Raw genomic sequence first — 57,671 nt, 5'->3', positions numbered from 1 at the left:
GCTACTGGTCCACGGTCGCTCCACGCACCGTGTTCAGCGGTGTCGAGCAATTGCCGCCAGGACACCATGCGGTGCTGGACCGGAAGGGCTTTCGCGTGGCGCCCTACTGGCGCGCCTCCTTCCCGCCCCGCGGATCCGAGCCCTGCCAGAACACCGTGGAGAACGCCGCCGGGTTGCGGGAACGCATGATCGAGGCGACGCGCCTACGGTTCCTGCGCAGCGACGTTCCAGTCGGCGCCTACCTCTCGGGAGGATTGGACTCCGCGATCACCGCCGCGGTGATCTCGCGCTACACCGATGCCGACCTGCACACCTTCTCCCTGCGGTTCCAGGATCGCGAGTTCGACGAAGGCGGCTACCAGCGCCAGATGTCCAAGGCGCTGGGCACTCAGCACCAGGACATCGTCGTGCATCCGTCGGACATCGTTGACGTCTTCCCACAGGTCATCCGCCACACCGAAACCCCCCTGGTGCGGGCAGGACCCGCCCCGATGTACCTCCTGTCGAAGTTGGTGGCCGAGCACGGGTTCAAGGTCGTCGTCACCGGCGAGGGTGCCGACGAGGTCCTCGCCGGATACGACGTCTTCCGCGAGGCCCGGGTCCGGATGTTCTGGGCTCGCGACCCGGAATCCGCGAAGCGTGCGAAGGCCCTGGAGCTGCTGTATCCCTGGATGGAGCGATCCCCTGGTAGGGCACCGGCGTTCGCGCGCAGCTTCTTCGGGCGGAACCTGGACCTCGACGATCCCGCGCTCTCGCACCGTCCCCGGTGGGATTCCACGGCGTCGATCACGACGATGTTCTCCGCCGACATGCGGAACCGGACCTCGGCCGGCCCGCTCGACGACGTCACCGCCGGAATGCCTGCAGAGAGCGCGCAGTGGGATCCACTCAGCCGCGCCCAGTGGCTCGAGATGACGACGCTACTGCCCGGCTACATCCTTGCCTCCCAAGGCGACCGCATGCTGATGGCGAACTCGGTGGAAGGCCGGTTTCCGTTCCTCGACCGCAACGTCATCGAGTTCGCCAACCAGCTCCCCGCACGACACAAGCTGTTCGGACTCGACGAGAAGTACCTCCTCAAGCGGGCTTTCGCGGACATGATCCCGGAAGAGATCCTGAGGAGGCCGAAGCAGCCCTACCGAGCCCCCGACGCAGCGAGTTTCTTCGCATCGGACCGCCCCGAGTGGTTCGACGAGCTGACGTCCGAGCCGGCCATCACCGCGGCTGGGGTGTTCGATCCTCGGATGGTATCCGGGCTGTTCCGCAAGTGCGCGAAGTCCGGTGGCGACGGCATGAGCAACACCGACAACATGCGGGTGCTCGCCGTCGTGTCGACGCAGCTGACATATGAGTGCTTCATCGCGGGGACCGAATGGTCCCTGCCCGAACGGACATTGCCGCAACCGACGGTCGCGGTAGACCTGGTAACCACGAAGGGGAAATGCAGTGACGCACGGAGATGAGACATTCGGACCGGACAGCCTGACCATCGACGCGGCATTCGAGGTGGACCGCATCACCAAGAGCCTGACCGAGTATCTCAGCAGGACGAAGCGGCGCGGTGTGGTCGTCGCCCTCTCCGGGGGGATCGACTCCAGCGTCGTGGCCGCACTGTGCGTACGCGCGGTCGGAAACGATCGGGTATTCGGTCTGCACATGCCGGAGCGCGAATCGTCCTTCGACACCCTTGATTACAGTCGTCTCCTTGCGGAGTCCCTCGGCATCGAAAGCCGGCTCGAGGACATCTCGTCACTCCTCGACGCGGCAGGCTGTTACCAGCGGCGCGACGAGGCGATCCGCATGGTGTGTCCCGAGTACGGCCCCGGCTACAAGTCGAAGATCGTGCTGCCCAGCGTCATCGACTCGGATGCCTTCCGGCTCTACTCGGTGGTGGTGCAGGCTCCGGACGGCACCCAGACGACCCATCGACTGAGCACGGAGTCCTACCTGGGGATCGTTGCCGCAACCAACTTCAAGCAGCGTGCCCGAAAGATGCTGGAGTACTACCACGCCGATCGTCTCAACTACGTCGTCTCGGGAACGCCGAACCGGCTCGAGTACGACCAGGGGTTCTTCGTGAAGCTCGGTGACGGTGCTGCCGACGTGAAACCGATTGCGCACCTCTACAAGTCGCAGGTGTACGCACTCGCCGAGTACCTGGGCGTCCCCGATCGGATCCGCAGCCGGCCGTCGACCACCGACACCTATTCGATGCCACAGTCTCAGGAGGAGTTCTACTTCTCGCTGCCGTACCAGCGCATGGACCTGTGCTTGTTCGGCCTGAACAACGACGTACCCCTTTCGGACATCGCCGCGGCCACGGGTCTGACCGACGAGCAGGTGAACCGAGTGTTCCGGGACATCGAACAGAAGCGCAAGACGACCGAGTACCTACAGTTGGCTCCCGTCCTGGCGGCCGACGTGCCGGAGATCGGCCATTGAGGACCGCTACCGCCGACACCCGGCTGCGGTGAGATCGCGATGGCGAGAACACCCCTGCGTCCCTTGCTGCCGGACACCCGGATCTTCGTCGCGGGCCACCGGGGAATGGTGGGATCGGCCCTGCGCCGACGGTTCGCCGAACTCGGCTACCGGAACGTACTCGGCCGTGACTCCCGGGAACTCGACCTGCGGGATGCCGCAGCGACCGAGCGGTTCTTCCGCGAGACCCGGCCCGACGTCGTGATCGGTGCGGCGGCCCGGGTGGGCGGCATCATGGCCAATCACACCCGGCCCGCCGACTTCATCTCCGACAACATCCGGATCCAGGTCAATCTCCTGGACAGCGCGGTATCCACCGGCGTGACACGGTTCGTGTTCTTCGGATCGAGCTGCATCTACCCGAAGTTCGCGGATCAGCCCATCCAGGAGCACGCACTCATGACGGGGCCGCTGGAGCCGACCAACGAGGCCTACGCCGTGGCCAAGATCGCCGGCATCGCCCAGGTCGAAGCCATCCGCCGACAGCACGGACTGCCCTACATCTGCGTCATGCCCGCCAGCCTCTACGGCCCTGGGGACAACTTCGACGCAGAAGACAGCCACGTCATCCCTGGTCTGATCCGACGTTTCCACGGTGCGATGCGAGAGGACGCGCGTTCGGTCACCTGCTGGGGCAGCGGTTCCCCGTTGCGCGAGTTCCTGTACGTGGACGACCTCGCCGATGCCTGTCACCACTTGTTGAACGCCTACGACGGCGACGGCCCGGTGAACGTCGGCACCGGCCGGGACGTGACGGTGCGCGAACTGGCGGAGATGATCGCCGAGACGGTGGGATATCGCGGCCGCATCGAGTGGGACCGCTCGAAACCCGACGGCACACCACGCAAGATCCTCGACGTCCGGCGCATGGACGGACTGGGCTGGAGTGCCAAGACGACGCTGCGGCAAGGCCTTCGGCAGACCTACGCGTGGTTCCTGGCCCACCAGAACGACTACCGGGGTTCGGCGCCCCCGGTGGTCAACGGGGCGCCACGTGGCTGAATCGACGGCGCTGGCAGCGGGCATGCGCTGGAGCGGTTTCTCGGTGGTCGGGCGGGAACTGTCCCGGACGGTCTTCACGATCGTCCTGGCTCGGCTGGTCGGCCCCGACGACTTCGGCGTGGTCGCGCAGGCCCTGGTCTACGTCGGCATCATCAGCCTGCTGCTCGACCAGGGCTTCTCGAGTGCGCTGATCCAGCGCAAGGACGTCCATCCGGACATGCCGGGCGTGGTCGTGTCGGTGAACCTGGCGGTCGGTTGCGCCCTGGCCGCACTGACCGTCGCCATCGCGCCACTGTGGGCGGAGTTCATGCGTACCCCCGAGCTGGCGGTCATCCTCGTCGCCTTCGCCCCCAGTCTGCTGCTACGAGCGGCGGCCGTCACGCCGCGCGCAATGCTCATCCGCGGCATGGACTTTCGCAAGATGGGGATCGCCGACATCGCGTCCGCGATGCTCGGCGGCATCGCAGGCGTGATCGTGGCGGTCTCGGGCGGCGGGTACTGGTCCCTGGTGGTGCAGATCCTCGCCACCGACGTCGTCCTGCTGTCCGCGCTGTGTCTGTTCGGCGCATCCTGGCGACCGAACGCCAACTTCGGCCAACTCCGCCACATAGCGGCCTTCTCGGGGCGCGCGTTCATGGCGGGACTGCTGCTGAACTCCCTGTCGCGCAACGTCGACAACCTACTGATCGGACGAGTGCAGGGCGCGCAGGCACTGGCCTTCTACGGATTGGCGTACCGACTGCTCCTCCTCCCGGTACAGCTGGCACTCCAGACCGTCGCCACGGTGCTCTATCCGCTGTTCTCCCGACTCGCCGACGACATCCCCGCGCTCCGCGACCAGCTCACCCGGACGACGCGCCTGGTCGCGATGGGCGCCTTGCCGACGATGGCGCTGATCGCTGCGGCCGCACCGCAGCTGGTCGCGATCGTCTTCGGCCCGCAGTGGGCACCGGCGGTCCCCATCGTGCAGGTGCTCGCCGTCGCAGGCGCCCTGCAAGCGATCTATCAATGCTCGACGTCGCCGCTCTGCCTCGGGACCGGACACGACAAGCTGCACCTCCGCTACGCCTGGCTCACGACCGCCGTCGCAACGCTTGGCATCGTCGCCGGCCTACCGTTCGGTCCCTTCGGCGTCGCACTGGGCTACTCGGTGGCGACCGCGCTGCTCGTGCCCGTCGAATGGTTGATCAGACGTCATCTGGTGGACGTGTCGCTGCACGAGCAGTTGTCGTCGCTGCTGCCCGCAACGCACGTGGCCGTCTGGATGGCCGGCACCTACCTGACCGTCGCAGTCCTGATCACCGATCGCGACGCAGTGGTACTGGGCCTCGGATCGTTGGCCGCGGTGGGCGTCGGTGCGCTGGCATTGCGCATCGGGCACCCTCGGCTGCTGGCCGACCTGGTGTTCGATGCGAAACGGCTGGCAGGCCGCGACGGTTCCGCCGGTGTCACCGGCGAGCCGAGGTGATCGACGCGACCTAGACCGGCGTCGAGTGCAAGAAGATCGGTTCCTCGGACAGCGCCGCGTCGTAGGCCGCGTCCTGAGTCGTCGCCACGACGTTGCCCTGCAGGTCGGTGACGACAGTCCGGGTGCCTGCTTCGAGCTGCAGCTCGAACGTGGCCGCCACCTGACACCACGCCACCAGAACCGTCCCCCGGGGCGTGGTGAAGCGGTATGCGAACGGGTCGGTCGGCTTGTCCTGCGCTCCGTCGAGGACGACCTCCAGATTCGTCGCCCCGGCCAGCAGGTTGATCACCTGCCGCATCGCAACGGCCACCAACCGCGGTTCGTGGCCGGGGCCGGGGCCGAACCAGCCACCGTTGTAGTCGTCGGTGTCGAGCACGAACATGTGGTAGACGCGCGGGATGTCGTACCTCGCCGCCGCCATGTTCACGCGCACGGTGTAGGCGGCCTGTTGCAGCGGCGTGACGGTCTCGGTCGTGACCTGCTGGTTGTCGATCGTCACCGCGAACTTCCCACCGTCGGCGTGGGATATCTGGTACCCGACCTCGGTGATCCACAGAGGTTTCGCGACCCCGAACTCCTGCATGACTTGACGGATGCTGTCGATGGACTCACGCGACGACCACGATCCCCATTCCTCGATGATCGTCTGCTCCGGCGGCTTGTTGGAACTGTACGGATGCACGGATACCACGTCGAAACAGTCGATCTGCCCGGCGGATTGGAGTTCGGCGAACGTGTTCGACAGGAAGTCCGGCGCCGCATTGGATGCGCCTCCGGCCGCGAAGCCGACCACGACGACCTCCGGCCACGTCGCCTTGATGTGCCCATGAGAAGCGATCAGGACCCGTGCATAGAGCGGTGCCACCTCGGCGTCGCCGACACTGAACCCGTAGCCGAAGTTCGGCTCGTTGCACACCTCGATCTGAGTGATGGGGTGGTACCGCACCCCGGGGTGGTCCGACCAGAACGTTCCCCTAGGCCCGAACCTGCCCAGCGCCCAGTCGATCTGCGCCAGATACGCCGAGATGAACTCGACTTCGGTGGCGAAGACCGCCCGGTCGACGGTCGGCGAGACGTTCAGCAGCACGTCGATGTGGTGGTCGACGCAGAACGACATCAGCGCGTCCGACATGACGCCGGCGCGGGCGTACGTGAGGTTCAGCCACTCGACCTGATTCGACAGATCGGAGATCTCGTCCCACGTGTAGAGGCCGATCTTCATCAGCTCTCGTCCGGCGGCAGCGGCGGGAGGAAGAGGTGGGGCCGGTGTTCCGCTGCTGCACGCGCCGGTCATCGCAGCGGCCGCGCACGTCACCGTCAGCCCGGTCCACTTCAGGAAGTCGCGTCGGTCCAGGGCCACGGCCTACGCCCATCCCGGTAGAACGGGCCGGTCGATCACGTGTCCGCCGCTCTCGAGCGCCAGGATGTCGGCGTCCACCATGATCCTCACGAGTTCCGGCGTCCGCACCAGCGGATCCCAGCCCCACGCCACCTTCGCCCTCGACGGGTCACCGATCAGCGAGCCCACCTCGCTCGGCCGTAGGTACCGTTCGTCGAAGCGCACGTGGCGTTCCCAGTCCAGGCCGACCGCGTCGAATGCCATCGCGAGGAAGTCGCGCACCGTGCATCCGTCGCCGGTGGCGAGAACGTAGTCGTCGGGCTCGTCGGCCTGCAGCATTCGCCACATTCCCTCGACGTACTCCGGGGCGTACCCCCAGTCGCGTACCGCATCGATGTTGCCCATCCACAAGTGCTCGTCGAGACCCGCCTTGATGCGCGCGACGGCACGGGTGATCTTGCGGGTGACGAACGTCTCGCCGCGACGCGGTGATTCGTGGTTGAACAGAATGCCGCTGCACGCGAATATTCCGTAGGCTTCGCGATAGTTCTTGGTCGTGCAGTGCGCGAACACCTTCGCCGTACCGTACGGCGACTGGGGCTGGAACAGCGTGTCCTCGTTCTGCGGCGGAGCCGACGAACCGAACATCTCCGACGTGGATGCCTGATAGAAGCGACAATCGAGGCGAGCCTGCCGGATTGCCTCCAACAGCCGGATCGTTCCGAGACCCGTGGCATTGGCGGTGTATTCGGGTTCGTCGAAGCTCACCCTGACGTGCGACTGCGAGGCGAGGTGATACACCTCGTCCGGGCGTATCTCGGACAGCAAGACGCTCATCCGGGATCCATCGACCATGTCCCCGTAGTGCATGAACAGGCGGGCGGCCGATTCGTGGGGGTCGACGTAGAGGTGGTCGATCCGGCGGGTGTTGAACGTGGATGCGCGCCTGATGATTCCGTGCACCTCGTAGCCCTTGAGGAGCAAGAGTTCGGCCAGGTACGAGCCGTCCTGGCCGGTGATTCCGGTGATCAGTGCGCGCTTAGCCATCGAGGTCCTCCCGGCGTCCATCGGCAAGGTCTGTGATCCACTGTTCGTAGCGGTCCAGTGCGGCCTTCTCGGACAGCACCGACTCGCAGTAGCGTCGGCCGCGTGCCCCCAGCCGTTCGGCGAGAACGGGATCGGCGGCCAATCGGAGTGCCTCCCTCAACAGCAGGTCTGGCCGATCAGCCGGCACGGAGACGCCGCCGCCGGAGGCGGCCATCTCGCCCGCGGTGAGCCCGGCCGAGTCGATGGCCGCCAGCACGGGCTTGCCCGAACGGAAGTACGACGTGAGCTTGCTGGGAACCGACATCTGCGCGACGCCCGGCCGTTCGTTGACCAGGAGGACGTCCGCGGCACCGAGTGCGGCCGGGAAGTCTGCTTCACCGACGGGCGGCAGGAATTCGAGATTGCGCAAGCCGGCGCCTGCCGCTTCCAGGGACGACCGCTGATTGCCGTCGCCCATCAGCACGAACCGAGCCCGGCTGCCCGTGCGTCCGGCCAGGTCAGCTGCGGCAAGGACGTTCTCGAGGCCCTGCTTGTGCCCCATGTTGCCCGCGTGCAGGACGATGACGTCGTCGTTCGACCAGCCACGCGCGGCCCGAAACGTCGCACTGGCAGTCAGATCCGGGGCGTCGACGTGGTTCCAGTTCCGAATCTCCCTGATCCGAGCCGGGTCGACCCCGAGATTGTCGACGAGGTCGGACCCGAAGCCGCTGTGGATGACCGCGACGCCGTCGGCAGCTCTCAGTGTCGCTGATTCGATGGCACCCAAGCCCCGCCTCAGGGTGCGGCATCCGATCTGAGCCTCCGTGGCACCTCTGCCATACAGGTCGTGGACCAGTACGCCGATCGCCGGGCGGCGGCGCGTCCACCGCGCCCTGGCGATCGCCATGGAGGTCGCCAGCAGCGGTGGCGTCGTACAGACGATGACGTCGGGTGCGTCCCACCGACACGTGGACACCTGGGCGCCGAACGTCAGTTCCATTGCGACGCGACCGAACCAGGACTCGCCGGACGGCACGACGTGGTTCAGCCGGCGGACGCGAACCCCGTCGACGACGTCGTGCGACCGCAGCGCGGCGCCCCGCCCCGGGCGCTCCCACTGCGGGTAGTGCGGCAGGCCGGTGAACACGCGGACCGCGTGTCCCCGTGCCATCATGCCCGCGGCCAGCGCGGTCGTGTACGGCGCGATGCCAGTTGGCTCGGGCCAGTAGTTTATCCCCAGTATCGCGATGCGCACCGGTCTGCTTGCCGGCCGAACGACCGTCGTCTCCTGCGGATCCATCCGCCTGACGAGAAGTGGGTGCGCCCTGTGTCCCGGGGGGCGAGACGGGGCTTCGAGTGTCATGAGACGCGCACCTACCCGGTTCCGGACTGCAGCGGCGTGGACTCCGCGACGGAGGTGGTCGCCTCGCGCAGCACCGCGCGCGATCGGGCGATGTGCGCGAAGAACGCGGGTATACCGACGACGTAACGCCTCGCCAGGCGGCGTGGCTCCACGAGGAGCCGATAGAGCCACTCGGTGCCGGTGCATTGCATGAAACGCGGTGCCCGAGTCACCTTTTCGCCAAGGAAGTCCAATATCGCTCCGCCGTTCACGATCAGAACCGGATGGGTGAGTCGGTCGCGCAGACGACTGGCGACGAGTTCCTGCTTCGGCATGCCCATCGCCAGGATGATGAGGTCGGGCCGCCAGGAGACGGCCATGTCCACGTAGGTCTGTGCGGGAGAGAAACCATGGTGGCTCGCCACCACCGTCACGCCCGCCGCTTCCAGTTTCTCGCAGGCCCGATCGAGCCACGGTGACGTCGTGCCGAACAGCGCCGCCCGTCGACCGGAGTACGCACCTGCTATCTGCGGGATGAGGTCGGTGCCGTTCATGTTCAGCCCACCGGACCTACCGAAGGCCATCAACCCCAACTGCACGCCGATGCCGTCCCGTAGCAACAGATCCGACTTCAGCAGGCTCTCGGAGAGCAAGGGGCTGTGCCACACCAGATTGGCGGCATGTGCGTTGACGAAGGACACGACGTACGGCCGGGTCGGCCGCCGGAGGGCCTGGAGCAGTTCGGCGTGCGCCACGTCGTCGTCGATGCAGCAGATCCGACGGTGCAACTCGACGAAGTCCTGCACTCGCGAATCGCCTGCGTCCTCACCGTCATGGTGATTCGAGCCGTCGATCCGCGCCACGACGGTTCTGGTGGTCTTGAGGACGATCATCACGTCGCTGGTCATGGACCAGTTGTCGATGTACGAGAGGTCTAGGCGCACCGACTCGTTCCAGCTCAGGTCTGCACGACCGCTGATCTGCCAGAGGCCGGTGATGCCGGGTCTGAACAGGAGTCGACGCAGGACCTCGACGTCGTACGCCTCGACCTCCTGGCGCAATGGTGCGCGGGGTCCGACGACGCTCATCTCACGTTTGAGCACGTTGATGAACATGGGTAGCCCGTCGATGCTGAACCGGCGGAGGACCCGTCCCACCGTGCTGACGGCGTGCCTGTCCTCGCTGTGTTGGATGGGGCCGTCGGGATCCAGCGCCTCGAGAATCCTTCGGTCTGATCGCGATTCGTCCCCGGCCAGAGTGGTGCGGAATCTCAGCATCGAGAACGGCTGTCCGTCCATGCCCATCCGGGGGGCGGTCTGGAACACCGGGCCGCGGCTCGTCAGCTTGATGGCAAGCGCCGCGAGCACCATGACGGGCATGGCAACGGCGAGGACGACCGTCGCGAGGCAGACGTCGAAGGCTTGCTTCTGGAACCGTTTCGCTCCGCGATACTGAGGTTTTTCGATGTGCAGCAGTGGTAGGCCGGCGATGGGCCGCATGACGAGCCGCGACAACGCAACGTCCATCACCCCGGTGGACATCACCAGGTCCACGCCCAACGGTTCGAGATCCCAGATGAGCCGCCGGATGCCTCGCAGCCCGAAGTGTTCGGTCCCGGCTATCGCGACGGTGTCGGCGCCGCAACTGCGAATCGCCGCGAGCATGTCGGATTCCCCACCGACGATGGGAATTCGACGTCCTCCGACGAGGAGATGCTCGCCTCGGGGCGGCCCGTGGTTCGGTATGCCGATCCCGACGACGTCGTAACCATCGGCCGGGTGTCGCGTCAGCTCGGTGACCAGGTCGACCACCGCGTCTTCCTCGCCGAACGCCATCACCGCGGTTCTGCAGTCACCGGCCGCTCTCCTGCGGGCAACCGATGCCTGCCACGCCCACCTGCTCAACACGAGCGCGACGGTGCCCACCGGCAGCGCCACCGCGAGATACCCGCGGGCGATGTCCGCTTTGAAGAGCAGGGTGACGATCGCGATCGCGCCGAAGGTCCCGAAGGATGCGGCGACCACTCGGCGGTACTCCTCCACGCCGGTGCCGACGAGAAGGGTTGACCGAGTGTGGAATAGCGCCAACGCGCACAGCCACCCGAGCGCGAATGCCAGCGAGAACGCCAGCAGGAAGTAATGCGGGTACCCCGCGGGATTCAACGGTTCGCCGAAGCGCACGACGTGCGCGAGGCTGATGGCACCGACTACGACGAATGTATCGGTGACGAGCAGCTTCTTGGCGTAACTGCGTTGCCACCTCGAGCGCTCGACCACGCCGGCCAGTCGCTCGGACGCCGGATGGCGCGGGTGCGGTCCCGCCTCCTCTTCGCTAAGTGGAGGCGGGACCTTCGAATCGGTCCGCCCGCGGTCAGACACTGTTCCCCCGTCCAGTGTCATGGTCGCGGACGGACCGATCTAGGCGGATCGACCGATCCCCTGCCCGGGCGCGGTCTCCGAGCTAATCCCTGGTACACCAGCCAACTATCGGGCCACGGGCGTCCGGAGTACATGGACCATAGGAGCCAAATCGGAGTGGTCCGGGGTCTAGTCCTCCGAGTCCCGCAGGGTGTAGTTGAGTGTTCGCGACAAGGCGGCGGCCTCGGCACGACTGGTGACGCCCAACTTCGACAACACGCTGTGTACGTGGTTCTTCACGGTGTTCACCGCGATGCACAACTGCGCCGCGATCTCGCGGTTGGACAACCCAATTCGCAGCATTCCCAAGATCTGGGCCTCGCGTGCGGTGAGAACCAGTTCCTTGGCGCCAGGATGGCGGTCAGAACCGCGGGAGGACAGCCGCCGAAGCAGCATGGCCGAGACGCGTGGCGAAAACAACGTCTCGCCCGCAATGACCTTGCTTATCAGTCGAAGCAGATCATCCAGGGACTGAAAGCGGGTGTGGTACCCGGCGACACCCGCTTCGGCGCACGCCACTATCGCCGATTCGTCGTCCTCCGAGACGCCCGTGGCGATGACGTGCACCTTGGGGTCGAGTTGAAGCGCTGCGCCCACCAGCTTCTCGCACTCGCGGGTGGTCACGTTCAGGAGGACGACGTCGGGCCGCAGGCTTGTGTCGACGCTCACCAGCGAGGCCAGATCCCATGCGACACTAACCGATTGCCCGTGCTCCCGTAGGGCTGCCGCGAGATTCTCTCGCGAGAGCTTGCAGTCGTCTATGACCAGGATTCGTGCGCTCGGAACGCTCGGGCGTTCGATGCCGTTCAGCTTGCCGGCCGCCGACAGCAGCGACCGACCGTTGGACCCGTTGACATGCGGCGCTGTCGGTCCCTGCCCACCGGAATCCCAATGCCGGGCCTCGGGAGTGGGCACCTGCACGCACTCGGGCGCCACCAGTTCGGCGCCGATGGGCCGGCGCGCGACCGAGCCGTAGGCCCTCACGACGTTCCATCCCGGTCGCTACCGGCGCAGCGGCCGAGCGCGTCGTGTGACTGCCGAGCTGTTTCGAGAACAGCAAATGAACCTGCGGATTGCGACATACTTGCCCCCCCGGGCGTAATTCGAGCCTCCGATGAAGGAAGCTGCTCCAATCATGCTGGTGATCTAGCCCCCATGGTGCAGTTCCGCGGTCAGGTTAAGCGGAGTTTCACCGGTCCCGCAACACGAGTATTTCGCATCGCACAGTTCTAGCAACTTCGTAGTAATTCGCTGCACACCTAAACAACGACCGGCTTGCCGATGCCGCCTGACCCGATCGACGGGAGCAAGGCGACGAACCCGAACTGCCGCCAAGATGCCATTCCAGCGCAATACATTGCTGGACAATGGCTTCAATGCGTCCTGCTAGCGCACGATGGAGATGCGCCTGTCGCGTCCAAACCGGAGCAACGACCGCGCTTCTTGCCGACCCGCGATGTTGCCTATTTTCGCTCGAGTAAATATTTTCGGAGGCGAAGACGGTCGCGGCAGCACACACGTGTATGCCCCGTTTCGACGATCCGCAGACGAGGCCTAGTGCCGAGGGCTCAGGACGCCTTGATGACGACGTCCTCGATCGCAGACTCTGCGCGTTGCTTCACCGGATGAATGCGGCGCAACAGTCCGGGAGCCAAGGTCACCGCCGTCACGACCGCAGCACTGCGCGCGGTGGCCTTTTGGCCGAACGCCGCCGTCGCCGCGCGCCTCGCCGCCCTGTCGTCGCCGGCCAGCAGTGCCGTTCGCGCCTGCCGCAGCAGCTTCCAGTAACGGATCCGGCGCAGCGTCGACTGCAGTGCGGCCACTTCGGCGGCGCTCGACGGCTCGGCCGTCAGGAACGAGCGCTCCAGTTCCGCCTCGAACTTCTCCACCCCCGCGGGATCGCGGCTCAGCGAGTCGCTGCGCAGGCGGTACCGGGCCAGGCGCCGCGGCAGCACGCGCACGTCGTACTTGCGCACCATGCGGAGCCAGAACACCACCGAGTCGTCGATGCCAGGGACGCCCGAGGCGAAACCGCCCATCGCGTCCCATGATTCGCGGCGGACGGCCGACGTGTAGTACGGCACCAGTCCACCCAGAACGTCGACCATCGTCAACGGGACGCCTGGGTCGGGACGCTTGCGCACGCCGATGGAGCGTAGGTAACCCACGAGGTGGTCGGGTCCGTCGTCGGTGAACCGGGCAGCGTCGACTCCCACCGCGTCGATACCGCGATCGGAGTCCAGGAGTGCACCCACCTCGGCGCAGAACCTCGGCATCAGCTGGTCGTCGCTGTCGAGCACGCACAGGTAGTCACCGGTGGCATGGGCTGCAGCCGACGTGACGCCGCCGACGTAACCCCGGTTCTCGTGCCTGACGAGTTTGACCCTGGGGTCGTGGGAGTAGGACCGCACGATGTCGGCCATCGCGTCCGAGTTGCCGTTGTCGACGATGACCAGTTCCCAGTCGGGGCAGGTCTGCGCGACGAGCGAATCGATCGTGTCCCGCACGTACGGTTCCGTGCGATACGCGGTGGTCAGGAAGCTGAACCGGGGTGCGGTGCCCATGTCACCCGCCTACGCTCGGGTTCGTCGCATCACTAAGAGAACTCATGGTCATGCGACTTTAGCAATGGTGTGACTAGTTGCGCTAGACGTAGCTGCCTACATTTTTGCCACGTCAGCGCCATCTAGCGTCCGTCTAACGACTTCTCCACATCTATTTGTGGCAAACGTCACTGCCTTTCGACCCAACCCGCACCCGAGGGGTCGACGACGACCACGCGGCGCCGGTCTCCGACGTTCCAGGTAACCGTCAGCCGCCCGCCGTCGAGCCGAAGCGGCAGCATGCTCACGCCGGCTCCGTCCGACGTCGGCGCGATGACGGTCGCCACCCACAGCGGCAGTACTGCCGAACAGGTCGCTCCGACGAGCCACGCGGGCTCCCGTGACTCGAGGCGATCCGACCAGAAGCCCAGACCCGACGCTTCGTCGCCGCGTACCTCGTCGACGGTCAGCGTCGACGTCGCCACCGTGGCGATCTGGGCGATGGCCGTTTCCCCGCGGGTGACGAGGTGGCCGTCGGGTGCCCGAACCACGCCGAGCGCCGGTGCCAGGGGCCACGAGGTGCGCACGCGGTGTCGCCCCTGCCCCGACACGTGGTCGACGATCAGGATCGCGTCCTCGTCCGGCGGTGCCAGCAGCCAGCGCCGGTGCCGCACCGGGTCCGGCAACCGAAGGTAGCCGTCGTGCTCGGCGTCGACGATGCCCGCGGCGAGGTCAACCGCGTTGACCTCGACCTCGGCATGTCTGCTCCACATGAAGGGACCGGCCATCACGGACTGATCGACGCCGTCGACTTCGACGGTCGGGTGCACCCGGGTGCCGCGGTGGACGTTCCGCCAGTCGGGATGCCCGTAGTAGCTCGCCGCGCCGGGATCCCCGATCAGGTCGTCGCCGTCCAGTGCGACGGTGACGGACAGCGCGTCGGCGTGACCGTGCGCGGCGATCGAGAGGAAGCCCAGTGGCCCGACGTCCATCACCACCCGACGCCGCTCGGAGCGCAGGATCACCAGCCCCCCTGCCGGCGCGTGATGACTGTCGCCGTTCGTCTCGAGACTCGACGGCGCACCGGTTGACACCGCGGAGCCGGCGAGCCCGCCGAACCACGCGGACGTCCAGGAGGCGGTGCCGTGGTGACTGCTGACGGGATCACCGGTGACCGCCGCCACCAGGCCGAGATGGTCTCGGACCGACCGCAGGGGCGATCCGTCGAGTCGGAAGGCGAAGCCCTCGTCGTCGTCACCGATCCGCGGCGCTGGGTCGCCGTCACCGACCAGCGCCGCGAGATAGTGCCCACTGCGGATGAGTGCACGCCGGATGCCGTCGGGCATCTGACCGTCCCTGACCCGAAGCAGGGCGCCGACCACCAGCAGTAACTCGGCCGTGAAGACCTGGTAGCCCACGGCCTGCTCCGCGCCCGCACCGTCGTCGAGGATCTGCCTTCCCGCTTCGGCCTCGAGTTCGCGCACCGCGCGGCGCTCCCAGGTCGTCGCCCCGGGCAGGTCAGGGAAGAGCAGCGCGACGACCGCCAGCCCCGCGAGTTCTCCGACGAGGTGATTGTTCGCCGAACTGAATCGCGACCGATCCGACCAGCAGCACTGCGCAGTCGCGACGAGCACGTCGGCGATGCGCGCGAACCGGTCGGCGGTGAGATCGGGGCTGTCCCGCAGACCCTGCAGTGCCAGCGCGATCGAGATCGCCCGCACTCCCGGCTCGAACGGGTTGCGCCAGCCGACGCCCACCCCGGGCGGGTTCTGCCGGATCCAATCGTCGATCTGGTCGAAGGCGGCCGCGCTGAACCGCGCCTCGCCGGTGATCAGCCACGCCTGAGCGAGCAGTGGCAGGTGCTGCAGCCGGTTCAGCTCCCAGATCCACTTCACGTCCCCGGCGGCGGTTCGATAGTCGATCGCCGACGAGGCGGTGGTCGGCCACGTCGTCCTCGAGACCGGGTCGAAGTGCCAGTCGACGGGAGCGGGCACCGCGACGGTGGGATAGCCGAAGTAGGTGACTTCGAGGCGCGCCGCTCGCTCGGCCGCGTCGACGAGGTCGGCGGCCCACCGCGGGTGCGCATCGGCAAGTGCTCGAGCACCCGACCGGTCCAGCAGCACGGGACGTCGACGTGCCGCACGGAACGCCTCCAGCGCCGCATCGCTCGTGCCGTCCGAATAGCCCGTCGCCGACTTCCCAACGGGCAGCCCCGCCGCGTGCGCCCGTCGCGCCGCCACTCGGCCGACGCGCCAGCCCACCTCGGCGACACTCATCGACCTGAGCCGACTGGCATACCAGCGAAAATTTGCCATGACACCGCCCTTCGTGTGCAGGTGAGCACTCTAACCACCGTCCGATGGGTCACACGAATCCTCGCATACCAGTTAGATCCGGTATTGTCTGCATTCGGCGCTCGTTTACGGCCTCAACCATTAGTTCCACAGCGACGTTGCTAGCAGCAACCAGAGGAAAGTGATCGGCAATGGCTCCACGCGTACCGGCGGTGAGCATCACCCACCGCGCGCGGACCGTGCATCCACTGCGTCCGGCCATGCGGCGCGAACTGTCGCGACTGGAACGCGCCGGCGCCGACGAGATCCGCCGCACTCAGGAGCGCCGGCTGCGCACCCTCGTCCGCTTCGCCGCCACGGCGTCCCCGTTCTATCGCCGGTACTTCCGGGACAGCGGCATCGACCCGCGTTCGATCACCACGCTCGACGATCTTCACCTGCTCCCGCTGCTGAGTCGCGACGATCTCGCGGCCGACCCCGAGGCCTTCCGCACCTACCCCCGACGCCTGATGTGGAGTTCGAGTTCCAGTGGCACGTCGGGCCGACCGGTCACCGTCTACCGCACCCAGGGCTCGTCGGTGTACGAACTGTGCGCGCTCGAACGGCAATGGTCGTGGTTCGGTCTGGGTCCGGGCGCGCGCCGGGTCATCCTGCGCGGCAGCGCGTTCGCCGCCGACGAACCCGGCCGCGTCACCAAGGAGGTGCCCGGCGCCCACCAGCTCCTGGTGTCCAGCTTCCACCTCACACCAGCCACGCTGGATGCCATCCTGACCGACGTCCGAGCCTTCGCGCCGGATGCCATCGAGGGCTGGCCGTCGAGCATCGCCCTGCTGGCCTCGCTGCTGCGCGAACGTGGCGAACGGCTGCCCGTCACCGCGGTCATCACGTCGTCGGAGACCATGAGCGACGCACGCCGTGCACTGATCGCCGACACCTTCGCCTGCCACGTGGTCGACCACTACGGCCAGACTGAACGCGTGCTGATGGCAGGCGGTTGCGAGCGCGGCGGATACCACGTCTTCCCCGATTACGGCATCGCCGAGTCATTACCGGTACCGGGCGCACCGGATCGGTGGGAACTCGTCGGGACTCCGCTGCACAACTGGGGTTTCCCGCTGTTCCGCTACCGGACCGGTGACGAGGTGGGCCCCGAACCCGGGCAGCCGTGCGCGTGCGGGCGCTCGTTCCCTCGGCTGCACCCCGTGTACGGCCGCGTCGAGGATTCGTTCACCGCCGCCGACGGTAGGCCGATCCCGTTGCCCGGCACGGTCGTCGACGATCTCACCGGTGTGCGCGAAGCGCAGATCGCGCAACTCGGGGCCGGACGCTTCGAGGTGCGTGTCACCCCCGCGGGCGGCTTCGACCGACCGACCGTCGATGCGGCAGTGCGACGCAACGTCGACCGCTACATCGGAACCGGGCAGGGCGTGACGCTGCGGGTCATGACCGAGATACCGCGCGGCAAGAGCGGCAAGCTCAAGACCGCCGTCGTCGAGGGTGGCTGATCCCGTGCGCCTCGTCACCCGAGCCGTCGTCTATCCGATGGTGGCCGCGCTCGTCGCATCGTGCAGTGCGGCGAACGTCGGCACCGCCACCTCGCGCGCCGAACCGATCCGCGCGGTCGAGACCGCCCCGACGTTCCCAAGAACTGCCGCCTACTACCTCGACCAGGACGAGCTGCCGTCGATCGACGAACTCGCCCGCTACGACGTCGTCGTGATCGACAACGAGTGGGCCCACCGCATGCCGCGCTCGTTCTTCGATCTGCTGCACGCGCGCAACCCGCGCCTCAAGCTGCTGGCCTACGTCAACGTCGTGGACTCGGTACACGAGATCGGCTCATACGAGTACTGGCGCAACGCCTACGCCATGTGGCAGATCACACCGGAGGACAAAGCCTTTCGCTTCCCGGACCAGTGGCTCGCCAAGACTGCGTCCGGGGCACCCGTGCACGAGTGGGAGGACCGCGTGATGGCGAACCTCACCGATCGCGCACCGCGGGTCGACGGCGAACTCTTCGTGGAGTACGCCGCCGACTGGATCGTCGACACCGTCTGGACAGCAGGCATTTGGGACGGGGTGTTCCTCGACGTCTGGGGTGACCGCATCTGGACCGCTGACGCCGATCGCTGGGACGTCGACCGTGACGGCGTCGACGAGACCGACGCCGAGATCTACGCGCCAGGAGGCCCGTGGGACCGCGGCCTCACCATCGGTGAGCGCAGGCTGCGCGGCGCGCTGCCCACCGCGATCCTGGTGGCGAACGGCAACCGCACCCTGCGCGACGGCCTGCTCAACGGACGGGTGTTCGAGAGCTTCGCCGACCCCGCCGTGCGGCCCGACCCCATCGACGACGTCTACTCCTACGTCGACACCGCGTCCGGTGGCGGGCAGCGCCAGCCGTCGGTCTCGATCAACGTCAACACCGACCGCGAGGCGCCGGGCTCTCCGGTGGCGTTGCGCAAGGCCAGGTTCCGGTTCGCGGCCACCCTGCTGCAGGACGGCTACTGGGCCCCGATGGGCAAGGACTACGGCGTCCTCGAGTACTACGACGAGATGGACGGCGCCGGGCGCGGCGCGGGTTACCTCGGCCGACCGCTGCAGCCCGACCCGACGGTCGACGCACTCACCCGGCCACGCGAGGCAGGCACCGGTTCGCCACTCGGCGGGGTGCTGCGGCGCGACTTCGAGAACGGGATCGTGCTGCTCAACACCACGCCCGGCCGGGTCAGCATCGAACTCGAACGGCCCTACGCGAGATTGCGGGGCACTCAAGACCCGGTGACGAACGACGGCGCGCGCGCCAGTTCAGTCACCATCGACGGCCACGACGGAATCGTCCTGGTGAGGTGACCAATGGAGCTGACACGATGCACCATGAGAGCTAGCCGCCGCACCGCCGCCTACCTGGCGCCGCTCGTCTGCGTGGCGACACTCGCCTCCGGATGCACCAACGCCGTGTCCGCCGGCGAGAGCACGGCGCCCATGACGTCATCGGCACCCACGACCGCCGCGCAGCCGGTTCCGTTGCGGCAGGCGGGAATCGGACGCAAGACCCGCAGGCCCGATGCCGAGGCACTGGCGATCTCTATGACGAGCATGGCCGTCACCCGCCAGGGCGATCACGACAGCGCGGTGCTGACCTTCACCGGAACCGCGGTGCCCGGGTGGACCGCCCAGTACGTGACGACACCGCTGCAGAACGGCACCGGCCAGGTGCTGGCGCTCCCGGGCACGTCCGTCCTGGAGGTACTCATCCTCGAGACGCCGAGTCCCTTCTCGAGCCCTGCCGGCTACACCGGTCCGCCGGTCGTGTTCGACCAGGCCACGCCTCAAATCAACACAGTGCAGTTCTCGGCTCAAGGCGCGGGCATCACGCAGGTGTTCGTCACCATCAACGGCAATCAGCCCGCCTTCGACGTCACGGCGCTGAAGAATCCGACGCGGATCGTCATCGATGTTGCTGACTGAGTCCCGCCGTACCGTCACCACGTCGACGGCGTCGATGCTGTTCGTCGCGGTTCTCGCGGTCCACGCCACGGTGGCACTGCTCGTGGGCATGCGGGGCTGGGACGACGGATCGATCACCGTCGCGTTCGCGCGCACGTTCGCCGCCACCGGGCGCATCGCGCTGACGCCGTTGTCCGAAGTGGTGGAGGGCTATTCGAGCCCGTTCTGGATGGCGCTGCTCGCCGCGACCTACCGGGTGCTGCCGCTGGGCTTCGACGGCATGGTGCTGGCGAGTCAGCTGTGGGCGGGCCTGTTCGCGGCACTCGGCGCCGTACTGCTGCACCGACTGCTCCGCCCGTTCCTCGGCCGACCCGCCGTCGTGGTGTCGTTCGTGGTGTTCGTCTCAACGGCATTCCTGAACGAGACCGCCAACGGCATGGAGATGACCGCGCTCAGCGCCGTCACCCTCGCCGTGCTGTGGGCGCTGCGCACCCGTCGTCCCACGGCCGTCCTGTTCGCGCTCGCCGCGCTGATCCCCTGGATCCGGCTCGAGGCGTCGGGCTACGTGATCGCCGGTGCCGTGCTGATCGCGTTGGTCACGCGCAGTCGTCGCCGCGGTGGTGCGCTGTTCCTCGGCGTGCTGGCCTCCGCTCTCCTGTTGACCGCACTGCGCTACGCCGTATTCGACTCGGTGCTGCCAAACACCATGCTGGCCAAGCAGTCTCCCCCGTATCCGTACGGCACCTCGCTCGGAGAACGCGTCGCGATGAGCAAGACCGTCCTCAAGGAGCTGCTGCTGGTGGTGACCCCGGGGCTGATCGTCGGCGCCGGAGCCGTGCTCGGCAGGCGGTTCCCCGCGCTGCCGAACCCGCTGGCCCGGCTGAGGGCACGGACGGTGTCGCCGGCGATCGCCTTCGCCGTCGGCTACCTCGCCGCAGTGGTGGGCGCCAACCTGGTGCTCGGGCCGAACTGGGGATACCTGGGCCGGATGGAACAGTCGCTGGTGGCGTTGGCCGTGGTGACCGTGGTGTTCTCCCTCCCCCGCGCGATGCGTGCACTCCAGTCGCCGTTGCGACTGGCCTGCGTCGTCGTCGCCATGCTCGCAGTGGCCTGCTTGGGCGTCGACGGCGAACGCGTCGACGCGGTACTGGATCCCGGTCGCACGGATGCGATCACCCCTGCCGCCTACCGTGACTCGGCCGAGGCGGTCGACACCGTGCGGCGCGCACTCGGCGCCGAGCGCTTCTCGCTGCTGACCCCTGACGTCGGCGGATCGAGCCTGTGCTGCGAGAACTTCGAGATACTCGACTCCGGGCTGCTGACCAACCGCGAACTCGCCCGCAATGGCTACTCCGCGCTCGGTCCGTACCTGGCGAGCCACCGGCCCGATGCGATCATCACGCACTCCGTGTGGTCGAGTGCCTCCGACGTCTACGCGCTGCCGCAGTTCCGGACGGCGTATTCGCCGGTCACTGCCTCCGGTACGTGGTTCTATGTGCGCAATGACCTCATCGCTCGACTCGGCGAGTCGTGCTCGCCGGTCGCCGTCGCGGACACCACGTCCTTCCGCTATCGCGGCGACGACGTCGACGAGTCCTACATCCGATCTCTCGGCATGACCGACGTCTGCCGCGTGGACTGACGTCGCTCGCAGCGACCCATGGGATCCGCGCGATCCCCGATCTCTCGAAGGGGACGACCGTTGACCCGCCCGAACACTCCGACGTCGAATGCGATTGACGCACTGGTCCGCTCGGATCCACTGACCCCGACCGACCGGCGCCCCAGCGGCCTGGCGATCCAGGTCGACAGGATCCGCCGACGCAAGTGGCTCGTCGCGGCCATCGTCGCGATCGCCGGTCTCGGCGGCATTGCCGCGGCGGCGGCGTCGGCGACGCAGTACACCGGCCAGGCGGTGCTGTCGGCGGCGAGCGTCACCCGCGCCCCGCTGGAGGACGCGGCACTGTCGCAGGGCTACGTGATGTTCTTCAACGAGGGCGACTACGCCAACGGTCTGGCCGATCGGGCGAAGGTGACCGGCGACGTCGGCGGGTTCAGCGCCCGCACTGCGGGACTGGGGCCGGTCTTCTTCGTCACCGCCACCTCCGGGTCGGCCGAGACAGCACAGAACGCTGCGACCACCATGGCGCGTACGTTCGCCGCCGAGATCAACGCCTCGATGGTGTCGCAACGGGACGACAACGTGGCGGCGATGCTCGAGCGGTTGCGTGCCGAGTACGGCGACCGGACCGATCCGGAGGCGGTGGACGCCCAGAACTCGCTGCAGACGCAGATCAACGAGTTGAACGCGGACACGTCGAACCAGGTCACGCTGGTGGAACCCGAGGGTGGTGTCACCGAGATCGGCGCGGGCCGGGTCACCACGATTGCCATGTCGCTGGCTGCGGGTCTCGTATTGGGTTGTGCCGCTGCGCTGTTCGCGTCGAACGCGGCACGGCGCATCGACACGGACTACGACCTCGTCGACAAGCTCGGGATCGAACCGCTCGACGTGCTTCCCGCACCTGACGATGCCGCACATGCGGGAACCCGTGCCGTTCGGGTGCAGCACCTGCTCAACCTCCTGGTGCGCGACGCCGACGGCCGTCCCCTGACCGTGGCCGTCGCCCCCGCGGGGACGGGCCGTGCGGCACACGACCTGGCCGAGGACCTCGCGAGACAACGCGCCGCCCAGGGCGAGCGAACCGTGCTGGTGCAGGCCGACATGCGCCACGGCGGCGACAAGCGGCCGGGGCTGGCCGAACTGCTTGCGTCCGGGGCGCCCTCGGAGATCGACTTCATGGTGGAGAACCCGACCGACGACCTCGACGTGGTCCGGCCCGGCACCACGAACGGCGATCCGTACGAGCTGTTCGACAGGGCAGCCGTGCAGGCCGTGTTGACCAGCCTGCGCGAACGGGTCCGTTTCATCGTCGTCAGTGCGCCGTCGATGTCGCGAGCCGGGGAGGCACAGGTGCTCGGCGACCTGAGCGACTCGGTGCTGCTGGTCGTCGAGGAGGGCACCTCGCTGACAGACGTCCAGGAATCGATCCGCACCGTCGCGCAGGTCGACGGGCGACTGGTCGGCGTCGTGCTCGTCGAGCGCACCGGTCGGGGCCGGTCCTGATGGTCGACACCGCACTACCCACGGGCGAACCGGAGACCCGCAGCCGGTCGCAGTGGACGGTACGCCTGGTGATCACGGCGCTCCTGGCCGTTGCCGCGGCCGCAGCCGTCGCAGGCGCCGGACTCTCGGGCGGATTCGCCGGGACGGCCCTGACCATCGCCGTCGCCGTGCCGCTGGTCGTGGTCGGTCTGCGCAGCCCGCTGTGGGCCGTCATCCTGTTGCTCGTCACGCTCCTGATGCGCCTGGCGCTGCCCAGCGTCGGGGCCGACCCGTTCCTGGCCGCATTCGCATTGGTCGTGGTGTCCTTCGGCGCCTGGTGGGCGGCGAATCGCCGGCATCATCCGAAGCTGGGCGGCATCGAGATCGCGATGCTGCTGTACGTCGCGTGGAACGTGTTCTCCATCCTTGGCAGCCACGAACTGCCTGCACTGGTGGATCCGGAACTCACCGAGCAACTCTCGCTGTGGCGCTACCTGCTGATCGGCACGGTGATCCCGTTCGTCGTGTACTTCGTCGCCCGTTCGGCGATCACGACGCTGGCCGCGGTGCGGACACTGCTCGTCGCGTCGCTGGCCTTCGCGTCGTACTCCGCCGCGGTCAGCATCATGCAGTTCACCGGCCCCCGGGCGCTGGTGTGGCCGCGCTACGTCGTCGATGCGCCGAACTACACCGAGCGCGCCAATGGACTGCTTAATCAGCCTGGCGCCAACGGTGTCGTACTCATCATCGGATACGCCGTCGCCGTTCTCCTCGCCGGCACGCTGCCCCATCCCCGCTGGCGCCGGCTGCTGCTGTGGGCCATCGCGGCCGCGTGCACGTACGCCATCTACCTCACCCACACCAGGGCGGTGTACTTCGGCTTCGTGGTGGTCGTCGTCATCGGCGCGACCATGGCCAAGGGCATCCGCAGGCCCTATCTGGTGACGCTGGGGCTGCTGGCGGCAGGGGTCGCCGCGAACTGGCAGTCGTTCTCCAGCTCGGACCGCGAGCAGGGTGGCATCGCGTCCACCAACGAGGTCTTCGATCGGCTCAACGCCGACGCGACCGCGCTGTGGGCATTCGCCGAGAAGCCCTGGTTCGGTTGGGGTCTCGGCCGCTTCCTCGCGGTCAACACGTTCCACCACCAGCGCGCGTCGGAAGACGTGCCGTGGATCCGCGGACTCGGGGTGGCGTCACACTTCAACGAGCTGGGGATCCTTGCCGAACTCGGCATCGTCGGCCTGCTGATGTGGCTGGCCGTCCTCGGACTGATCTTCGGTGCGCTGGTCCGCGGCATCCGTGCGATGCCAACCGAGGGTCTGCTCGGCAGGCCCCTCGTGCTCACCGCGCTGATGGGCCTGACCGCGCTGACCATCCTCGGGCTGTTCGCCGACCTACGCCTGCTTGACTATCCGAACGCCCTGGCGTTCGCCCTCGTGGGCATGGCGGTGGGTGTGATCGATCGCTGCCGCGGGACGGCGGAGCAGCAGTACGTCCGCATTCCGCGCGCGAGGTTCTGACACCGGGGTCAGGCCCTCGCGGGGCCGGACCACGTCGGCGAACACCATGTCGTAGAACGTGACTAGGTTCCGGCGCGAGTTCTCCCAGGACAGCGCCGTTTCGACGCGGGTCCGACCCAATGCGCCCATCACGGCACGCTTGTCCGGATCGTCGAGCAGCTCGTCGATCGCCACGGCGAACGCCGCCTCGTCGTTGGCGGGAACGTACACCGCCGACTCCCCTGCCGACACCCGCGCCTCGACGAGGTCGAACGACACCAGCGGTGCGGACATCGCCATGTACTCGACGACCTTGTTCATCGTCGAGACGTCGTTGAGCGGGTTCTTCGGGTCCGGCGACAGGCAGACGTCGGCGGTGGACAGGCAGCGCTGCACGAACTCGTCCGGGACGCGGCCGGTGAACTCCACCATCTCGGAGATTCCGAGATCGGCGGCGAGCAGCACCATGTCGTCGAGCATGTCGCCGCCACCCATGAATACGAAGTGGATGTCCTTGCGTCCGAGCGTGTCCCGGAGGTGTGCGATCGACCGCAATGCGTAGTCGACACCGTCCTGGGGACCCATGACGCCGAGGTAGGCACCGAGGTAGCGCTTGCCCTTCCGCAGGTCCGCATCGGCCGGACGCCGGACGAACCGGGACAGGTCCGGTGCACTCCTGACCACCGCGACCCGTTCCGGTGCCATCTTGCCGCGGTCGATGGCAACCCGGCGATAGCTCTCGTTGGTGGAGATCACGGCGTCGGCAGCGGCGAACGTGATGCGCTCGACGAGCAGCGTCATGCGGTACAGCCACTTGCCGCCGGTTGCGAAGCGGGACAGGAACAGTTCGGGGCACAGGTCGTGCTGGTCGAACACGAACCGGGTGCCGCCGAGCACCCTCAGCATCAGGGCCACGATGAAGAAGATGTCCGGCGGGTTGCATGCGTGCACGACGTCGATCGGACCGCTGCGCCGCACCTTGAGCGCGAGCCGCATCGTGTGGAACAGCGCGAGCCCGTACTCGCGGACGTAGCCGATCGGACCACCACTGGCTGCCTGCAGGGGGTAGCGCAGGATCCGCACGCCGTCGATGACGGCCTCGGCTTCGACGTCCTGCTTGGTGCCCTTGGGGCAGATGACGGTCACCTGGTGGCCGGCGTCGATCAACGCCCTGCTCTCCTGCCACACCCGTCGGTCGAACGGCACCGACAGATTCTCGACCAGGATTAGGACGTGACCCTTCATCGTGTTCCTCGCATCAATTGTTGGAGTAGGTCTTCGTAACCGGCCGCCGTACGGCCGATGTCGTGGTTCAGCTCGGCGCGCTGCCTGCCGTGGGCGCCCAGCCGAACGCGCGCCGTGTCGTCGCCGGCCAGTCGCACCAGCCGCTCGCCCAACTGGTCGGCGTCACCGACCGGAACGACGAAACCCGTCTCGCCATCGACGACCAGGTCGCGCACCGCACCGCAGTCGGTCGCGACCACGGGGAGCCCGGCAGCCATCGCCTCGATGAGCGTGATGGGGACGCCCTCGTGCACCGATGAGAGGCAGGCGACGTCGAGGCCCGGGAGCAGATCGGCGACGTCACGCCGGACACCCAGGAAACGGGTTCGCTCGTCGATGCCGAGATCTTCGGCCAGGGAACGCAGTTCGGACTCGCGGTCGCCGCCGCCTATGACGACGAGGCGAATCCGGGATACCTCGCAGGCCGCCTTCGCCACGGCGGCGAACAGCACGTCGTGGGCCTTCTGCGCGCTCAGCCTCGCGACGACTCCGACGACGAAGTCGTCGTCGGCCGCTCCGATCTCGCGTCGGGCGCGCGCCCGGTCGGCGGCAGTCGGCACCTCGGGTATCGCGATCCCGTTTGCGATCACGACCTCGCGCGTCGTGGCCAGCCGCGTCCGTCCGACGCCCTCTCGGCGATGGAGGTAGTCGCGCTGGCTCTCCGACAGGAGGATCAGGGCGTCGGCGAAGGCGAGCGTGTCCACCGTCCACCTCGGCAGCACCCGCCCGCCCACCGATGCGAGGTCCATGTCGTGTGCGGCAACGACGTTCGCCGTCCGGGTGAGGCGCGCGGCGAGCCGCCCGAGCGCGAGCGCGGCGCGGTGATGGTGGTTCACCAGCACGACGTCCGTACCGTTGGCGCGCAGCGACCGGACGAGGCGGGGCAGCGTCCGCAGATCGAATCGACCCGTGCGGTGCAGCACCTCGACGTCGAACCCCGCGGCGCGGAAGTCGTCGGCCAGCGGGCCCGCCTCCCGCAGGCAGACCAGCCGGGGCACGACCTTCCGCGGGTCGAAGCGGCGGAACAGTTCGAGCAGCAGCACTTCGGCGCCGCCCACGTGGGTCAGGTCCAAGACGACCGCCAGCTGGACTGGCCGCAGTGGCGGTGCGGCGGTCAACTCCTCGAGTACCGCCTCGGTCTTGGCGACGCTGACTCGCAGGCTGAACGACTCCTCGACCCGTGCGCGCGCCGCGCGGCCCATCCTCGATGCCAGCGCGTCGTCGGTCAGCACGTCGAGCAGTCGCCGGGCCAGTGCGCCGGGGTCGTGCGGTTCGACGAGGTAGCCGGTGACGCCCTCGTCGATTATCTCGCGCACGCCCCCGACGTCGGTGCAGACTGCGGGTCGCCCCGCGGCCATCGCCTCGAGCAGCGCCATGGGGAAGCACTCGATGCTGTGGGAGCTGAGCACCGCGACGTTCATCGCCCGGAGCAGGTCGGGCACGTCGTGGCGGGCGCCGGCAAGCACGACGTTGTCGCCCAGGCCGAGTTCGTCGCGCAGCGTCTCGATCTCGGGGCGCATGGGGCCGTCGCCGACGATCAGGAACTTCGCCTCGCGCAGGTCGTCGACGACCTTCCGCGCCGCCCGTAGGAAGTTGGCGTGGTCCTTCTCGGGTCGCAGCGCGGCCACGATGCCCACGACCGGGGCACCGTCGTCGATGCCCAGTTCGGCCACGGCGCGGCGGTCGTCGTCGCACCGGTAGGCCGCCGGCTCGACGCCGTTGTGGATGACCCGGATCTTGTCGGCCGGGTGTCCGAGTTCGTCGGTCAGGTATTCGATCTGGGCCCGGGCCACCCCGAGGTAGGCGGTCGTGCCCCGGTCGAGGACGCGGTCGGCGATGCGACGCACCGTCCCGCGCGGTTCGGTGTCGAAGTGGTTGTGCACCCACACCACGCAGTGCGGGACGCCCGCGACCCGGGCGGCGACTCTGCCGAGCAGCTCGGCGTTGTAGCCGCGCAGCAGGGCCACGTCGGGCCGGAACGCACGCATCTCGCGGATCAGGTCGCGCAGTGCACCGAACGCCTGGCGCTTGCTGCGGTGCAGCGCAACGGCTCTGACGTCGCCGAGGTCGGCGAACAGTTCCCCTTCGGCTCCGATGCAGACGACGGCGGGCTCGAAGCGCGCGCGGTCCAGGTTGGGCATCAGCGTCGTGACGTGGCGCTCCGCTCCGCCGAGGCCGAGGTCGGGCACCACGTACATCACGCGCAGCCGCCGTTCGGTCACCGGAGCGCACCGCGGTAGATGCCGTCGAACTCGCGCCACGCCACGTCGACGTCGAATCGCTCGCGCACCCGGCGCAGGGCCGCATTGCCGAGATCGGTTCTGCGATCCGCGTTGTCGACCACATCGCACAGCGCGGCGGCGAGGCGGCCGGCATCGCCGGGCGGCACCAGGATGCCCGCGTCGTCACCGACCATCTCCGGTATGCCACCCACCGGGCTGGAGATGACGCAGAGCCCGTTGGCCATGGCCTCGAGTACCGCCATCGGTTGACCCTCGTAGTGCGAGGCCAGGACCAGCACCTGCGACGACCGCAGCATCTGGGGTACCCGGCGCGGATCGACCCACCCGGTGACGTCGACCGACGAATGCAGACCGAGTGCGGCGACCAGTTCGCGGGCTCGTGACACCTCGCCATCACCGGCGAGGGTGAGGTGCGCCGACGTCCGGCCGTCGAGTCGCGCCGTCATCGTCCGCCACGCCTCGATGAGGGTGAACACGCCCTTGCCGTCCTCGATGCGGCCGAGGAACAGCACGCGTACGGGTTCGCCCGCAGCCGGCTGCACCGCGGCCCCGACGGGACGGATCGGGTTGGGCACGACGCTGACTCGCGCCCGCGGTTCGATCGAACGCAGTCGCTGCGCCCACGTCTCGCCAAGCGCGACCACGGCCGCGGAGTGGGCGAGCATGTCGCGGACCAGCCACTGCACCGCGGCCGGTGAGCCCACGTAGAACACGTCGAACATGGCGCCGTGCACGTGGGACACGACCGGGACGCCGAAGGCCCGCGCAATCACCGCGAACGTCGCCTTGCGGAAGAAGCTCCCCCGTGACGCCACGTGCAGGTGCACCACCGTCGGACGACGCCACGCCATCCGGTGGGTGAACCGGACCAGGGCCACGAGGAACTGCGCGACCTTCGCGGCAGCGCTGCCATCGCGGTGGCTCGCGACGTGGGAGATCCCCCACTGCTCGCGCAGCGGCGTCGTCAACATGCTGCGGACGAACGTCGACACACCGCCCTTGGTCTCGGTGCTCGTCGACACCCACAGCGCCGTCGGCACGGTCACTGGCGCGCGGCGTCCGCGTACGCCGGGGTGCGGCCGGCGACCAGCTGGTCGCCCCGCGTGGCTGCGGCAGCGGGCTTGCCTGCGCGGGAGGTGAAGCCGCGTGCGCGCGACGTTCCCGAGAGCACCGATCCGATCAGTCGCGCGCCGAAGGACGTGAGCAGTGCCGAGGCTTCGGCGATGTCGGTCGTACGCGACTTCGACGCGTCGACGACGAGCAGCACGCCGTCGCCTGCCGCACAGAGGATCTGCGACTCCGCGGCGTCGGTGATGGGCGGTGCCGCGATGACGACGAAGTCGAAATCCTCGGTCAGCCGGGCGAGCAGCGCGGCCACGCGCGGCGCGGTGACGGTGGTGAAGGGCGTGCCCGTCACCCGGCCCGACGACATCTCGCTGAGCTGGGTGTCGGTGGTGCGCAGGATCGCGTCGAGGTCGAGCGTCTCGTCCAGCAGCGCCTCGCCGAACCCGAACGCATCCGGTGCGTGCAGATCCGCGTTCACCAGCACCGTGCGGAGCCCCTGCGCGGCACGGCCTCTGGCGAGTTCGCGCGCCATGTCCTCCGTTTCGGCCGTGGCGACCGTGGACGTCACGGTCACGACGGCACGCTGGGGTAGCGCTGCCAGACCAACGGCGTTGACCAGCTGCTGGATGCGGTGGGTCCGCAGGGCGCGGCTGCGCGCCGACTTGGCCTCGGGCACTTCGACGATCGGGGCGAGCCCGGTCTTGGCCGCGAGTTCGGCGGCCGTGGGGGTGCGACGCGAGACGGCGCCTGCCACGACGGCAACGAGGCAGCCCAGGAGCAGTCCGCCGATCAGCGCGAGCAGCGCACCCGGCCAGGCGTTCGGCGAACTCTCGCTCATCCCCGACTCGAGCTGCATGCTCTTCAACGTGTTGGTGCTGTCGGCGTTGATCTGGTTGACCTGCTGCTGGAGCTGGTCGAGTGACACACCCGACGCCACGCCGTTGGCCTGACGTGCGTCGTCGAAGGGCTTGCGGACCGCGGCGATCGTCTCGTCCCTGGCCACCTGAAGCTGTGCGTTGATGTCGTCGCGAAACATCTGCGCGGCTGCCGGAGCGGCGATCTCGGCCGAGGCACGCGACTCGGACGTCGCCTCGACGTAGATGATCGGACTGGCCGCGGCCGTCCGCGCGTGCATCGTCACGTCGGCCGGCACGGTGCCCGTTCGCTTGAGCTTGTTCTGGTAGCCGCTGCTGTTGAAGTAGTCGACGTAGCCCGACGCCAGCACGCCGTCCTGCTCGGGTGCCCGATCGGTCGTCGCGGTGCTCAGCGTCGCCCAGCCGGTGTAGTGCGTGGGCTGCGAGAGACCGAACGCGTAACCCGCGATCGCGGCGGCCATGCCGAGGGCGAGCACCGGCCAGAGGTGCCTGCGGATCCGGTCCGTATAGAGATTCCAAGCGTGATTCACTGCGCCTCCAGGTGCTGAAGTTCGGGGGTTCGAGATGCGGTCATGGGCGTCCCACCGTCTGCTTGACCTTGGCGATGCCGACGCCTGCGAGCTGCCGCATCGTGCTGGGCGCCAGCAGGAACAGGGCTCCGACGTAGGCCGACGAGAAGACCAGGACGTCGAGCGCGAGCAGCCCGATGGCCGCCGCGCCGGTGGTCGAATTGGCGTGCACGACGGCGTGTTCGAGGTAGGCCGTGACGAGCGCGGCGGCCGTGGCGGCGAGCAGCGATGGGAACAGGGCCCTGGCCACGGAGCGGTAGGGCACGTCGACGACCTGCTTGGCGAGCTTGGCGACGATCAGCGCGACCAGGATGGTCGTGATCGAGATGGCCAGCGCTACGCCGGTGAGTCCGAGCGGACCCACGAGGGCCAGGGCGAGCGCGATGCCGACGCCAACTTCGGTTGCGGTGCACCAGTTCAGCAGGGAGGTGCGACCTGCGCCCTTGATCGCCTCCTCGCCGACGATGCCGAGGGCCCGGCCGATGCCCAGTCCGGCCATGGCGGCCACCGCGTGGCCCGCATGCCGCCACGGCTCGCCGAGGATGACCACCACCGCGGGCTCGCCGAGGACGATCATCATCGCGGTCAGCGGCGCGCCGCCGATCATGGCCCACTGCAGCGCGCGCAGATAGCCCGAGCGCATGCGGGTGGCGTCGTGGGCGATCCGCGAGAACGCGGGAAACAGTGCCACCGCGCCGACGTCGACGATGATCCGTTCCGGGATCTGCGCGATGCGCTGGGCGTAGCGGTACTGGCCGAGTTCGGCGGCGCCGAGGGAACGGCCGACGATGACGGCTTCGGCGATGCCCTTCACCCGGAACCCCACCTGCGAGGCCACCAGCGGTGAACCGAACTTGGCGAGTTCGCGCCACAGCGTGAAGTCGAAGCGGCCGCGACCTGGTCGCCAGCCGCTGATCCACCACACCCCGACGACCCAGACGAGCGTCGACGCGTAGGACCCGACGACCATGCTCCACACGCCCCAGCCGCAGGCGGCCAGCGTGACCGCCACGGTCGCGAACGTGAGCGATACGGCCGGGCCGACGATGATGCGCCTGCGGACGTTGAAGTCCCGCTGCAGCATCGCCTCGGGCACGTTGGTGAGGGCGAAGAGCAGCAGGGTGCCGGACGTGGCGGCAGCCACCAGACCGACGGTCTGATCGTCGAACACCATGCTGACCACCGGCGCGATGGCGAGTACGCCGCCGCACAGCACGGCACCGCTGAGCAGCGTCGCGCGGAACACGGTCTCCGCGGCGTCGTCGATGCGCCCGCCGCGTTGGACGAGCGCTGCGCGCAGCCCGCCCTCGACGAAGTCGAACAGCGCCGTCGTCAGCACGGTGCCTGCCGTGAAGATCCCCACCTCGGCGGGAGTCAGCAGCCGGGCCAGCGCCACGACCTGCGCGAGCGTGACCAGCTCGCCCACCACCAGTGCCAGCGCAGATGCCGACGCGACGAGGCCGATCTTGCGGCGCAGCGAACCCTCGGATTCCCCGGCTGGCGAGCCGTCGCCGTCGGCACGTACCGCTGCGTCGTCCCCCGAGGGGCTCGACGGCACATCCGACATACTTCGCTCGATTCGCATTTGACTGCACGTTTGCGAGGCGGTGGCGGTTTGAAATGCATTTCCACCAGCGTCAACGGGCAGGACTAGTCCGGCCTGGTCACCGTACACGGGATTGCCAGAACGTTGCTACTGTTGACGTAGCGAATCTAGATATGTGTGACCTACGACTCACTGAGCCACTCGATGAGGGGGTTTGGGCAGGTCGCCGCGTCGCGAGTGGGCGCTGACGACTGCGTCAGGCAAATCAGGGCACGCGTGCTAGCCCGTCAACGACGACGAGCAGACGCGGAATCGCACGACCGAGGTCGATTCAGTGCGATTCCGCGTCTGCTCGCGGAGGGAATGCGGTGCGGGGTTAGCCGAGGATGAGGCCGGAGGTGGGCACACCGGTGCCCGCGGTGACGAGGACGTGCTCGACGTCGGGTACCGGGTTGACCGAAGTACCGCGCAGCTGGCGGACTCCCTCGGCGATGCCGTTCATGCCGTGGATGTAGGCCTCGCCGAGCTGGCCGCCATGGGTGTTGATGGGCAGCCGCCCACCGATCTCGATGGCGCCGTCGGCGATGAAGTCCTTGGCCTCACCCCAGCCGCAGAACCCGAGTTCCTCCAGCTGGATCAAGGTGAACGGGGTGAAGTGGTCGTAGAGGATGGCGGTCTGGATGTCGGTCGGCTTCAGCCCGGACTGCGACCACAACTGCTTGCCGACCAGGCCCATCTCGGGCAGGCCGTCGAGTTCGGGACGGTAGTAGCTCACCATCGAGTACTGATTTGGGCTGGCGCCCTGGGCGGCGGCTTCGATGACGGCCGGCCGGTGCTTGAGATCCTTGGCGCGCTCGGCCGAGACGATCACCAGCGCGACGCCTCCGTCGGTCTCCTGGCAGCAGTCCAGCAGCCGCAGGGGTTCGGCGATCCACCGCGAGTTCTGATGGTCCTCGATGGTGATGGGCTTCTCGTAGAAGTACGCCTTCGGGTTGTTCGCCGCGTGCTTGCGATCGGCCACCGAGACGGCGCCGAAGTCGCGGCTGGTGGCGCCCGACAGGTGCATGTATCGCTTGGCGAACATCGCCACCTGCGCAGCCGGCGTCGACAGGCCGTGCGGGTAGGAGAACGAATTGTCCACTCCGGTGGAGTCGGCATTCTCGACCAGGCGCATCTGCACCTGACCGAAGCGCATCCCCGACCGCTCGTTGAAGGCCCGGTAGGCCACGACGCAGTCGGCCACGCCAGTGGCGACCGCGATCGCTGCCTGCTGGACCGTCGCGCACGCCGCGCCGCCGCCGTGGTGGATCTTGGAGAAGAACTTGAGGTCGCCGATGCCCGTCGCGCGCGCGACGGCCACCTCGGTGTTGGAGTCCATCGTGAACGTCGTCATGCCGTCGACGTCGGCGGGCGTCAGCCCCGCGTCGTCCAGCGCGGCGAGCACGGCCTCGGCGGCCAGACGCAACTCGCTCCGGCCGGAGTCCTTCGAGAAGTCCGTGGCACCGATGCCCGCGATCGCGGCCTTGCCCGACAGTGGCCCCGGCATCAGGCGCTCTCCCCCAGTTCGAGTGTGGCGTTGGCGATGACGTGGTCGCCAAGGCTGTTGCTGCCCTTGATCTTCAAAGTGACGAGATTGCCGTCGATCGCGGTCACCTCACCGGTGAACGTGACGGTGTCGTAGGCGTACCAGGGCACGCCCAGACGCAGGCCGATCGACTTCACGATCGCGTTGGGTCCCGCCCAGTCGGTGATGAAGCGCTGCACCAGACCGGTGTCGGTCAGGATGTTGACGAAGATGTCCTTGGACCCCTTCGATTGCGCCAGGTCCCGGTCGTGGTGCACGTCCTGGTAGTCCCGTGTCGCGATCGCGGTCGACACGATGAACGTCGGGTCCCCGTACAGCTTCAGTTCGGGAAGCTTGGTCCCGACCTCGACATCGCTGACGGCGGTCACGCGTCGGGCTCCCATGCGTACAGGGTCCAGGCGGGGCCGACCTCACCGTCGGGGAAGTCGACGAACGTTGCGCGCACAGGCATTCCGATCTCGACGCTGGCGTGGTCTACGTTGCGGAGTTCTCCGAGCATCCGGACGCCTTCGTCGAGTTCGACGAGGGCGATGACGAACGGCGGCTTGCGGCCGGGGACCTTCGGCGCGTGGTGCACGACGAAGCTGAACACCGTGCCCTTGCCCGAGGCCACCACGTAATCGGTGGGCAGTTCCTTGTCCTGCCACAGCGCGGGCACCGGCGGATGCACCAAGGTGCCGTCGGGGCGTTTCTGGATGCGCAGCTCGTGGGCGTTGACACCGTCCCAGAAGAACTTGGTGTCCTTCGACGACGATGGCCGCATCATGTTGTCGGCATCGAGGTCGTCGGGCACCGCAGAGGCCTCGGCCGATGACCCGCCAGACTCCTTGGGCTTGAACTTCATGATGCGCCAGTCCATCTCGGCGACCACTTCTTCGTCCCCGTCGACGACCGTCGACCACGTCATCTTCTGGTTGATGAAGTAACCCTCACCCAGAGCGGTGTTCTTGGGGCCGATCACGTCGGTCAGTTCTGCGCTGATGCTGACCTCTTCGCCGGGCCGCAGGTAGCGGTGGTAGGTCTGCTCGCAGTTGGTCGCGACGACGCCCACGTAACCGGCATCGTCGAACAACTGCATCATCTTCGACAGTGGGTCGTCGTCGGAGCGCCGGCCGCGTAGGCCTCCCATGGTCCACACCTGGATCATGGCGGGAGGCGCCACTACACCCGGGTGGCCAGCCGCGCGGGCTGCCTCGTCGTCGACGTAGATCGGGTTGTCGTCGCCGATGGCTTCGACCCAGTGCCGAATCATCGGCTGGTTCACCGGATCCGGACCGACCCGGGGTTCGCTGCGACCCGCGGCCTTGATCTGCTCGACCGCAGCGGAGATGTCCGCGCTCACCTTTGCCCTCTGTTCTTCGCGGAAGCGCTCATCACCGCGGAACCCTTGGGACCTTCAGCCCCGACGCCGCGATCATCTCCCGCATGACCTCGTTGACACCACCGCCGAAGGTGATGACGAGGTTGCGTTTGGTCTGCGAGTCGAGCCACTCCAGCAGCTCGGCCGTCTCGGGTTCGGCGGGGTTGCCGTACTTTCCGACGATCTCCTCGGCGATCCGGCCCACCCGCTGAATGCGCTCGGTGCCGAACACCTTGGTGGCCGCGGCATCGGCGACGTTGATCTCCTCGCCGCCGGCAGCGACCTGCCAGTTGAGCAGTTCGTTGATGCGCCAGATGGCCTTTACCTCGCCGAGCAACCGCTTCACGTCGTCGTGGTCGATCGGCGTGACACCGTCACCACCGGGCTTGGATGCCCAGGTGTGCACGCGGTCGTAGACACTGGCGACCTTGCCCGCGGGTCCGAGCATCACGCGCTCGTGGTTGAGCTGCGTGGTGATCAACCGCCAGCCCGCGTTCTCCTCGCCGACGAGCATGTCCACGGGCACCCGGACGTCGTTGAAGTACGTGGCGTTGGTGTGGTGCGCGCCGTCGGACAGGATGATCGGGGTCCACGAGTAGCCGGGGTCGGACGTGTCGACGATCAGGATCGAGATGCCCTTGTGCTTCACGGCTTCCGGGTCAGTCCGGACGGCCAGCCACAGATAGTCGGCATCGTGGCCGCCGGTGGTCCAGATCTTCTGGCCGTTGACGATGTACTCGTCGCCCTGGCGGACCGCAGAGGTGCGCAGCGACGCGAGGTCGGTACCCGCCTCGGGCTCCGAATAGCCGATGGCGAAGTGGATCTCACCGGCGAGGATGCCGGGCAGGAACTTCTTCTTCTGCAGGTCCGTGCCGTACACCTGCAGCGTGGGGCCGACCGTCTGCAACGTCACCGCGGGCAACGGCACGTCGGCGCGGGCGGCCTCGTTGACGAAGATCTGCTGTTCGATCGGGCCGAAGCCCAGTCCGCCGAACTCCTTGGGCCAGCCCACGCCGAGCTTGCCGTCCGAGCCCATTCGCTTGATGATCGCCCGGTAGGCCTTGCCGTGCCGGTCGACCTCCATCTCGGCGGCCTCTTCGGGCGAGATGAGATTCGAGAAGTACTCCCGCATCTCGGCTTGCAGCTGCCGCTGCTCGGGCGTCAGTTCGATGAACATCAGGCTCCCACCAGATCGAGACGATGCGAGGGACCGCCCAGGAGCCGGGCAAGATCCTTGACGGATGAATAGAAGCGGTTCATCGGGTAGGTGATGTCCATGCCCATTCCGCCGTGGAGGTGATGGCACGTCTGCATGTTCGGCGGTGCCTGCGAGGCCAACCAGTAGCCGAGCACCGCGAGGTCGGCGTCGGCGTCACGGCCCTCCGCCAAGCGCCAGATCACCGACGTCGACGCCAACGACAGTGTGCGGGAGGCGATGTAGACCTCGGCGAGCTGCGCCGCCACGGTCTGGAACGTGGACAGCGGCCTGCCGAACTGTTCGCGGTTGGCCACGTAGTCGGCAGTCAACCGCAGTGCCCCGGCGACCAGACCAGCGGCGAACGCGCCGGTGGCGGCGAGGATCAACTGGTTCACCCGGTGGACTGCTTCGGTCCCGCCGAGGACGTCGGCGTCTTGCACCGTGACGTCGGCGAACGTGACCGCGTACTCGTCGGACCCGTTGGCAGTCGGCGTCTTGGTCAGCGTCACCCCGTCGGCCTTCGGCGACACCACCACCACGGCAGTGTCGGTGCTCACGACAAGCCACTGCGCCTGCTCGGCGTAGGGAACGCCGACCTTGATGCCGGACAGCTTGCCGCCGGCCAACGTCGTTCTGGGGTGCTCGGGAAGCGAGTCGCCCGGCTCGTTGAGCGCCGCCGACAACACGGAACCCTTGGCCACACCGGCGAGGAACCTGTCCTGCTGCTCCTCGGACGCGAGGTCCAGCAGCGGGATCAGACCCAGCCCTAACGTCGCCAGGGCCGGGCCCACGGCCCCGTGCCTGCCGATCTCGGTGAGCGCGGTCGTGATCTCGGGGAGGCCCAATCCGTCGCCGCCGAGGCGCTCCGGGACGCCGAACGCGATGACGCCGCCGTCGACCAGCGCCTCCCACGTGTTGTCCCGTCCGAGTGCAGACGTCACCACATCGGCGACGGCCTGCTGTCCTTCACCAGGACTGAAGTCCACCCGAATCCTCCTTGATTCGATTGCGCGGTACGGAATCCGACCGTCGGACTAGGCGCGTGCGCCCGTGTAGTCGACCTGCCAGTGCTTGATTCCGTTGAGCCATCCCGACCGTAGCCGCTCGGGCTCGCCGATGGGCTTGAGATCGGGCATGTGATCGGCCACGGCGTTGAAGATCAGATTGATCGTCATGCGCGCGAGGTTGGCGCCGATGCAGAAGTGCGCCCCGGTGCCACCGAACCCGACGTGCGGGTTGGGGTCGCGCATGATGTTGAAGCTGTGCGGGTCGTCGAAGACCTCTTCGTCGAAGTTGGCCGACCGGTAGGACATCACCAGCCGGTCGCCCTTCTTGATCTGCACGCCGGCCAGCTCGGTGTCCTCGTTGGCGGTGCGCTGGAAGGCCGACACCGGTGTGGCCCAACGGATGATCTCGTCTGCCGTCGTGCTCGGGCGTTCCCTCTTGAACAGTTCCCACTGATCGGGGTTGTCCGCGAGCGCGATCATGCCGTGGGTGATCGAGTTTCGGGTGGTCTCGTTGCCTGCCACCGCGAGCATGATGACGAAGAAGCCGAACTCGTCGTCGGACAGCTTCTCGCCGTCGATGTCGGCCTGGATGAGCGTCGTGACGATGTCGTCGGTCGGGTTCTTGCCCCGCTCGTCGGCCATCGCCATCGCGTACATGATCAGTTCCATCGACGACTGGGCAGGATCGACGTCGGCGAACTCGGGATCCTCGCCGCCGGTCATCTCGTTCGACCAGCGGAACAGCTTGTCGCGGTCGTCCTGCGGGACTCCGAGCAGCCCGGCGATCGCCTGCAGGGGAAGTTCGCAACTCACCTGTTCGACGAAGTCGCCGCTGCCCTCCGCCGCTGCCGTCTTGGCGATGTTCTGCGCGCGCTGGGCCAGTTCTTCCTCGAGGCGGCCGATGGCGCGCGGGGTGAAGCCGCGGGAGATGATCTTGCGCAGCCGGGTGTGGTGCGGCGCGTCCATGTTCAGCATGACGCTGCGCTGCAGTTCGATCTGCTCGAACTGCATCTCCTTCGGCCATACCGGGATGGCGCCGTTCTGCCAGCTGGAGAAGACGTCGCTGCGGCGGGACACCTCCTTGACGTCGGCGTGCTTGGTGACGAGCCAGTAGCCCTTGTCGCCGAAGCCACCGGTGCCGCCGGGCACGTCCACCCAGTGGATGGGCTCGGTCTTGCGCAGCTCGGCCAATTCCTTGACCGGCAGGCCCTCCTGGTTGACGTCGGGGTCGAGGAAGTCGAAGTCAGCGGGGATGGTGGGGGGTGCCATGCGGGAATCTCCTCAGAGGTGTCGCTGCCTGAGCGCAATTGCAACGTGTTCTAGTGCCAGTAAAACATGGCTTCACCGCAGATCAAAGGCACGGGCGTATCGCCGCTTGTCAGGTATATGAAACGTGTTCTAGCCTGACGGAATGGGTAACCCTGTCATCGTCGAAGCCACCCGCAGCCCCATCGGCAAGCGCAATGGTTGGCTGTCCGGGCTGCACGCCACCGAGCTGCTGGGCGCCACGCAAAGAGCGCTCGTCGAGAAGGCCGGCATCGATGCCGGTGAGATCGAGCAGGTCATCGGCGGCTGTGTCACGCAGTTCGGAGAACAGTCCAACAACATCACCCGGGTGTCCTGGTTGGTCGCCGGACTGCCCGACCACGTCGGCGCGATGACCGTGGACTGCCAGTGCGGCAGCGGCCAGCAGGCCAACGGCCTCATCGCCGGTCTCATCGCATCCGGTGCCATCGACGTCGGCATCGCCTGCGGCATCGAGGCAATGAGCCGGGTTGGCCTCGGGGCCAACGCCGGCCCCGACCGCGGCATCCTGCGCCCCGCATCGTGGGACATCGACATGCCCGACCAGTTCACCGCGGCCGAGCGGATCGCCAAGCGGCGGGGCATCAGCCGCGAGGACATCGACCAGTTCGGTTTCGACTCCCAGCGCAAGGCCAAGCAGGCCTGGGCCGAGGGCCGGTTCGACCGCGAGATCAGCCCCATCGAGGCGCCCGTCCTCGACGAAAACAAGAAGCCGACGTCCGACCGCGCGCCCGTGACGCGCGATCAGGGTCTGCGCGACACCACGCTGGAGGGCCTGGCGTCGCTGAAGCCGGTGATGGAGGGCGGCATCCATACCGCGGGCACGTCGTCGCAGATCTCCGACGGCGCCGCCGCAGTGCTGTGGATGGACGAGGACAAGGCCAAGGCCCTCGGCCTCAAGCCGCGCGCCCGCATCGTCAGCCAGGCACTCGTCGGCGCAGAGCCGTACTACCACCTCGACGGGCCCGTGCAGTCGACCGCGAAGGTGCTCGAGAAGGCCGGCATGAAGATGGGCGACATCGACATCACCGAGATCAACGAGGCATTCGCGTCGGTCGTGCTGTCGTGGGCACGGGTGCACGAGCCGGACATGGACACCGTGAACGTCAACGGTGGCGCCATCGCCCTCGGACATCCCGTCGGCAGCACCGGCAGCCGGCTGATCACCTCGGCACTGCACGAACTCGAGCGCACCGACAAGACCACCGCGCTCATCACCATGTGCGCGGGCGGCGCACTGTCGACGGGCACGATCATCGAGCGGATCTGAATTGTGACGGAGGGCAGGAGCGAAGCGACCACGGAGACTCAACGGATCGAGGCCGCGAAGGCCTACATCCGGGCGCTGGCCGACCACCGGGCCGACGACGTCCCGTTCGCTCCGGACTGCACCCGCGTCGAACTGGGACTCAAGACCGGGTTCTCGGGAGATCACCTGCGGCGCAGCCTGAACAAGGGCTTGCAGTACAAGGTCATCGAGCGGACCACGACACCCGACGTCACCGTCGACGGCAGCGCGGTGCGCGCGAGATTCGACGTCATCACCAAGCCCTCGCTGGCGGGCAGGCGAGTGTGCGCGCACGTCGACGAGACATTCACGTTCTCGGCCGACGGGCTCATCCAGCACATCCGCGCCGACCTCCGCCCGTTCATCAAGTGATGGCGAGATAGGTTCTACGACATGGCCAACCCGTCCCGCCCGCTCAAGCCGAAGCAGATCGAGAGCCTGAACTCGCCGAAGGTCGGCACCGCCATCAAGTGGATGTCCAAGGCGCAGACGCTGATCTTCAAGAAGACCGGCGGCAAGTTCGGCAACAAGTTCCTCAAGGGGACCGAGGTCGGGATCCTGACGACGATCGGTCGCAAGACCGGTGAGCCGCGGGACAGTCCGCTGTTGTTCCTGCAGGAGGGCCGGCGCATCGTGCTGGTCGCATCGCAGGGCGGCCGGGCCACCAATCCCATGTGGTACTTGAACCTCAAGGCCAACCCGAAGGTCACCTTCCAGACCAAGACGGGCGTGCACGCGCTGACTGCGCGCGACGCGACCGACGCCGAGCGCGAGGAGTACTGGCCCAAGCTCGACGCCATGTATCCCGACTTCGCGAACTACCGGTCCTACACCGACCGCAAGATTCCCATCGTCATCTGCGATCCGAACTAGGCCCCGCCGAGCGTCACCACGGTGATGTCGGGCGGGGCTCCCACCCGGACCGGCGGACCCCAGAATCCCGCACCCCGAGTGACGTACAGCTGCGTGTCGCCCACCGCGGACAGCCCTGCCAACGCAGGTTGCACCATGTCGACGACGTAGTGGAACGGCCACATCTGACCACCGTGCGTGTGGCCCGACAATTGCAGGTCCACCCCGCGCGACGATGCCTCGGTGACCAGAATGGGTTGGTGGGCAAGCAGAATGGTCGGCCAAGAATCGTCCAGGCCGCCGAGCGCGCGGTCGAAGTCGGGCCCATCCCCGCGTTCGGCGCCGACGACGTCGTTGACACCGGCCAGGTCGAAGGCCGCGGCGCCCCGCCGGATCCTAGTGTTTTCGTTGCGCAGCGTCTGCACGCCTAGGCGATCGAGTTCCCGCAGCCACGAGCCGGTGTCGTCGACGAAGTACTCGTGGTTTCCGGTGACGAAGAAGGTGCCCTCACGGGACTGCAGGTCGCGCAACGGTTCTGCCGCATGGCCCAATTCCTCCACCGTGCCATCCACCAGATCGCCCACGATCGCGACGAGGTCGGGCTCGTGGGCGTTGATCATCCGCACGATCCGCTCGGTGTGCCCCCGACCCGAGAGCGGGCCCAGGTGGACGTCGGACACCACGGCCATCCGGAAGCCGTCGAACGCGGGATCGAGGCGGCGCAGCCGAACAGGCACCGTAAGCACGTTGGGCGGACCCAGCGCCGTCGCAGCGCCGTAGCCGGCCAGCCCCACCGACGCCGCGCCCGCGGCCAGCGCGGCCGTACGCGCGATGAACACCCGACGGTTCACTGCAGGCTTCGGTGCGGCCGGGTCCGGTGCGGCCGGGTCCGGTGTGGTGGGGGCCGGTGTCGTTGGGCATGGTGTCGCCGGCCGGGCCGGCTCGGGCTCGGGGGCTCGCCTCGCCCAGCGCCACAGCGCCAGCCGGACCGGTTCGGTGACGAGCGAGGTGAGGAACAGGTACGCGATCAGACCGAACCAGAGGTATCCCGCCCATGCGAGCCATGGCGACTCGGGGACACCAGTGACGCGCGGCAGGATCAGCGTCGCAACCAGGAGCACGGCGAGCGCGACGAGCACGAGCGTCGCCACCCGCCGCCTGACGCCGGGCGCAGTCGTGTCCTTGATCAGGCGTTTCCACACGTACAGGTGCATCAGCCCGAGGACCACCCCGAGGACGACGATGAACATTGATGGTCCTTCGGATGGTCGGGGCTCCCGTTCAGCCTAGGCAAGCTGGCCGCGAAGCTAGCCTGAGGACGTGGCTGCCGACGACGAACCCACTGCGCACCTGCACTTCTACTTCGATCCCGTGTGTCCGTTCGCCTGGCTGACCAGCAAGTGGGTGCGCATGGTCGCTGCCCAGCGCGACTTCGAGGTGGACTGGCGCTTCATCTCGCTGCGGTTGCTGAACGCCAACGTCGACTACGCGAGTCACTTCCCGCCGGAGTACGAGGCGGGGCACACGGCAGGCCTGCACCTGCTGCGGGTGGCCGCGCGGGTGCGCGCCGAACACGGCCGGGAGGCCGTCGGCCCGTTCTACGACGCGATCGGGACGCGGATCTTCGACACCTCGCGCGCCGTCGACCCGTTGTCGGCAGCCGACCAGGGCGCGAGCCACGTCGTGCGGCCGCTGCTCGAGGCCATCGGCCTGCCGGGCGACGTCGCCGACGCCCTCGACGACCCCGCGTGGGACGACGAGATCCGGGCGGAGACGGAGGAGGCGCTCGCGCTCACCGGCCGCGACGTCGGGACGCCAATCCTGCACTTCCAGCCACCGACGGGAACGGCGTTCTTCGGGCCGGTGATCAGCAGGCTGCCCGATCCCGAGCAAGCGGTGGCGCTATGGGATCACGTCGTCGGCCTGGCGTCCTTCCCTGGCTTCGCCGAGCTGAAGCGGTCGCTGCGGGAGCGCCCGCAACTGGCCAGCTTCGGTGTCGATCCGGGAGCGGTCGGCGCACGAGAGGATTGGCACGGCGGCAGCCGACGAACCAAGAGGTGAGCGTTTGCCCGGTGCCGCTGGCAGGAATGGCGTCATCCCGCTGGCGATCTGCGAACCGGCCTAGGCGCCGTAGACGGGCACCGGCGGACGGGACTTCTCGAGCAGGTCGCGGACGACGGGACCCAGTTCAGCCGGATCCCAGCGAGCGCCCTTGTCGATCTGCGGTCCGTGCGCCCATCCCTCTGCGACGCGGACGATGCCGCCCTCGACCTCGAACATGCGGCCGGTGACGTCACGTGACTCGACGCTGCCCAGCCACACCACCAGGGGTGAGACGTTCTCGGGTGCCATCGCGTCGAAGGACGCGTCCTGCGTCGACATCATGTCGGCGAACACCGTCTCGGTCATGCGGGTGCGGGCAGACGGGGCAATGGCGTTGACGGTGACGCCGTAGCGGCCCATCTCGGCCGAGGCCACCAGCGTCAGCGCGGCGATGCCCGCCTTGGCGGCGCTGTAATTCGCCTGTCCCACACTGCCTTGCAGTCCCGCGCCGGAGCTGGTGTTGATGATGCGGGCGTCGCGCGGGTTGCCTGCCTTCGACTCCGAACGCCAGTACGCCGCTGCGTGCTTCATGGTGGCGAAGTGTCCCTTGAGGTGGACCGCGGTGACGGCGTCGAACTCTTCTTCGCTGGTGTTGGCGAACATGCGGTCGCGGACGATGCCGGCATTGTTGACCAGTACGTCGAGACCACCGAACGAGTCGACCGCAGTTTGGATGAGGCCCTCGGCTTGCGCCCAATCGGCGACGTTGGCACCGCTGGTGACGGCTTCGCCTCCGGCAGCGACGATCTCGTCGACGACGCCCTGCGCTGCGCTGCCGCCACCGGCGGGGGAACCGTCGAGACCAACGCCGATGTCGTTGACCACCACCCGCGCGCCCTCCGCGGCGAATGCCAGCGCGTGCGCGCGGCCGATGCCGCCGCCTGCGCCCGTGACGATGACCACGCGGCCGTCGAGCAGTCCCATGTCGTGTCTCCCTCTACTTGATGTCGGCGGTGGTGGTGGACAGATAGTGCGGCGGTTCGCCGCCACCGTGCACCTCGAGTGACGCACCGCTGACGTACGACGCCGCCTCGGACGCAAGAAATGCAGTGGCCCAGCCTATGTCGGATGGCTTGGCGAGCCTGCCGAGTGGCACGTTACGCGAGATGGCGGCGATCGAGTCGGCGTCACCGTAGAACAGTTCCGACTGTTCGGTCTCGACCATGCCGACGACCACCGAGTTGACCCGCACCTTCGGCGCCCACTCGACGGCCAGAGTGGTGGTCATGTTCTCCACGCCCGCTTTCGCCGCACCGTAGGCCACCGTTCCCGGGGTCGGCCGACGCCCGCTGACGCTGGTGATGTTGACGATCGACCCGCCCGATTCCTGTTGCTGCATGGCGGCGTTGGCGTGCGTCGACACCGACAGCACGGCCAGCAGGTTGAGTTCGACGATCTTCGTGCTGAACCGCGCCGACGCGTCCGATGCAGGCACGTAGGGCGATCCGCCTGCGTTGTTGACGACGACGTCGAGACGTCCGTGCTTCTCGACGATCTCATCGACGAGCGCCTTCACGGCCTCGTCGTCGCGGATGTCGCAGGCGTGGAACTCGTGGGGGCTGCCCTCGACCGGCCTACGCGCGCAGGTGACGACCGTCGCGCCCTGGTCGGCGAAGACCGCGCTGATTCCGGCCCCGACGCCACGCACGCCACCGGTCACGAGGACCACCCGGCCATCGAGTCGCAGATTGATTCCAGTGGCGTCACTCACTGTGCTAGCGTACCAAGCAAGTGCTTGCTTAGGTAGTCAGCTCAGGAGTCCGCATGACCATCACCTCGAAAACCGTGGAACCGGGCATCGTCTCGGTCACCGTCGACTACCCACCCGTCAACGCGATCCCGTCGCGTGGCTGGTTCGAACTCGGCGACGCCATCACCGCAGCAGGCCGCGACACCAGCACGCACGTGGTGATCCTGCGCGCCGAGGGTCGCGGTTTCAACGCCGGTGTCGACATCAAGGAGATGCAGAAGACCGACGGGTTCACTGCGCTCATCGACGCCAATCGCGGCTGCTTCCACGCCTTCCGCGCGGTGTACGAGTGCGAGGTGCCCGTCGTCGCCGCGGTCAACGGCTTCTGCGTCGGCGGTGGCATCGGACTGGTCGGGAACGCCGACGTCATCGTTGCGTCCGACGATGCCAAGTTCGGTCTGCCCGAAGTCGAACGGGGCGCACTCGGTGCTGCCACACACCTCTCGCGACTGGTGCCGCAGCACATGATGCGCCGACTGTTCTTCACGGCCGCGACCGTCGACGCCGCCACGCTGCACCACTTCGGCTCGGTGCACGAGGTCGTTCCCCGCGCAGAGTTGGACGAGTCCGCGCTGCGCGTGGCCCGCGACATCGCCGTCAAGGACACCAGGGTGATCCGCGCGGCCAAGGAGGCGCTGAACCTCATCGACGTACAGCGGGTCAACGCCAGTTACCGCATGGAACAGGGCTTCACCTTCGAACTGAACCTGGCGGGCGTCGCGGACGAGCATCGCGATGCCTTCGCGGGGACCGACAAGAAGGCAGGGAAGTAGTGGTACGGCGGGCACGAGCGAAGCGAGCGGGGAAGTAATGACAGACAAGAGGACGACACTCGACGAGGCCGTCTCGTCGATCGAGAGCGGCATGACCATCGGCATCGGCGGATGGGGATCGCGCCGCAAGCCGATGGCGTTCATCCGGGCACTGCTGCGCACCGACGTCACCGACCTGACCGTCGTCACCTACGGCGGACCCGATCTCGGCCTGCTGTGCTCGGCGGGCAAGGTCAAGCGCGTCTACTACGGGTTCGTCTCGCTGGACTCGCCCCCGTTCTACGACCCGTGGTTCGCCAAGGCGCGCACCACCGGCGCCATCGAGGCTCGCGAGATGGACGAGGGCATGCTCCGCTGCGGATTGCAGGCTGCCGCACAACGACTTCCGTTCCTCCCGATCCGCGCCGGGCTCGGCAGCGACGTCCGCAGGTTCTGGGGTGACGAACTCAAGACGGTGCGCTCGCCGTACCCGACTCCATTGAACCCCGGGTCGCTTCGCTCCGGCCCGCCGGCAGACGCCTACGAGGAACTCATCGCCATGCCCGCGCTGAATCTCGACGCGGCGTTCGTGCACCTGAACATCGGTGACGAGAAGGGCAACGCGGCTTACACCGGCATCGACCCATACTTCGACGACCTGTTCCTCATGTCGGCGCAGCAGCGCCTGATGAGCGTCGACCGGGTCGTGTCCACCGAGGAACTGGTGAAGTCCGTTCCACCGCAGGCACTTCTGATCAACAGGATGATGGTCGACACCGTCGTCGAGGCACCGGGCGGCGCGCACTTCACCACCGCCGAGCCGGACTACCGTCGCGACGAGAAGTTTCAGCGGCACTACGCCGAGGCCGCCGGAACCGAAGAGACCTGGGCGGAGTTCGTCAGCACCTACCTGTCGGGTAGCGAGGCCGACTACCAGGCCGCCGTCCGAAAGTTCGCCGAAGAGCAGGCCGCAGCGAAGGAGGCATCCAAGTGATCTCCGTGACCCGAGCCGAGGTGTGCGCGGTCGCGTGCGCCGAATTGTTCCGCGACGCAGGCGAGATCATGGTCAGCCCGATGGCGAACATGGTCTCGATCGGTGCCCGCCTGGCGCGGTTGACGTTCTCCCCCGACATCGTGCTGACCGACGGCGAGGCCCGCATCCTCGCCGACACCCCTGCACTCGGCGCGACCGGCGCCATCGAGGGCTGGATGCCGTTCGGCCGCGTGTTCGAGACCCTGACCTGGGGCCGTCGCCACGTGGTGATGGGCGCTAACCAGATCGACCGCTACGGCAATCAGAACCTCTCGGCGTTCGGCCCGATCCAGCATCCCAAGCGCCAGATGTTCGGCGTGCGCGGCGCACCGGGCAACTCGATCAACCACGCCACCAGCTACTGGGTGGGCGCCCACTCGACGCGCGTCTTCGGCGAGTCCGTCGACATCGTGTCGGGAATCGGCTGGGACAAGGTCGATCCCGAGAACCCGGCGTTTCGCTTCGCCAACGTGTACCGCGTGGTGAGCAACCTGGGGGTCTTCGACTTCAACGGCCCGGACCATCAGATGCGCGCCCTGTCGCTGCATCCGGGCGTCGAGGCCGACCAGGTCGCGGAGAACACCTCCTTCGAGGTGCACGGACTGAACGACGCCGAGGTCACGCGACTGCCGTCCGAGGACGAGCAGCGCCTGATTCGCGAGGTCATCGATCCGAAGTCGCTGCGCGACCGTGAGATCCGAGCATGACTCATCTCAAGACCCCGCTGACCGAGCTGGTCGGCATCGAGCATCCGGTCGTCCAGACCGGCATGGGCTGGGTGGCCGGAGCCCGTTTGGTCGCGGCGACGTCGAATGCCGGCGGGCTCGGCATCCTGGCATCGGCGACGATGACGCTCGACGAGTTGCGCACCGCGGTGTCGAAGGTCAAGGCCACCACCGACAAGCCGTTCGGCATCAACATCCGCGCCGACGCCGGCGACGCCAACGAGCGCGTCGACCTCCTGATCCGCGAAGGAGTCAGAGTCGCCTCCTTCGCCTTGGCTCCAAAGCCCGACCTGATCGCCAAGCTGAAAGACGCGGGCGTAGTGGTCATCCCGTCGGTCGGCCTGGCCAAGCACGCCAAGAAGGTGGCCGGCTGGGGCGCCGACGCAGTGATCGTGCAGGGCGGCGAGGGCGGCGGCCACACCGGCCCGATCGCCACGACGCTGCTGCTGCCGTCGGTGCTCGACGCCGTCGCCGACACAGGCATGCCCGTGATCGCGGCGGGCGGGTTCTTCGACGGCCGCGGCCTGGCCGCTGCGCTGTCCTACGGCGCCGCGGGCGTGGCGATGGGCACGCGGTTCCTGCTGACGTCGGACTCCACGGTGCCCGACGCGGTCAAGCAGCGCTACCTCGGCGCGGGTCTCGACGGCACGGTCGTCTCGACGCGCGTCGACGGCATGCCGCACCGCGTGCTGCGGACCGGTCTGGTCGAGAAGCTCGAAAGTGGCTCGCCGGTACGGGGTTTGACCGCCGCGGTGGGCAACGCGCAGAAGTTCAAGAAGATGACCGGCATGTCGTGGAAGTCGCTGGTCACCGACGGCCTGGCCATGCGGCGGGGCAAGGAACTCAGCTGGTCGCAGGTCGTGATGGCCGCGAACACGCCGATGCTGCTCAAGGCCGGGCTGGTCGAGGGCAACACCGACGCCGGTGTGCTGGCGTCGGGTCAGGTCGCGGGCATCCTCGAGGATCTGCCGTCGTGCGCCGAGCTGGTCCCCGCCATCGTGGCCGAGGCCATCGAGCACCTGCGCTCTGCGACGAGCTTCATCACCGACTGAGGCGTTCGCCGCCGAGTGTGAACCTCACGACGTTTTCGGCCGGATTTCGTCGTGACGTTCACATTCGATCACCAGGTGAAGCCCCGCTCGCGCAGCGCGGCCTCGACTCGCCCCACGTAGGTAGCCCGTCGGTAGCGCAGGAGGTCGCGGCTGACGCGAATGATGAGCCAGTCCAGCTCCGTCAGTTCGAAGAGCCGGTCGATGTCCCGCTGCCGGACGGCCGGGTCGGTCCAGTGCTGAGACCCGTCGTACTCGATGCCCACTTTCACGCCCTCATAGGCCATGTCGAGGCGGGCGACGAAGGAGCCGTACTGGTCGCACACGTCCACTTGGGTATGGGGTGCAGGCAGCCCCGCATCCACGAGTGCCAGCCGAGCGACTGTCTCCTGCGGCGACTCAGCGCCACGATCGACCAGCGGAAGGACGGCGCGGCACCTGACGAGACCCCGCACGCCGGGGTGCGCGGCCGCGACGTCCTCGACCTGGCCGGCCGTGATTCCCGTCGCAGCGAACAGAGCGTCGAGACGCTGAACAGCCGAGACCCGGGAGACCGTGCCGCCCCAAGTCGAATGCGGTGCGGGCGGGGGTGGTGACGGCGATGCCGCCGATCGCGAGGACCTCGCCAACATGCAACGTCTCAGAACGGACGATCAGTCGGGCCGGAGGTTTCCGGTTGTCGTGTATCAGCTCGGCCGGCTGACGTTTGTCGACCCACTTGGTACCCAGCATTGCGGCCGCGGACTGCCCTGCGACCACGCCACGCCGCTTCGACCACAGCCAGGCCGCCTGCGCGCGTTGGCATGCCGATGGCTCGATGTCGCACGGCGCGTACACCCCTGGGTACATCTGCACATAGTGCCGCTGCAGGGCACGCTCTCGGATTGCACGCGCTGCCAGCGCCTCGGTGCCGATGAACGGCCACGGCATGTCTTCCATGCCTCGCAGCGTGGGAGCGGACTCCGACAGATTCGCGACCCGCAGGGGCATTCATCCACAGGCTGCGCTCGGCGCGACCAACGACTAGAGGCGCTCGATGATCGTCACGTTCGCGGTGCCGCCGCCCTCGCACATCGTCTGCAGGCCGTAGCGACCGCCGGTGCGCTCCAAGGTGTTCAGCATCGTCGCGAACAGCTTGGCTCCGGTCGCGCCGAGCGGGTGGCCCAGTGCGATCGCCCCGCCGTTGGGGTTCACCTTGGCGGGGTCGGCGCCGGTCTCCTTCAGCCACGCCATGACGACGGGCGCGAAGGCCTCGTTGATCTCGACGGTGTCGATGTCGTCCATCGTCAGGCCGGTCTTGGCCAGCGCGTACTCGGTTGCGGGGATCGGGCCGGTCAGCATGTAGACCGGATCGGCTCCGCGCGCGCTGATGTGATGGATGCGGGCACGCGGCTTGAGCCCATGATCGGCGACGGCCTGCTCCGATGCGAGCAGCACCGCGCTGGCACCGTCGGAGATCTGGCTGGCCATCGCCGCGGTCAAACGGCCGCCGTCGACGAGAGTCTTGAGCCCGGCCATCTTCTCCAGCGACGTGTCGCGCGGGCCCTCGTCGATCGCGAACCCGTCGACCTCGATGATCTCGTTCTCGAAGTGCCCGGCCCGGATCGCCTCCTGCGCCCGCTGATGGCTGGTCAGCGAGAACTGCTCCATCTCCTCGCGCGAGAGCCCCCACTTCTCGGCGATCATCTCCGACCCGCGGAACTGCGAGATCTCCTGGTCGCCGTAGCGGTGCAGCCAACTCTTGGACTCGTTGGTCGGCGAGGTGTAGCCGAACTGCTCGCCGACGATCATGGCCGAGCTGATCGGGATCTGGCTCATGTTCTGCATACCACCCGCGACGATGACGTCCGCGGTGCCGGACATGATCGCCTGTGCGCCAAAGGAGATCGCCTGCTGGCTCGACCCGCACTGCCGGTCTACGGTCACACCGGGCACTTCCTCGGGGAAGCCGGCAGCCAGCCAGGACAGGCGCGCGATGTTGCCTGCCTGGGCTCCGACGGCGTCCACGCAGCCGGCGATGACGTCCGTAACGGCGCCCGGGTCGAGGTCGGTGCGGCCGAGCAGACCGCGCCAGGCGGCTGCGCCGAGGTCGACGGGGTGGGTCCCCGCCAGTGACCCGTTGCGCTTGCCGACGGCGGTCCGGACGGCATCGATGACGTACGCCTCAGCCATTAGGTTTCTCCTTCTGCTGTTGTGATGCCACGTGCTGTCGTAATCCCACCCAGCACGATGGCCAGATACTGCCTGCCGACCTGTTCGGCCGTGAGGGGTCCGCCGGGTTGATACCAGCGGACCGAGACCCAGGTGGTGTCGCGGATGAACCGGTAGACCAGGTCGACGTCGAGATCCGGCCGGAAGCTGCCCTCCGCGACGCCTTGCTTGAGGATGTCCACCCACATCCTGCGCTGTTCGCGGTTGCGTTCGTCGACGAATGAGAACTGCGGCAGCGGGGACAGTCGCTTGGCCTCGTCCTGGTAGATGACGACCTGCGCGTGCCGGTGCTCGATGGCCTCGAACGACGCCATGAACAGCCCCTTGACCCGCTCCAGCGGATCGGTCTCGGCTTCGACGATCTCCTGGTAGCGGCCGAACAGCCAATCGAGGAAGTCTCGCAGGACCTCTTCGACCATCTGCTCCTTGGACTTGAAGTGGTGGTACAGGCTGCCCGAGAGGATTCCGGCGGAGTCGGCGATGTCGCGCACCGTGGTGGCACGCAGTCCGCGGTCGGCGAACATCGTCGCGGCGAGGTCGAGCAACTCGTCACGGCGGCTGAGCGGCGCCTTGTCCACCCGCCCAGGATAGCAACCAAGCGCTTGCTAGGTAAGGCGAGGGCCGAACTGGGTCAGCCGAGCCCGCCGATCTCCGCGTCCGCGCGATCGTCTGCACCACACGATTCGACTAACGAGTCGCGCTTGGCGACGATCTCGCCGATCGCCGAGTTCCTGCCGTTGCGTTCCTTGAGCAGCTTGGCGACGGTCGCGTCCTGATCGTCCGTGCGCATCGCGAGGAAGTCCGCGCAGGTGGTCTTGCCGCCGGAGTTGCTGGCACCCGAGCAGCCCGCGACGAGTACGACGAGACACGCTGCTGCCGCCGCCGTTCGCTTCACCCGGCCAAGAGTAGTCAGGCGCGCTGGCTCGACACCGAGATGACCTCGCCGGTCAGGTAGCTGGAGTAGTCGCTGGCAAGGAACGCGATGGTGGTCGCGATCTCCCAGGGCTCGGCGGCCCTGCCGAACGCCTCGTCGGACGACAGCTGGTCGAGCAGCTCCGACGAACTGGTCTTCTCCAGGAACTTGTGCCGGGCGATACTCGGCGAGACCGCGTTGATGCGCACGCCGTGCTCGACGGCTTCGATCGCACTGCAGCGGGTCAGCGCCATCACCCCGGCCTTCGCGGCGGCGTAGTGCGACTGCGAATGCTGTGCACGCCAACCCAATACGCTCGCATTGTTGACGATCACGCCGCCGTGGTCCACGTCGCGGAAGTAGCGCAGCGCTGCCCGCGTCGCGCGCATCACCGACGTCAGCGTGACGTTGAGGACGCGGTCCCACTCGTCGTCGGTCATGTCGATGACGGGTGTCTGCCCACCCAGGCCCGCGTTGTTGACCAGCACGTCCAAGCGGCCTGCGGCGGCCACCGTCTGAGCGATCAACGCGTCGACCGCCTCGGTCGACGTCACGTCGCACACGACGGACTCGACGCGACCGAGGCCGAGCGCAGCCAGCTCGTCGCGGGTCTCGCCCAGTCGACGCTCGTGGTAATCCGATACGACGACGTCGGCGCCCTCGAGCAGCGCGCGTCGAGCCGTCGTCGACCCGATGCCGGTGCCCGCGGCAGCAGTGATCAAGACGACCTTGCCCGCCAACAGGCCGTGCCCGTCGATCTCCTTTGGTGCGGCTGACAGATCCATCAGTGCCTTCTCCTCTTCGCGCAAGCGCTCATCAGCCGCCCTCTCCTCTTCGCGCAAGCGCTCATCAGTGCTCTCTCCTCTTCGCGCAAGCGCTCATCAGCCGCCCTTCGCCTCTCGCGGTAGACCGAGCACCCGCTCGGCGATGATGTTGCGCTGAATCTCGTTGGACCCGCCGTAGATGGTGTCGGAGCGGGAGAACAGGAACAGTCGCTGCCACTCGTCGAACTCGCCGTCGTCGAGCGTCAGTCCCGCCATGCCCTGGACGTCCATGGCGATCTCGCCGAGCTCGCGATGCCAGTTGGCCCACAACAACTTCGATACAGAGTCCTGCCCCGCCTGTTCCACGTCCATCGTCTTGAGCGCATACGACCGCATGGTCTGCAGGCCGGCCCACGACCGGGTCAGCCGCTCGCGGATCACCGGATCGTCGATCGCGCCGGTCCGCTTGGCCATCTCGACGATGCCTGCGTGCTCGCGCTTGTAGCGGATCTGCTGCCCGAGTGTCGACACCCCGCGCTCGAAGGTGAGCGTGCCCATTGCGACCCGCCAACCGTCCCCGGGCTCCCCCACGACCAGGTCGGCATCGGTGCGGGCGTCGTCGAAGAAGACCTCGTTGAACTCCGAGTCACCGGTGAGCTGGATGATCGGACGGATCTGCACGCCGGGCTGGTCCAGTGGGACCAGCAGATAGGCGAGCCCCGCGTGCCGCTTCGAACCCTTCTCCGACCGGGCGATGACGAAGCACCACTGCGCCCAGTGCGCCAACGACGTCCACACCTTCTGGCCGTTGATGATCCAGGAGTCGCCACGCAGTTCGGCCGACGTGGACACGTTCGCCAGATCGCTGCCCGCGCCGGGCTCCGAGTACCCCTGCGACCACAGCTCCGTGACGTCGAGGATCTTGGGCAGGAAGCGCTGCTGCTGCTCGGGCGTGCCGTACGCGATCAGCGTCGGGCCGACGAGTTCCTCGCCGAGGTGGTTGACCTTGTCGGGGGCATCGGCCTTGGCGTACTCCTCGTAGAACGCGACGCGGTGGGCGACCGTCAGCCCCCGCCCGCCGTGCTTCTCCGGCCAGCCCAAACACGTCAGACCGGCCTTCGCGAGATGCTGGTTCCAGGCCAGCCGTTCCTCGAAGGCCTCGTGCTCGCGACCTGGTCCCCCAAGACCCTTGAGAGCTGCGTATTCGCCGACCAGGTTGTCGGCGAGCCACTCCCGGACCTCGGTCCTGAACGCCTCGACTTCCAACATGCTTGTAGGCTAACCTACCAAGCACTTGCTTTGGTGCCCGGTCGACGATGACGGTCGTGGAGCCTGCGGAACGGCCGTGAGGAGCCGGGCGATCAGATCCAGAGGAGCTTCGATGAAGACGCCCCAGAGCGAGCGGCCGAGGACCATCCCCGCGATGCTCGATTGGGCCGCCGCGGAATTCGCCGACCACGACGCGCTCGTCACCGAGGACCGTCGGATCACCTACGCCCAGCTCCGGACCGAGGTCAGACGAGCCGCGGCCGCCATGATCGACCTGGGCGTCGAGGCCGGCGACCGGGTCGGCATCTGGTCGCCGAACACCTGGCACTGGGTCGTCGCCAGCCTCGCCACCACCTACGCCGGCGCCATCGTCGTGCCGCTCAACACCCGGTACACGGCAAGCGAGGCCACCGACATCCTCGCCCGCACGCAGGCCCCGCTGCTGATCGGCATGGGCCGGTTCCTCGGCACGGATCGAGTCGGCGACCTCGACCGGGCGGCTCTGCCCGCGTTGCGTCACATCGTGCGCGTGCCCATCGAGGACGACGCGGACGGGTCCTGGGACGAGTTCGTCGCCCGCGGCACCAATCTGGACGCCGCCGACGCCAGGGCCGCCACAGTCGTCCCCGACGACGTCGCCGACATCCTGTTCACCTCCGGCACCACCGGTCGCAGCAAGGGCGTGCTGTGCGCGCACCGGCAGTCCCTCGAGGCACCCGCGGCGTGGGCCGCCTGCGGTCAGCTCACCGACGCCGACCGCTACCTCTGCATCAACCCGTTCTTCCACAACTTTGGATACAAGGCTGGCATCCTGACGTGCCTGCAGACCGGGGCCACGCTGATCCCCCAGCTGACGTTCGACCCCGAGCTGGCGATGCAGGCCGTCGCCGACCACGGCATCACCGTCCTGCCCGGCCCTCCGACCATCTACCAGACGCTGCTCGACCACCCCCGTCGCGACCAGTACGACCTGTCGTCGCTGCGGTTCGCCGTCACGGGCGCGGCCACCATCCCCGTCGTGCTCATCGAGCGGATGCAGACCGAACTCGACATCGACGTCGTCCTGACCGCATACGGACTCACGGAGGCAAGCGGTTTCGGCACCATGTGCCGTGCCGACGACGACGCCGTCACCGTGGCGACCACCAGCGGCCGCCCGATCGCGGACTTCGAACTGCGCATCGACGGCGACTCCGACACCGGCGAGGTACTGCTGCGCGGCCCCAACGTGATGCTCGGGTACCTCGACGACCCCGAGGCCACCGCCGCGACCATCGACGCCGACGGCTGGCTGCACACCGGTGACATCGGCAGCGTCGACGCGGCGGGCAACCTGCGGATCACCGACCGGCTCAAGGACATGTACATCTGCGGCGGGTTCAACGTCTACCCCGCCGAGATCGAACAGGTACTGGCCCGACTCGACGGCGTCGCCGAGTCGGCCGTGATCGGCGTGCCCGACGAACGCCTCGGCGAGGTCGGCAAGGCCTTCGTCGTCGCCAAGCCCGGCTTCGACCTCACCGAGGCCGACGTGATCGCCCACGCCCGTGCGCATCTCGCCAACTTCAAGGCGCCGCGCACGGTCACCTTCCTCGACGCCCTGCCGCGCAATCCCGGCGGCAAGGTGGTCAAACCCCAACTGCGAGAGACGGCTGGATAGAACCGACATGGACCTGCATCTCGACGACGAGACCGAGGCCTTCCGCGCGGAGGTCCGGGACTTCCTCGCGGCCAACCGGTCGCACTTCCCCACCAAGTCCTACGACACCGCCGAGGGCTTCGAACAGCACCGGGCATGGGACAAGGTGCTCTTCGACGCCGGCCTGTCGGTGATCGCATGGCCGAAGGAGTTCGGCGGCCGCGACGCCACGCTGCTGCAGTGGGTCGTGTTCGAGGAGGAGTACTTCCGCGCCGGCGCGCCCGGCCGTGCCAGCGCCAACGGCACCGGCATGCTGGCCCCGACGTTGTTCGCCCACGGGACCGAGGAGCAACGCGCCCGCATCCTGCCGAAGATGGCCAGTGGCGAGGAGATCTGGGCCCAGGCGTGGTCGGAGCCGGAGTCCGGCAGCGATCTGGCCTCGCTGCGGTCGACCGCGACCCGCACCGACGGTGGCTGGAAGCTCAACGGCCAGAAGATCTGGAGTTCGCGCGCACCGTTCGGCGACCGGGCGTTCGGCCTGTTCCGCTCGGACCCGGAGGCGCAGCGCCACAAGGGCCTGACCTACTTCATGTTCGATCTGAAGGCCGATGGCGTCACCGTCCGCCCCATCGCGCAACTCGGTGGCGACACCGGTTTTGGCGAGGTCTTCCTCGACGACGTCTTCGTACCCGACGAGGACGTCATCGGCGAGCCCAACGACGGGTGGCGCGCCGCGATGAGCACGTCGAGCAACGAGCGCGGCATGTCACTGCGCAGCCCCGCGCGGTTCTTCGCCCCGGCCGAGCGGCTGGTTGAACTATGGCAGGAGAACGCGGACCCGGCGTACGCCGAACGCGTTGCCGACGCCTGGATCAAGGCCCAGGCCTACCGCCTGCACACGTTCGGGACGGTCACCCGCCTGGAGGCCGGCGGCGAACTCGGCGCCGAGTCGTCGGTGACGAAGGTGTTCTGGTCTGACCTCGACGTGGCACTGCACCAGACCGCACTCGACCTGCGTGGCGCCGACGCCGAACTGGCCGACGAGTGGACCGAGGGATTGCTGTTCGCGCTCGGCGGACCGATTTACGCCGGTACCAATGAGATTCAGCGCAACATCATCGCCGAGCGCCTGCTGGGCCTGCCCAGGGAGCCGAAGAAGTGAACACCCGAAGACGATCGCGAGCGAGGATCGCAGCGAGGCACGAGCGAGGACCGGAACGAGCGGGAGTCGAGAAGTGAACTTCGAGATCGACGATCAGCAGCGCGACTTCGCGGCCAGCATCGACGCCGCACTGGGTGCGGCCAACGTGCCCGCGGCCGTGCGCGCGTGGTCCGCGGGTGACCATGATCCCGGACGCAAGGTGTGGTCTACGCTGGCCGAACTCGGCGTGACGGCGCTGGCCGTCCCCGAGAAGTTCGACGGCATCGAGGCGCATCCGGTGGACCTCGTGGTCGCCGCCGAACGCCTCGGGTACTGGGGCGTGCCCGGACCGGTGGCCGAATCGATCGCCGTGGCACCGGTATTGCTCGCCGACGACGACCGCTCGGCGGCCTTGGCCGCGGGCGAATTGGTCGTCACCGTGGCGCTGCCGCCGCACGCACCGCGGGCCGTCGACGCCGACGGCGCCGGCCTGATCCTGCTGGCGGGCGACGGCGAGGTCCGTGACGGCACGGCAGGCGAGGCGCATGCCTCCGTCGACCCCTCCCGCACCCTGTTCGACGTGGCGGCCGACGGCGCGCCGTGGCAGGCCGACACCGCCCGGGCATTCGAGTTCGGCGCGCTGATCACTGCGGCCCAGCTGGTCGGCGCGGGTCAGGCGATGCTCGACGGGTCGGTCGCATATGCCAAGCAGCGCACCCAATTCGGTCGGGTGATCGGCTCGTACCAGGCCATCAAGCACAAGCTCGCCGACGTGCACATCGCGGTCGAGATGGCCCGACCGCTCGTCTACGGCGCGGCTCTGGCACTGGCCGACGGCTCGCCGAATACCGCGCGTGACGTGAGCGCCGCCAAGGCCGCGGCAGCCGACGCCGCACTGCTGGCGGCACGCGCCTCGCTGCAGACCCACGGCGCGATCGGCTTCACGCAGGAGCACGACCTGTCGCTGCTGCTGCTGCGGGTACAGGCGCTGCGGTCGGCATGGGGCGATGCGACATGGCACCGCAACCGCGTACTGAGGGAGTTGACCCGCTCGTGAGCGAAGAACGTGAATTGCTGCGCGACACCGTGACCGCGCTGGTCGAGAAGCACGCCGGGCCGGCGGACGTCCGCGCGGCGATGGAGTCCGAGCGCGGCTACGACGAGAACCTGTGGACGCTGCTGTGCGAGCAGGTGGGAGCCGCCGCACTCGTCGTCCCCGAGGGACTCGGAGGTGCGGGTGGCGAGTTCGGTGACGCCGCCGCGGTGATCGAGGCGCTCGGCCGCAATTTGGTGCCGACGCCGCTGCTGGCGACCACGCTCGCCGAACTGGCCCTGCTGTCGGCCGCCGACCCGGACGAGGAGACGATCGCTGCGCTCGCCGAGGGCACCTCGATCGGCAGCGTCGCGTTCGACGCCGACTACGTGCTCAACGGCGACGTGGCCGACGTGATCATCGTCGTGGATGGGGACCAGCTGACCCGTGCGACGTCGTTCGAGTCGCACGCGCTGACGACGATGGACCCGACCCGACGGCTGGCCCGTGTCGAAGTGCGTGACACCCAGCCGATCGGCCAGGACCCCGGTATCGCCGATCTGGCTGCGATCCTGCTCGCCGCCGAGCAGATCGGCGCTGCGAGCCGCTGTTTGGACCTGACGGTCACCTACACCAAGGACCGGGTTCAATTCGGCAGGCCGATCGGCAGCTTCCAGGCACTCAAGCACCGGATGGCCGACATGTACGTAAAGGTGCAGTCGGCCCACGCGGTGATCGACGACGCCATCGCCAACCCGTCCCCGACATCCGCGGCGCTGGCCCGCTTCTGCGCCACCGAGGCGTTCGACGCGGTCGCGGCCGAGGCCGTGCAGATGCACGGCGGGATCGCGATCACGTGGGAGCACGACATCCAGCTGTACTTCAAGCGCGCGCACGGCAGCGCCCAGCTGCTCGGACCGCCGCGAGAGCATCTGCGCCGCCTCGAAGCCGAGGTGCTCTAGCCTGAACGGGGTGAACCCCCACGTCGCGCTGCGCGCCGGCATCCCGCCGTTCTACGTGATGGACGTGTGGCTCGCCGCCGCCGAACGACAGCGGTCCCACGGCGACCTGGTGAATCTGTCGGCCGGTCAGCCGAGCGCCAAGGCGCCCACGCCCATCCGTGCCGCGGCCGCTCGCGCCCTGGC

Annotated in this window: 48 protein-coding genes and 2 pseudogenes (2 of these 50 running past the window's edge); 23 read left to right on the top strand and 27 right to left on the bottom strand. The window is 67.9% G+C overall.

The window, feature by feature from the left end:
* The 4 genes in view from asnB to LOK44_RS06550 are tightly spaced (at most 39 nt apart) and all read left to right on the top strand, a layout consistent with a single transcriptional unit that may run on beyond the window.
* Nucleotides 1–1,463, top strand: the 3' portion of a protein-coding gene (gene asnB / locus LOK44_RS06565) for an asparagine synthase (glutamine-hydrolyzing) (RefSeq protein WP_237569212.1). 547 nt of this gene lie to the left of the window's left edge; 1,463 of the gene's 2,010 nt are visible here — the last part of the coding sequence; the start codon falls outside the window, past its left edge; its stop codon occupies nt 1,461–1,463.
* Nucleotides 1,447–2,442: an NAD(+) synthase gene (gene nadE, locus LOK44_RS06560; RefSeq protein WP_237569211.1), complete on the top strand. Its 996-nt coding sequence runs from the start codon at nt 1,447–1,449 to the stop codon at nt 2,440–2,442. Before asnB ends, nadE begins: the two co-directional genes overlap by 17 nt.
* Before the next feature lie 39 nt (nt 2,443–2,481).
* Complete coding sequence (locus LOK44_RS06555; RefSeq protein WP_283817752.1) at nt 2,482–3,483, top strand: GDP-L-fucose synthase family protein; 1,002 nt, start codon at nt 2,482–2,484, stop codon at nt 3,481–3,483.
* Complete coding sequence (locus LOK44_RS06550; protein WP_237569210.1) at nt 3,476–4,951, top strand: lipopolysaccharide biosynthesis protein; 1,476 nt, start codon at nt 3,476–3,478, stop codon at nt 4,949–4,951. Before LOK44_RS06555 ends, LOK44_RS06550 begins: the two co-directional genes overlap by 8 nt.
* Nucleotides 4,952–4,961: 10 nt before the next feature.
* Here the strand turns inward: LOK44_RS06550 and LOK44_RS06545 are convergent, their stop codons facing one another.
* The 7 genes from LOK44_RS06545 to LOK44_RS06515 form a co-directional block, all read right to left on the bottom strand.
* Nucleotides 4,962–6,311 (bottom strand): glycosyl hydrolase, encoded by a 1,350-nt coding sequence (locus tag LOK44_RS06545; RefSeq protein ID WP_237569209.1) that lies wholly within the window; start codon nt 6,309–6,311, stop codon nt 4,962–4,964.
* A gap of 3 nt (nt 6,312–6,314) precedes the next feature.
* Nucleotides 6,315–7,337, bottom strand: coding sequence for a GDP-mannose 4,6-dehydratase (gmd, locus tag LOK44_RS06540; RefSeq protein ID WP_237569208.1), 1,023 nt, complete (start codon nt 7,335–7,337; stop codon nt 6,315–6,317).
* Complete coding sequence (locus tag LOK44_RS06535; protein WP_237569207.1) at nt 7,330–8,616, bottom strand: glycosyltransferase family 4 protein; 1,287 nt, start codon at nt 8,614–8,616, stop codon at nt 7,330–7,332. Before LOK44_RS06535 ends, gmd begins: the two co-directional genes overlap by 8 nt.
* 74 nt (nt 8,617–8,690) lie before the next feature.
* Entirely contained in the window at nt 8,691–11,036 is a 2,346-nt protein-coding gene (locus LOK44_RS06530; protein WP_237569206.1) for an exopolysaccharide biosynthesis polyprenyl glycosylphosphotransferase, read from the bottom strand.
* A 168-nt stretch (nt 11,037–11,204) separates the two neighbouring features.
* Nucleotides 11,205–12,059, bottom strand: a complete 855-nt coding sequence (locus LOK44_RS06525; RefSeq protein ID WP_237569205.1) for a response regulator transcription factor — start codon at nt 12,057–12,059, stop codon at nt 11,205–11,207.
* 584 nt (nt 12,060–12,643) lie between these two features.
* Nucleotides 12,644–13,639: a glycosyltransferase family 2 protein gene (locus LOK44_RS06520; protein ID WP_237569204.1), complete on the bottom strand. Its 996-nt coding sequence runs from the start codon at nt 13,637–13,639 to the stop codon at nt 12,644–12,646.
* A 167-nt stretch (nt 13,640–13,806) separates the two neighbouring features.
* The gene (locus tag LOK44_RS06515) at nt 13,807–15,894 is read right to left on the bottom strand and encodes a heparinase II/III family protein (RefSeq protein WP_237569203.1); all 2,088 of its coding nucleotides are present in this window, start codon (nt 15,892–15,894) and stop codon (nt 13,807–13,809) included.
* Between the two features lie 209 nt (nt 15,895–16,103).
* Here LOK44_RS06515 and LOK44_RS06510 point away from each other — a divergent pair, with 209 nt between their 5' ends.
* From LOK44_RS06510 to LOK44_RS30080, 6 genes and pseudogenes are all read left to right on the top strand, one after another.
* Nucleotides 16,104–17,417 carry a phenylacetate--CoA ligase family protein gene (locus tag LOK44_RS06510; RefSeq protein WP_237569202.1) on the top strand — a complete coding sequence of 438 codons (1,314 nt, stop codon included), beginning with the start codon at nt 16,104–16,106 and terminating at the stop codon, nt 17,415–17,417.
* Nucleotides 17,410–18,765, top strand: coding sequence for a putative glycoside hydrolase (locus tag LOK44_RS06505; RefSeq protein WP_237569201.1), 1,356 nt, complete (start codon nt 17,410–17,412; stop codon nt 18,763–18,765). The genes LOK44_RS06510 and LOK44_RS06505 overlap by 8 nt, the downstream gene beginning before the upstream one ends.
* Before the next feature lie 24 nt (nt 18,766–18,789).
* The gene (locus LOK44_RS06500) at nt 18,790–19,383 is read left to right on the top strand and encodes an AMIN-like domain-containing (lipo)protein (protein ID WP_237569200.1); all 594 of its coding nucleotides are present in this window, start codon (nt 18,790–18,792) and stop codon (nt 19,381–19,383) included.
* Entirely contained in the window at nt 19,370–21,004 is a 1,635-nt protein-coding gene (locus tag LOK44_RS06495; RefSeq protein WP_237569199.1) for a hypothetical protein, read from the top strand. Before LOK44_RS06500 ends, LOK44_RS06495 begins: the two co-directional genes overlap by 14 nt.
* Nucleotides 21,005–21,064: 60 nt before the next feature.
* Nucleotides 21,065–22,489 carry a P-loop NTPase family protein gene (locus LOK44_RS06490; protein ID WP_237569198.1) on the top strand — a complete coding sequence of 475 codons (1,425 nt, stop codon included), beginning with the start codon at nt 21,065–21,067 and terminating at the stop codon, nt 22,487–22,489.
* A pseudogene (locus tag LOK44_RS30080) lies at nt 22,489–23,712 on the top strand (O-antigen ligase family protein); the annotation flags it as partial. The gene LOK44_RS06490 and the pseudogene LOK44_RS30080, both read left to right, overlap by 1 nt.
* Before the next feature lie 150 nt (nt 23,713–23,862).
* Here the strand turns inward: LOK44_RS30080 and LOK44_RS06485 are convergent.
* The 11 genes from LOK44_RS06485 to LOK44_RS06435 form a co-directional block, all read right to left on the bottom strand.
* The gene (locus tag LOK44_RS06485; RefSeq protein ID WP_237569197.1) at nt 23,863–25,212 is read right to left on the bottom strand and encodes a glycosyltransferase family 4 protein; all 1,350 of its coding nucleotides are present in this window, start codon (nt 25,210–25,212) and stop codon (nt 23,863–23,865) included.
* Nucleotides 25,209–27,473: a glycosyltransferase gene (locus LOK44_RS06480; RefSeq protein WP_237569196.1), complete on the bottom strand. Its 2,265-nt coding sequence runs from the start codon at nt 27,471–27,473 to the stop codon at nt 25,209–25,211. Before LOK44_RS06480 ends, LOK44_RS06485 begins: the two co-directional genes overlap by 4 nt.
* On the bottom strand, nt 27,470–28,540 hold the full coding sequence (locus LOK44_RS06475) for a glycosyltransferase family 4 protein (protein ID WP_237569195.1): 1,071 nt from the start codon (nt 28,538–28,540) through the stop codon (nt 27,470–27,472). Before LOK44_RS06475 ends, LOK44_RS06480 begins: the two co-directional genes overlap by 4 nt.
* Nucleotides 28,537–29,964, bottom strand: coding sequence for a P-loop NTPase family protein (locus tag LOK44_RS06470; protein ID WP_237569194.1), 1,428 nt, complete (start codon nt 29,962–29,964; stop codon nt 28,537–28,539). Before LOK44_RS06470 ends, LOK44_RS06475 begins: the two co-directional genes overlap by 4 nt.
* Before the next feature lie 40 nt (nt 29,965–30,004).
* Nucleotides 30,005–31,570 carry a lipopolysaccharide biosynthesis protein gene (locus LOK44_RS06465; RefSeq protein WP_237569193.1) on the bottom strand — a complete coding sequence of 522 codons (1,566 nt, stop codon included), beginning with the start codon at nt 31,568–31,570 and terminating at the stop codon, nt 30,005–30,007.
* Between the two features lie 355 nt (nt 31,571–31,925).
* Nucleotides 31,926–33,095 (bottom strand): 17-hydroxy-3-oxo-4-pregnene-20-carboxyl-CoA lyase, encoded by a 1,170-nt coding sequence (ltp2, locus tag LOK44_RS06460; RefSeq protein ID WP_237569192.1) that lies wholly within the window; start codon nt 33,093–33,095, stop codon nt 31,926–31,928.
* On the bottom strand, nt 33,095–33,517 hold the full coding sequence (locus LOK44_RS06455; RefSeq protein ID WP_237569191.1) for a MaoC family dehydratase: 423 nt from the start codon (nt 33,515–33,517) through the stop codon (nt 33,095–33,097). Before LOK44_RS06455 ends, ltp2 begins: the two co-directional genes overlap by 1 nt.
* Complete coding sequence (locus tag LOK44_RS06450; RefSeq protein WP_237569190.1) at nt 33,499–34,476, bottom strand: bifunctional MaoC family dehydratase N-terminal/OB-fold nucleic acid binding domain-containing protein; 978 nt, start codon at nt 34,474–34,476, stop codon at nt 33,499–33,501. The genes LOK44_RS06455 and LOK44_RS06450 overlap by 19 nt, the downstream gene beginning before the upstream one ends.
* Nucleotides 34,477–34,507: 31 nt before the next feature.
* Nucleotides 34,508–35,671 (bottom strand): acyl-CoA dehydrogenase FadE29, encoded by a 1,164-nt coding sequence (gene fadE29, locus LOK44_RS06445; protein WP_163921736.1) that lies wholly within the window; start codon nt 35,669–35,671, stop codon nt 34,508–34,510.
* Nucleotides 35,671–36,678: an acyl-CoA dehydrogenase family protein gene (locus LOK44_RS06440; protein ID WP_237569189.1), complete on the bottom strand. Its 1,008-nt coding sequence runs from the start codon at nt 36,676–36,678 to the stop codon at nt 35,671–35,673. The genes fadE29 and LOK44_RS06440 overlap by 1 nt, the downstream gene beginning before the upstream one ends.
* Before the next feature lie 48 nt (nt 36,679–36,726).
* Nucleotides 36,727–37,968: a cytochrome P450 gene (locus LOK44_RS06435; RefSeq protein WP_237569188.1), complete on the bottom strand. Its 1,242-nt coding sequence runs from the start codon at nt 37,966–37,968 to the stop codon at nt 36,727–36,729.
* Between the two features lie 142 nt (nt 37,969–38,110).
* Here LOK44_RS06435 and LOK44_RS06430 point away from each other — a divergent pair, with 142 nt between their 5' ends.
* Genes LOK44_RS06430 through LOK44_RS06420 form a run of 3 tightly spaced genes read left to right on the top strand, consistent with a single transcriptional unit; the run spans nt 38,111 to nt 40,165 of the window.
* On the top strand, nt 38,111–39,274 hold the full coding sequence (locus LOK44_RS06430) for a steroid 3-ketoacyl-CoA thiolase (RefSeq protein ID WP_237569187.1): 1,164 nt from the start codon (nt 38,111–38,113) through the stop codon (nt 39,272–39,274).
* Nucleotides 39,275–39,664: a DUF8021 domain-containing protein gene (locus tag LOK44_RS06425; protein WP_237569766.1), complete on the top strand. Its 390-nt coding sequence runs from the start codon at nt 39,275–39,277 to the stop codon at nt 39,662–39,664.
* Between the two features lie 21 nt (nt 39,665–39,685).
* Nucleotides 39,686–40,165 carry a nitroreductase family deazaflavin-dependent oxidoreductase gene (locus LOK44_RS06420; protein ID WP_283817751.1) on the top strand — a complete coding sequence of 160 codons (480 nt, stop codon included), beginning with the start codon at nt 39,686–39,688 and terminating at the stop codon, nt 40,163–40,165.
* On the opposite strand, the gene LOK44_RS06415 is transcribed toward LOK44_RS06420, so the two are convergent.
* On the bottom strand, nt 40,162–41,394 hold the full coding sequence (locus tag LOK44_RS06415; protein WP_237569186.1) for a metallophosphoesterase: 1,233 nt from the start codon (nt 41,392–41,394) through the stop codon (nt 40,162–40,164). The two genes, LOK44_RS06420 and LOK44_RS06415, sit on opposite strands and share 4 nt — an antisense overlap.
* A 70-nt stretch (nt 41,395–41,464) precedes the next feature.
* Here LOK44_RS06415 and LOK44_RS06410 point away from each other — a divergent pair, with 70 nt between their 5' ends.
* Nucleotides 41,465–42,205 (top strand): mycothiol-dependent nitroreductase Rv2466c family protein, encoded by a 741-nt coding sequence (locus LOK44_RS06410; protein WP_237569185.1) that lies wholly within the window; start codon nt 41,465–41,467, stop codon nt 42,203–42,205.
* Between the two features lie 60 nt (nt 42,206–42,265).
* On the opposite strand, the gene LOK44_RS06405 is transcribed toward LOK44_RS06410, so the two are convergent.
* Complete coding sequence (locus LOK44_RS06405) at nt 42,266–43,171, bottom strand: SDR family oxidoreductase (RefSeq protein WP_237569184.1); 906 nt, start codon at nt 43,169–43,171, stop codon at nt 42,266–42,268.
* Between the two features lie 13 nt (nt 43,172–43,184).
* On the bottom strand, nt 43,185–43,958 hold the full coding sequence (locus LOK44_RS06400) for an SDR family oxidoreductase (RefSeq protein ID WP_237569183.1): 774 nt from the start codon (nt 43,956–43,958) through the stop codon (nt 43,185–43,187).
* Nucleotides 43,959–44,011: 53 nt separating this feature from the next.
* On the opposite strand from LOK44_RS06400, the gene echA20 reads away from it, so the two are divergent.
* The 4 genes from echA20 to ipdC are packed head-to-tail and all read left to right on the top strand — an operon-like array spanning nt 44,012 to nt 47,559.
* Entirely contained in the window at nt 44,012–44,770 is a 759-nt protein-coding gene (gene echA20 / locus LOK44_RS06395; protein WP_237569182.1) for a (7aS)-7a-methyl-1,5-dioxo-2,3,5,6,7,7a-hexahydro-1H-indene-carboxyl-CoA hydrolase, read from the top strand.
* Nucleotides 44,771–44,807: 37 nt separating this feature from the next.
* On the top strand, nt 44,808–45,743 hold the full coding sequence (gene ipdA, locus LOK44_RS06390; protein ID WP_237569181.1) for a cholesterol ring-cleaving hydrolase subunit IpdA: 936 nt from the start codon (nt 44,808–44,810) through the stop codon (nt 45,741–45,743).
* Entirely contained in the window at nt 45,740–46,489 is a 750-nt protein-coding gene (gene ipdB / locus LOK44_RS06385; RefSeq protein ID WP_163921701.1) for a cholesterol ring-cleaving hydrolase subunit IpdB, read from the top strand. Before ipdA ends, ipdB begins: the two co-directional genes overlap by 4 nt.
* Nucleotides 46,486–47,559, top strand: coding sequence for a (3aS,4S,5R,7aS)-5-hydroxy-7a-methyl-1-oxo-octahydro-1H-indene-4-carboxyl-CoA dehydrogenase (gene ipdC, locus LOK44_RS06380; protein WP_237569180.1), 1,074 nt, complete (start codon nt 46,486–46,488; stop codon nt 47,557–47,559). The genes ipdB and ipdC overlap by 4 nt, the downstream gene beginning before the upstream one ends.
* 68 nt (nt 47,560–47,627) lie before the next feature.
* On the opposite strand, the pseudogene LOK44_RS06375 reads toward ipdC, so the two are convergent.
* From LOK44_RS06375 to ipdE1, 6 genes and pseudogenes are all read right to left on the bottom strand, one after another.
* A pseudogene (locus tag LOK44_RS06375) lies at nt 47,628–48,495 on the bottom strand (endonuclease domain-containing protein).
* Between the two features lie 84 nt (nt 48,496–48,579).
* A complete protein-coding gene (gene fadA6, locus LOK44_RS06370) occupies nt 48,580–49,728 on the bottom strand; it encodes a steroid 3-ketoacyl-CoA thiolase FadA6 (protein ID WP_237569179.1) in 1,149 nt (382 codons plus the stop codon).
* Nucleotides 49,728–50,345 (bottom strand): TetR family transcriptional regulator KstR2, encoded by a 618-nt coding sequence (gene kstR2, locus LOK44_RS06365; protein WP_308192718.1) that lies wholly within the window; start codon nt 50,343–50,345, stop codon nt 49,728–49,730. Before kstR2 ends, fadA6 begins: the two co-directional genes overlap by 1 nt.
* Before the next feature lie 53 nt (nt 50,346–50,398).
* Complete coding sequence (locus LOK44_RS06360; RefSeq protein WP_237569178.1) at nt 50,399–50,662, bottom strand: hypothetical protein; 264 nt, start codon at nt 50,660–50,662, stop codon at nt 50,399–50,401.
* Nucleotides 50,663–50,676: 14 nt separating this feature from the next.
* Nucleotides 50,677–51,465 (bottom strand): (5R,7aS)-5-hydroxy-7a-methyl-1-oxo-2,3,5,6,7,7a-hexahydro-1H-indene-carboxyl-CoA reductase, encoded by a 789-nt coding sequence (ipdF, locus tag LOK44_RS06355; protein WP_237569177.1) that lies wholly within the window; start codon nt 51,463–51,465, stop codon nt 50,677–50,679.
* Nucleotides 51,466–51,561: 96 nt separating this feature from the next.
* Nucleotides 51,562–52,713, bottom strand: a complete 1,152-nt coding sequence (gene ipdE1, locus LOK44_RS06350) for an acyl-CoA dehydrogenase IpdE1 (protein ID WP_237569176.1) — start codon at nt 52,711–52,713, stop codon at nt 51,562–51,564.
* A 112-nt stretch (nt 52,714–52,825) separates the two neighbouring features.
* On the opposite strand from ipdE1, the gene fadD3 reads away from it, so the two are divergent.
* The 5 genes from fadD3 to LOK44_RS06325 form a co-directional block, all read left to right on the top strand.
* Nucleotides 52,826–54,373 (top strand): 3-((3aS,4S,7aS)-7a-methyl-1,5-dioxo-octahydro-1H-inden-4-yl)propanoate--CoA ligase FadD3, encoded by a 1,548-nt coding sequence (fadD3, locus tag LOK44_RS06345; protein ID WP_237569175.1) that lies wholly within the window; start codon nt 52,826–52,828, stop codon nt 54,371–54,373.
* 7 nt (nt 54,374–54,380) lie between these two features.
* A complete protein-coding gene (locus LOK44_RS06340) occupies nt 54,381–55,514 on the top strand; it encodes an acyl-CoA dehydrogenase family protein (protein ID WP_237569174.1) in 1,134 nt (377 codons plus the stop codon).
* Nucleotides 55,515–55,587: 73 nt separating this feature from the next.
* The gene (locus LOK44_RS06335) at nt 55,588–56,550 is read left to right on the top strand and encodes an acyl-CoA dehydrogenase family protein (protein WP_237569173.1); all 963 of its coding nucleotides are present in this window, start codon (nt 55,588–55,590) and stop codon (nt 56,548–56,550) included.
* A complete protein-coding gene (gene ipdE2 / locus LOK44_RS06330; RefSeq protein ID WP_237569172.1) occupies nt 56,547–57,488 on the top strand; it encodes an acyl-CoA dehydrogenase IpdE2 in 942 nt (313 codons plus the stop codon). The genes LOK44_RS06335 and ipdE2 overlap by 4 nt, the downstream gene beginning before the upstream one ends.
* Before the next feature lie 10 nt (nt 57,489–57,498).
* Nucleotides 57,499–57,671 carry the 5' end (the start) of a pyridoxal phosphate-dependent aminotransferase gene (locus LOK44_RS06325; RefSeq protein WP_237569171.1) on the top strand. 997 nt of this gene lie beyond the right edge of the window, so 173 of the gene's 1,170 nt are visible here — the first part of the coding sequence; the start codon lies at nt 57,499–57,501; its stop codon lies beyond the right edge, outside the window.

It is taken from the genome of Mycolicibacterium lacusdiani, assembly GCF_021916785.1.
Lineage (GTDB): Bacteria > Actinomycetota > Actinomycetes > Mycobacteriales > Mycobacteriaceae > Mycobacterium > Mycobacterium lacusdiani.
The sequence above is the reverse complement of the archived record's forward strand: the minus strand, read 5'-3'. Positions and strand labels throughout refer to the sequence as shown.

What these genes read in the sequence shown, in the direction of transcription:
- LOK44_RS06435 (WP_237569188.1), bottom strand. Translation starts at nt 37,968, where the DNA reads ATGGCACCCCCCACCATCCCCGCTGACTTCGACTTCCTCGACCCCGAC.
- echA20 (WP_237569182.1), top strand. Translation starts at nt 44,012, where the DNA reads ATGACCATCACCTCGAAAACCGTGGAACCGGGCATCGTCTCGGTCACC.
- ltp2 (WP_237569192.1), bottom strand. Translation starts at nt 33,095, where the DNA reads ATGCCGGGGCCACTGTCGGGCAAGGCCGCGATCGCGGGCATCGGTGCC.
- ipdF (WP_237569177.1), bottom strand. Translation starts at nt 51,465, where the DNA reads ATGGATCTGTCAGCCGCACCAAAGGAGATCGACGGGCACGGCCTGTTG.
- LOK44_RS06510 (WP_237569202.1), top strand. Translation starts at nt 16,104, where the DNA reads ATGGCTCCACGCGTACCGGCGGTGAGCATCACCCACCGCGCGCGGACC.
- LOK44_RS06535 (WP_237569207.1), bottom strand. Translation starts at nt 8,616, where the DNA reads ATGGATCCGCAGGAGACGACGGTCGTTCGGCCGGCAAGCAGACCGGTG.
- LOK44_RS06555 (WP_283817752.1), top strand. Translation starts at nt 2,482, where the DNA reads ATGGCGAGAACACCCCTGCGTCCCTTGCTGCCGGACACCCGGATCTTC.
- LOK44_RS06500 (WP_237569200.1), top strand. Translation starts at nt 18,790, where the DNA reads ATGAGAGCTAGCCGCCGCACCGCCGCCTACCTGGCGCCGCTCGTCTGC.
- LOK44_RS06465 (WP_237569193.1), bottom strand. Translation starts at nt 31,570, where the DNA reads ATGTCGGATGTGCCGTCGAGCCCCTCGGGGGACGACGCAGCGGTACGT.
- gmd (WP_237569208.1), bottom strand. Translation starts at nt 7,337, where the DNA reads ATGGCTAAGCGCGCACTGATCACCGGAATCACCGGCCAGGACGGCTCG.
- LOK44_RS06515 (WP_237569203.1), bottom strand. Translation starts at nt 15,894, where the DNA reads ATGAGTGTCGCCGAGGTGGGCTGGCGCGTCGGCCGAGTGGCGGCGCGA.
- LOK44_RS06485 (WP_237569197.1), bottom strand. Translation starts at nt 25,212, where the DNA reads ATGAAGGGTCACGTCCTAATCCTGGTCGAGAATCTGTCGGTGCCGTTC.
- fadE29 (WP_163921736.1), bottom strand. Translation starts at nt 35,671, where the DNA reads ATGTTCATCGAACTGACGCCCGAGCAGCGGCAGCTGCAAGCCGAGATG.
- ipdC (WP_237569180.1), top strand. Translation starts at nt 46,486, where the DNA reads ATGACTCATCTCAAGACCCCGCTGACCGAGCTGGTCGGCATCGAGCAT.
- LOK44_RS06495 (WP_237569199.1), top strand. Translation starts at nt 19,370, where the DNA reads ATGTTGCTGACTGAGTCCCGCCGTACCGTCACCACGTCGACGGCGTCG.
- ipdA (WP_237569181.1), top strand. Translation starts at nt 44,808, where the DNA reads ATGACAGACAAGAGGACGACACTCGACGAGGCCGTCTCGTCGATCGAG.
- LOK44_RS06430 (WP_237569187.1), top strand. Translation starts at nt 38,111, where the DNA reads ATGGGTAACCCTGTCATCGTCGAAGCCACCCGCAGCCCCATCGGCAAG.
- LOK44_RS06455 (WP_237569191.1), bottom strand. Translation starts at nt 33,517, where the DNA reads ATGGGAGCCCGACGCGTGACCGCCGTCAGCGATGTCGAGGTCGGGACC.
- LOK44_RS06405 (WP_237569184.1), bottom strand. Translation starts at nt 43,171, where the DNA reads ATGGGACTGCTCGACGGCCGCGTGGTCATCGTCACGGGCGCAGGCGGC.
- LOK44_RS06520 (WP_237569204.1), bottom strand. Translation starts at nt 13,639, where the DNA reads ATGGGCACCGCACCCCGGTTCAGCTTCCTGACCACCGCGTATCGCACG.
- LOK44_RS06420 (WP_283817751.1), top strand. Translation starts at nt 39,686, where the DNA reads ATGGCCAACCCGTCCCGCCCGCTCAAGCCGAAGCAGATCGAGAGCCTG.
- LOK44_RS06415 (WP_237569186.1), bottom strand. Translation starts at nt 41,394, where the DNA reads ATGTTCATCGTCGTCCTCGGGGTGGTCCTCGGGCTGATGCACCTGTAC.
- LOK44_RS06340 (WP_237569174.1), top strand. Translation starts at nt 54,381, where the DNA reads ATGGACCTGCATCTCGACGACGAGACCGAGGCCTTCCGCGCGGAGGTC.
- ipdE1 (WP_237569176.1), bottom strand. Translation starts at nt 52,713, where the DNA reads ATGTTGGAAGTCGAGGCGTTCAGGACCGAGGTCCGGGAGTGGCTCGCC.
- fadA6 (WP_237569179.1), bottom strand. Translation starts at nt 49,728, where the DNA reads ATGGCTGAGGCGTACGTCATCGATGCCGTCCGGACCGCCGTCGGCAAG.
- fadD3 (WP_237569175.1), top strand. Translation starts at nt 52,826, where the DNA reads ATGAAGACGCCCCAGAGCGAGCGGCCGAGGACCATCCCCGCGATGCTC.